Source organism: Streptomyces sp. NPDC093546 (assembly GCF_044765045.1).
GTDB lineage: Bacteria > Actinomycetota > Actinomycetes > Streptomycetales > Streptomycetaceae > Streptomyces.
In genome coordinates this window covers 276010-319449 of the sequence record NZ_JBIWJG010000005.1, presented here as the reverse complement: position 1 = coordinate 319449, position 43440 = coordinate 276010, and the positions used below count along the sequence as shown (strand labels likewise).

General features: G+C 70.9%; 36 protein-coding genes, 2 tRNA genes and 1 pseudogene (1 of these 39 only partly in view). 12 read left to right on the top strand and 27 right to left on the bottom strand.

What is annotated here, in order from left to right:
• The 12 genes and pseudogenes from ACIRNI_RS14045 to ACIRNI_RS13990 form a co-directional block, all read right to left on the bottom strand.
• Positions 1-754 (bottom strand): annotated as a pseudogene (locus ACIRNI_RS14045) (hypothetical protein); the annotation flags it as partial.
• A gap of 83 nt (positions 755-837) precedes the next feature.
• Positions 838-2763: a TIGR03960 family B12-binding radical SAM protein gene (locus ACIRNI_RS14040; RefSeq protein ID WP_403551330.1), complete on the bottom strand. Its 1926-nt coding sequence runs from the start codon at positions 2761-2763 to the stop codon at positions 838-840.
• Between the two features lie 59 nt (positions 2764-2822).
• Positions 2823-4331: a CHAD domain-containing protein gene (locus ACIRNI_RS14035; protein ID WP_403551328.1), complete on the bottom strand. Its 1509-nt coding sequence runs from the start codon at positions 4329-4331 to the stop codon at positions 2823-2825.
• Between the two features lie 30 nt (positions 4332-4361).
• Complete coding sequence (rodA, locus tag ACIRNI_RS14030) at positions 4362-5564, bottom strand: rod shape-determining protein RodA (protein WP_403551326.1); 1203 nt, start codon at positions 5562-5564, stop codon at positions 4362-4364.
• A gap of 10 nt (positions 5565-5574) precedes the next feature.
• Complete coding sequence (mrdA, locus tag ACIRNI_RS14025) at positions 5575-7770, bottom strand: penicillin-binding protein 2 (protein ID WP_403551324.1); 2196 nt, start codon at positions 7768-7770, stop codon at positions 5575-5577.
• A gap of 18 nt (positions 7771-7788) precedes the next feature.
• The gene (mreD, locus tag ACIRNI_RS14020; RefSeq protein ID WP_355361000.1) at positions 7789-8454 is read right to left on the bottom strand and encodes a rod shape-determining protein MreD; all 666 of its coding nucleotides are present in this window, start codon (positions 8452-8454) and stop codon (positions 7789-7791) included.
• A 4-nt stretch (positions 8455-8458) separates the two neighbouring features.
• Positions 8459-9451, bottom strand: coding sequence for a rod shape-determining protein MreC (gene mreC / locus ACIRNI_RS14015; RefSeq protein ID WP_403551322.1), 993 nt, complete (start codon positions 9449-9451; stop codon positions 8459-8461).
• Between the two features lie 135 nt (positions 9452-9586).
• The gene (locus ACIRNI_RS14010) at positions 9587-10606 is read right to left on the bottom strand and encodes a rod shape-determining protein (protein ID WP_355360994.1); all 1020 of its coding nucleotides are present in this window, start codon (positions 10604-10606) and stop codon (positions 9587-9589) included.
• Positions 10607-10888: 282 nt separating this feature from the next.
• Entirely contained in the window at positions 10889-11302 is a 414-nt protein-coding gene (gene ndk, locus ACIRNI_RS14005) for a nucleoside-diphosphate kinase (protein WP_403551320.1), read from the bottom strand.
• Between the two features lie 101 nt (positions 11303-11403).
• The gene (locus ACIRNI_RS14000; RefSeq protein ID WP_403551318.1) at positions 11404-11781 is read right to left on the bottom strand and encodes a DUF4233 domain-containing protein; all 378 of its coding nucleotides are present in this window, start codon (positions 11779-11781) and stop codon (positions 11404-11406) included.
• A 7-nt stretch (positions 11782-11788) separates the two neighbouring features.
• Complete coding sequence (locus ACIRNI_RS13995; protein WP_403551316.1) at positions 11789-13303, bottom strand: bifunctional folylpolyglutamate synthase/dihydrofolate synthase; 1515 nt, start codon at positions 13301-13303, stop codon at positions 11789-11791.
• A gap of 71 nt (positions 13304-13374) precedes the next feature.
• A complete protein-coding gene (locus ACIRNI_RS13990) occupies positions 13375-15996 on the bottom strand; it encodes a valine--tRNA ligase (protein ID WP_403551314.1) in 2622 nt (873 codons plus the stop codon).
• 138 nt (positions 15997-16134) lie between these two features.
• Here ACIRNI_RS13990 and ACIRNI_RS13985 point away from each other — a divergent pair, with 138 nt between their 5' ends.
• Positions 16135-17085, top strand: a complete 951-nt coding sequence (locus ACIRNI_RS13985) for a hypothetical protein (protein ID WP_403551312.1) — start codon at positions 16135-16137, stop codon at positions 17083-17085.
• Positions 17086-17186: 101 nt separating this feature from the next.
• Here ACIRNI_RS13985 and clpX read toward each other — a convergent pair whose 3' ends face one another.
• The 5 genes from clpX to ACIRNI_RS13960 all read right to left on the bottom strand — a co-directional run bounded on the left by clpX (position 17187) and on the right by ACIRNI_RS13960 (position 21871).
• The gene (gene clpX, locus ACIRNI_RS13980; RefSeq protein ID WP_355360976.1) at positions 17187-18470 is read right to left on the bottom strand and encodes an ATP-dependent Clp protease ATP-binding subunit ClpX; all 1284 of its coding nucleotides are present in this window, start codon (positions 18468-18470) and stop codon (positions 17187-17189) included.
• 136 nt (positions 18471-18606) lie between these two features.
• The gene (locus ACIRNI_RS13975; RefSeq protein ID WP_031070475.1) at positions 18607-19281 is read right to left on the bottom strand and encodes an ATP-dependent Clp protease proteolytic subunit; all 675 of its coding nucleotides are present in this window, start codon (positions 19279-19281) and stop codon (positions 18607-18609) included.
• Between the two features lie 66 nt (positions 19282-19347).
• The gene (locus ACIRNI_RS13970) at positions 19348-19965 is read right to left on the bottom strand and encodes an ATP-dependent Clp protease proteolytic subunit (RefSeq protein WP_403551310.1); all 618 of its coding nucleotides are present in this window, start codon (positions 19963-19965) and stop codon (positions 19348-19350) included.
• Positions 19966-20216: 251 nt separating this feature from the next.
• Positions 20217-21608, bottom strand: coding sequence for a trigger factor (gene tig / locus ACIRNI_RS13965; RefSeq protein ID WP_403551308.1), 1392 nt, complete (start codon positions 21606-21608; stop codon positions 20217-20219).
• Between the two features lie 186 nt (positions 21609-21794).
• Positions 21795-21871 (bottom strand) — tRNA-Pro (locus tag ACIRNI_RS13960).
• A 129-nt stretch (positions 21872-22000) separates the two neighbouring features.
• Here ACIRNI_RS13960 and ACIRNI_RS13955 point away from each other — a divergent pair.
• Positions 22001-22074: transfer RNA gene (locus tag ACIRNI_RS13955), tRNA-Gly, on the top strand.
• A gap of 103 nt (positions 22075-22177) precedes the next feature.
• Here ACIRNI_RS13955 and ACIRNI_RS13950 read toward each other — a convergent pair.
• Positions 22178-22372, bottom strand: coding sequence for a hypothetical protein (locus ACIRNI_RS13950; protein WP_355360967.1), 195 nt, complete (start codon positions 22370-22372; stop codon positions 22178-22180).
• Positions 22373-22762: 390 nt separating this feature from the next.
• On the opposite strand from ACIRNI_RS13950, the gene ACIRNI_RS13945 reads away from it, so the two are divergent.
• Positions 22763-23944, top strand: a complete 1182-nt coding sequence (locus ACIRNI_RS13945; RefSeq protein WP_403551306.1) for an acyltransferase family protein — start codon at positions 22763-22765, stop codon at positions 23942-23944.
• Here ACIRNI_RS13945 and ACIRNI_RS13940 read toward each other — a convergent pair.
• Together ACIRNI_RS13940 and ACIRNI_RS13935 are read right to left on the bottom strand one after the other, a co-directional pair.
• Positions 23931-24371 (bottom strand): HD domain-containing protein, encoded by a 441-nt coding sequence (locus ACIRNI_RS13940; RefSeq protein ID WP_403551622.1) that lies wholly within the window; start codon positions 24369-24371, stop codon positions 23931-23933. The genes ACIRNI_RS13945 and ACIRNI_RS13940 overlap by 14 nt on opposite strands.
• 13 nt (positions 24372-24384) lie before the next feature.
• On the bottom strand, positions 24385-25530 hold the full coding sequence (locus ACIRNI_RS13935; RefSeq protein WP_403551304.1) for a PP2C family protein-serine/threonine phosphatase: 1146 nt from the start codon (positions 25528-25530) through the stop codon (positions 24385-24387).
• Positions 25531-25636: 106 nt separating this feature from the next.
• Between ACIRNI_RS13935 and ACIRNI_RS13930 the strand changes: the two genes are divergently transcribed.
• Positions 25637-26866: a GNAT family N-acetyltransferase gene (locus tag ACIRNI_RS13930; RefSeq protein ID WP_403551303.1), complete on the top strand. Its 1230-nt coding sequence runs from the start codon at positions 25637-25639 to the stop codon at positions 26864-26866.
• Here the strand turns inward: ACIRNI_RS13930 and ACIRNI_RS13925 are convergent.
• Together ACIRNI_RS13925 and ACIRNI_RS13920 are read right to left on the bottom strand one after the other, a co-directional pair.
• The gene (locus ACIRNI_RS13925) at positions 26854-27669 is read right to left on the bottom strand and encodes an Fpg/Nei family DNA glycosylase (RefSeq protein WP_403551301.1); all 816 of its coding nucleotides are present in this window, start codon (positions 27667-27669) and stop codon (positions 26854-26856) included. The two genes, ACIRNI_RS13930 and ACIRNI_RS13925, sit on opposite strands and share 13 nt — an antisense overlap.
• A 67-nt stretch (positions 27670-27736) precedes the next feature.
• Positions 27737-28225: a ribose-5-phosphate isomerase gene (locus ACIRNI_RS13920; RefSeq protein WP_355360952.1), complete on the bottom strand. Its 489-nt coding sequence runs from the start codon at positions 28223-28225 to the stop codon at positions 27737-27739.
• Between the two features lie 161 nt (positions 28226-28386).
• On the opposite strand from ACIRNI_RS13920, the gene ACIRNI_RS13915 reads away from it, so the two are divergent.
• On the top strand, positions 28387-29832 hold the full coding sequence (locus ACIRNI_RS13915; RefSeq protein WP_403551299.1) for an amino acid permease: 1446 nt from the start codon (positions 28387-28389) through the stop codon (positions 29830-29832).
• 87 nt (positions 29833-29919) lie between these two features.
• On the opposite strand, the gene ACIRNI_RS13910 is transcribed toward ACIRNI_RS13915, so the two are convergent.
• Positions 29920-30507 carry a biotin transporter BioY gene (locus ACIRNI_RS13910; protein WP_403551297.1) on the bottom strand — a complete coding sequence of 196 codons (588 nt, stop codon included), beginning with the start codon at positions 30505-30507 and terminating at the stop codon, positions 29920-29922.
• Between the two features lie 259 nt (positions 30508-30766).
• On the opposite strand from ACIRNI_RS13910, the gene ACIRNI_RS13905 reads away from it, so the two are divergent.
• From ACIRNI_RS13905 to ACIRNI_RS13890, 4 genes are all read left to right on the top strand, one after another.
• On the top strand, positions 30767-32167 hold the full coding sequence (locus ACIRNI_RS13905) for an amino acid permease (protein ID WP_403551295.1): 1401 nt from the start codon (positions 30767-30769) through the stop codon (positions 32165-32167).
• A 136-nt stretch (positions 32168-32303) separates the two neighbouring features.
• Entirely contained in the window at positions 32304-33761 is a 1458-nt protein-coding gene (locus ACIRNI_RS13900; protein WP_403551293.1) for an amino acid permease, read from the top strand.
• Between the two features lie 128 nt (positions 33762-33889).
• On the top strand, positions 33890-34945 hold the full coding sequence (locus ACIRNI_RS13895) for a glycerophosphodiester phosphodiesterase family protein (RefSeq protein ID WP_403551291.1): 1056 nt from the start codon (positions 33890-33892) through the stop codon (positions 34943-34945).
• A gap of 89 nt (positions 34946-35034) precedes the next feature.
• Entirely contained in the window at positions 35035-35679 is a 645-nt protein-coding gene (locus ACIRNI_RS13890) for a superoxide dismutase (protein WP_403551619.1), read from the top strand.
• Positions 35680-35851: 172 nt separating this feature from the next.
• On the opposite strand, the gene ACIRNI_RS13885 is transcribed toward ACIRNI_RS13890, so the two are convergent.
• A complete protein-coding gene (locus tag ACIRNI_RS13885; RefSeq protein ID WP_403551289.1) occupies positions 35852-36493 on the bottom strand; it encodes a DsbA family protein in 642 nt (213 codons plus the stop codon).
• Between the two features lie 135 nt (positions 36494-36628).
• Here ACIRNI_RS13885 and pepN point away from each other — a divergent pair, with 135 nt between their 5' ends.
• Positions 36629-39184 (top strand): aminopeptidase N, encoded by a 2556-nt coding sequence (gene pepN / locus ACIRNI_RS13880; RefSeq protein ID WP_403551286.1) that lies wholly within the window; start codon positions 36629-36631, stop codon positions 39182-39184.
• Between the two features lie 195 nt (positions 39185-39379).
• Positions 39380-40372 (top strand): hypothetical protein, encoded by a 993-nt coding sequence (locus ACIRNI_RS13875; RefSeq protein WP_403551284.1) that lies wholly within the window; start codon positions 39380-39382, stop codon positions 40370-40372.
• A 15-nt stretch (positions 40373-40387) separates the two neighbouring features.
• Here ACIRNI_RS13875 and ACIRNI_RS13870 read toward each other — a convergent pair whose 3' ends face one another.
• The 3 genes from ACIRNI_RS13870 to ACIRNI_RS13860 all read right to left on the bottom strand — a co-directional run bounded on the left by ACIRNI_RS13870 (position 40388) and on the right by ACIRNI_RS13860 (position 43034).
• Positions 40388-41545 carry a serine hydrolase domain-containing protein gene (locus tag ACIRNI_RS13870; protein WP_403551282.1) on the bottom strand — a complete coding sequence of 386 codons (1158 nt, stop codon included), beginning with the start codon at positions 41543-41545 and terminating at the stop codon, positions 40388-40390.
• 90 nt (positions 41546-41635) lie between these two features.
• Positions 41636-42550, bottom strand: a complete 915-nt coding sequence (locus ACIRNI_RS13865; RefSeq protein ID WP_403551280.1) for a pyridoxamine 5'-phosphate oxidase family protein — start codon at positions 42548-42550, stop codon at positions 41636-41638.
• A 22-nt stretch (positions 42551-42572) separates the two neighbouring features.
• A complete protein-coding gene (locus ACIRNI_RS13860) occupies positions 42573-43034 on the bottom strand; it encodes a VOC family protein (RefSeq protein WP_403551278.1) in 462 nt (153 codons plus the stop codon).
• A gap of 143 nt (positions 43035-43177) precedes the next feature.
• Here ACIRNI_RS13860 and ACIRNI_RS13855 point away from each other — a divergent pair, with 143 nt between their 5' ends.
• A protein-coding gene (locus ACIRNI_RS13855; protein WP_403551276.1) for a CGNR zinc finger domain-containing protein crosses the window boundary here: on the top strand, positions 43178-43440 show its start. Its footprint extends 286 nt past the window's final position; only the first 263 of its 549 coding nucleotides appear in the window; it begins with the start codon at positions 43178-43180; the stop codon falls past the right edge of the window.

Sequence of the window (43440 nt, the reverse complement as noted above, 5' to 3'; positions counted from 1 at the left end):
GGACATGGACGTACAGCGGCGTCAGCACCCACCGGTACAGCGCGGTCCACGGCCAGACGAACACCGCCCACAGCACCAGACCCGCGCCGCGCCCGACCGGGCGGAGCACCCAGCGGTACAGGAAGACGGCGGGCACCACGACCAGCGCCCTGACCACCGCCTTGGCGAGCCACAGCGCGCCGTGGCCCAGCGGTGTGAGGACATGGACGTACAGCGGCGTCAGCACCCACCGGTACAGCGCGGTCCACGGCCAGACGAACACCGCCCACAGCACCAGACCCGCGCCGCGCCCGAGCGGTCGCAGCACCGTGCGGAAGAGCCAGGCCAGCGGGGTGACGATCAGGGTGGTGACCACCCACACCACCGCGGCGGCGAGGCTGCCCAGCACCATGCCGACGATGGTGACCGCTCCCCTGCCGAGCCACGCGACACCCCGCCCCACCGGCGCGAGCACCCAGCGGTACACGAAGACGGCGGGCACGACGATGGCGTAGTGGACAAGCCCTCGCGCGAGCCAGGCGACGGCCCGGCCGACGGGCGCGAGCAGGGTGTCCCACACCCAGCCGAGAGCCCGGCCCAGCGGGCGCAGGAGGACGCGTTCGAGGAACCGGCCGCAGAGGACGAAGAGGTCCCAGATCATCCGTACGGGTACGACGACGAGGAGCACCACGATCCGCACCGGGATCCTGATCACCGTCGTCAGGCAGCCCTCGCCGCCCTCGTACGCCTCGGGGCCGCGCTTCTCCATGTCCATGCCTGAGATGACGCAAAAGGCCCGGCCGGGGGTTTTCCCCCGGGCCGGGCCGTTGCACGGACGTTACGCGATCACTCCCGCGGTCACTTCACCACGGTGAGCGGCAGCAGCTTCTTGCCCGTCGGGCCGATCTGGATGTGGGTGTCCATCTGCGGGCAGACACCGCAGTCGAAGCACGGCGTCCAGCGGCAGTCCTCGACCTCGGTCTCGTCGAGCGAGTCCTGCCAGTCCTCCCACAGCCAGTCCTTGTCGAGACCGGAGTCCAGGTGGTCCCAGGGCAGGACCTCCTCGTACGTGCGCTCGCGGGTGGTGTACCAGTCGACGTCGACGCCGAACTGCGGCAGCGCCTTCTCGGCGCACTCCATCCAGCGGTCGTAGCTGAAGTGCTCGCGCCAGCCGTCGAAGCGGCCGCCGTCCTCGTACACGGCGCGGATCACGGCGCCGACGCGGCGGTCGCCGCGCGAGAGGAGGCCCTCGACGATGCCGGGCTTGCCGTCGTGGTAGCGGAAACCGATGGAGCGGCCGTACTTCTTGTCGCCGCGGATCTTGTCGCGGAGCTTCTCCAGGCGGGCGTCGGTCTCCTCGGCGCTCAGCTGCGGGGCCCACTGGAACGGCGTGTGCGGCTTGGGCACGAAGCCGCCGATGGAGACGGTGCAGCGGATGTCGTTCTGGCCGGACACCTTGCGGCCCTCGGCGATGACGTTGGCCGCCATGTCGGCGATCTGGAGCACGTCGTCGTCGGTCTCGGTGGGCAGGCCGCACATGAAGTACAGCTTCACCTGGCGCCAGCCGTTGCCGTACGCCGTGGAGACCGTACGGATCAGGTCCTCCTCCGAGACCATCTTGTTGATGACCTTGCGCATGCGCTCGGAGCCGCCCTCGGGGGCGAAGGTGAGACCGGACCGACGGCCGTTCCTGGTCAGCTCGTTGGCGAGGTCGACGTTGAAGGCGTCCACGCGGGTCGAGGGCAGGGAGAGGCCGATCTTGTCGTCCTCGTACCGGTCGGCGAGGCCCTTGGCGATGTCGCCGATCTCGGAGTGGTCGGCGGAGGAGAGCGACAGCAGGCCGACCTCCTCGAAGCCGGTCGCCTTGAGGCCCTTCTCGACCATGTCGCCGATGCCGGTGATGCTTCGCTCCCGCACGGGGCGCGTGATCATGCCGGCCTGGCAGAAGCGGCAGCCGCGGGTGCAGCCGCGGAAGATCTCGACGGACATGCGCTCGTGGACCGTCTCCGCGAGCGGGACGAGGGGCTGCTTCGGGTACGGCCACTCGTCGAGGTCCATGACGGTGTGCTTGGACACACGCCACGGCACACCGGACTTGTTCGGTACGACGCGGCCGATGCGGCCGTCGGGGAGGTACTCGACGTCGTAGAACGCCGGGACGTACACACCACCGGTCTTGGCGAGGCGGAAGAGCAGCTCCTCGCGGCCGCCCGGGCGGCCCTCGGCCTTCCAGGCGCGGATGATGTCGGTGATCTCCAGGACGGCCTGCTCGCCGTCACCGATCACGGCGCAGTCGATGAAGTCCGCGATCGGCTCGGGGTTGAAGGCGGCGTGGCCGCCGGCGAGCACGATCGGGTCGTCGATCGTCCGGTCCTTCGACTCCAGCGGGATGCCCGCGAGGTCGAGCGCCGTGAGCATGTTGGTGTAGCCGAGCTCGGTGGAGAAGCTGAGGCCGAAGACGTCGAAGGCGCGCACCGGCCGGTGGCTGTCCACCGTGAACTGCGGCACGTTGTGCTCGCGCATCAGGGCTTCCAGGTCCGGCCACACGCTGTACGTGCGCTCGGCGAGGACGCCCTCGCGCTCGTTGAGTACCTCGTACAGGATCATGACGCCCTGGTTGGGCAGCCCGACCTCGTACGCGTCGGGGTACATGAGCGCCCAGCGGACGTCGGTGGAGTCCCATTCCTTGACGGTGGAGTTCAGCTCACCGCCGACGTACTGGATCGGCTTCTGCACATGCGGAAGCAGAGCTTCGAGCTGAGGGAAGACGGACTCGGCAGGCATCTCGCGAACCTTCGTGAGCTGGCAGGGCGACTCTCAAGCGTACCCCGGTGCCCGGACGGTCAGAGCCGCCGCAGTTTTCCCGCCGACGCCTCGGCCCACACCTCCCCCAGCTCCCGCTCCCGCTCCGCCGCGCTCGCCTGCTCCTGGCCGTACAGCAGGCCCCAGGTGAAGGCGGTCTCCCCCGCCGCGTGCGCCTTGATCGCCAGGTCCCGCAGGGTGGCGCGGGCGACGACGCTGTCCTGGTGGTCGCCGAGGACCCGCTGGACGGACTTCACGCGCCGGGCCAGGCGTTTCGCCGGTTTACCGAGGGCCGGGGCGGCGGCCTCCGCGGCGTACCGCGTGCGCTTGGCGGCCTTGCGGGCGGCGTGCAGGGCGAGGTCGCGCTCCTCGCCGGGCGGCAGCGCGAGGGCGCGGTCGACGCGGGCCGCGAGGCGCTCGTACTCCTTGAGGACCGCCCGGGGCAGCACCTTCGCCACGGGCTTTCCGGCGGCCGGGCGCAGCGGCGGGTCGGCGAGCAGCGCGTCGAGGACGTCCAGGAGGGCGAGGTAGCGGTCGGTGTCGAGGACGGCGAGGGTGCGGCCGCGCGCGCCGGCGCGGCCCGCGGTGGCCCAGACGCGGAGACGGCCGCGCACCGGGCCGAGGAGCAGCGTGCCGGGGAGGGCGTCGATGCGGGCGGTGAGCCGTTCGGTGAGCACCTCCTGGTCGCGGTCGGCGCCCAGCTCGCCGCCGAGCCACTTGAGCTCCTCTGCGACCGGGTCGGTGGCCGCCCGGTCGAGGACCTTGCGGTACGAGCGCAGGGCGCTGCGCAGGCGGCGGGTGGCGACGCGCATGTTGTGGACGGAGTCCGGCAGGTCGCGGCGTACGGCGGCGTCGGCGGCCAGGAGGGCCTCGGCCTGGGCGCGCAGGTAGCGCAGGACGTGGTCACCGGCGGTACGAGCCGCTTTCTCCGGCTTCGGCGGTGTCCACCGGCCGGTGTCGGCGAGCGCCCGGGCGAGCTTGGAGGCGGAGGCGGCGGGCCGCAGCCCCGCCTTGCGGAGGCGTTTCTCCACGGCGTCCAGGACCGCGGGGTCGCCGCCGTCCGCGAGCTCCACCTCGACCTCGGTCCACTCGGCCCGCCCCGGAGTGCCGTCGAGCAGCTGCGCGCGCACCGTGTCCGTGGAGAGCTCCGCGAGGAGCGTGCCCTGCTCGTCCAGCAGGTGGCGTACGTCCCGCGACGACAGCAGCCGTACGACGGGGACGAGCTCCGCGCCCCTGGTCCGGGCGCGGACCAGCGCGGCGAGCGGCTCCGGCACGCCGTCGCCGAGCGGGGCGCGCACCTCGTCGCGCACGCCCGGGGCGACGGGCAGTTTGAGGTGCCAGCCGGCGTCGTTGCCGCCGGTGCGGCGGCGCAGGGTGATCCCGGCGGCGGCGAGGCGCAGGTCGGCGGTGTCGTAGTAGACCGCGTCCAGTTCGACGACTCCCCGGTCGGCCGTGTCCGCGATCCCGGCCGCCCCGGTCAGGCGGGGCAGCCGGGTGTCGGGGCCGGTTTCGTACTTCCGCTCGATCTCACGCTTCGTCTCCGCCGTCATTCGCATCGGACTACCCCGTGAGGGGCCCCTTTACGCCGACATCGGCCGCTGCACCCTGATCGACTGGAGCAGTCCGATCGCCACCCACACCGCGAACATCGACGACCCGCCGTACGAGACGAACGGCAGCGGCAGTCCGGCGACGGGCATGATGCCGAGGGTCATGCCGATGTTCTCGAAGGACTGGAAGGCGAACCAGGCGATGATCCCGGCGGCGACGATCGTGCCGTACAGCTCGGTCGTCTCGCGGGCGATGCGGCAGGCGCGCCACAGGACCACACCGAGGAGCGCGAGTATCGTGCCGGCGCCGATGAAGCCGAGCTCCTCGCCGGCGACGGTGAAGATGAAGTCGGTCTGCTGCTCGGGCACGAACTGGCCGGTGGTCTGGTGGCCGTTGAAGAGGCCCGCGCCGTACAGCCCGCCCGAGCCGATGGCGATGCGCGCCTGGTTGGTGTTGTAGCCGACGCCGGCGGGGTCCAGCTCGGGGTTGGCGAAGGCGGCGAAGCGGTTGATCTGGTACTCGTCGAGGACGCCGAGCGCGGCGACGAGGGCGGCGCCGATGGTCCCCGCGCCGATGAGGCCGATGACCCAGCGGTTGGAGGCGCCGGAGGCGAGCAGCACGCCGAGCACGATGACGACCATGACCATCACCGAGCCGAGGTCCGGCATCAGCATGACGATGGCCATGGGCAGCACGGCGATGCCGAGGGACTTGGCGACCGTGCGGTGGTCGGGATAGAGCTGGTCGCCCGCGTCGACTTTCGCGGCGAGGAGCATCGCCATGCCGAGGATGATCGTGATCTTCACGAACTCGGAGGGCTGGAGCGAGAATCCGCCGCCGATGACGATCCACGCGTGCGCGCCGTTGATGGTCGCGCCGAGCGGAGTGAGGACCAGCAGCACCAGCACGACCGAGATGCCGTACAGCACGGGCACGGCGCCGCGCAGGGTGCGGTGGCCGAGCCAGAGGGTGCCGACCATCAGGGCGAAGCCGATACCGGTGTTGAGGAGGTGGCGGAAGAGGAAGGCGTACGGGTCACCGTCGGTGAGCTCGGTGCGGTTGCGGGTCGCGGACCACACCAGCAGCGATCCGATGAAGGAGAGCGCGAGCGACGAGAAGAGCAGCGGCCAGTCGAGCCTGCGCACCCAGGAGTCGCGTGCGGTCAGCTTCGCCCAGGCGCCGCGCTGTTCGGGCGCGTACCGGGGGACGGAGAAGTTGTTGGTTCCGGCCATGGTGCTGGTGTCAGTCCCTCCACACGCCGGGCGGTCCGGCGAGTTGCTGCTCGTCTTCGCCGTCGCCCTGCTCGGCCGGGTCGACCTTCTGCTCCTCGGGATCGTACGGCTTGATCGGAGGCGCCTCGATCGTGCCGTCGGGCTGGATCTTGGGCAGCGTCGTCTGCGGCTGGGGCAGCAGGGCGCGCTTGAGGTCCTGGTTGCCCTCGTCGTCGAGGCCGTAGAGGGCGTCGTAGATGTTGCGCACGGCGGGGCCGGAGGCGCCGGAGCCCGTACCGCCCTGGGAGATGGTCATGACGACGGTGAACTCGTCGGTGTACGTGGCGAACCACGACGTCGTCTGCTTGCCGTAGACCTGGGCGGTGCCGGTCTTGGCGCGCATCGGGATCTTGTCCTGCGGCCAGCCGCCGAACCGCCAGGCGGCGGTGCCGCCGGGCTCGACGACGGAGCGCAGGCCCTTGTCGAGGTCGCTGATGGTCTGGGCGTCGACCGGCAGCCTGCCGTGGGACCTCGGCTTGATCTCCTCGATCCGCTTGCCGTCGGGGCTGATCACGGCCTTGCCGATGGTGGGGTTGTAGAGCGTGCCGCCGTTGCTGATGGCGGCGTAGGCGGTGGCCAGCTGGATGGGGGTGATGAGGACGTCACCCTGGCCGATGGCGAAGTTGATGCTGTCGAAGGCCTTCAGCTGGTTGCCTTCGAGGCAGCTCTCGTAGGCGATCTGCTCGACGTAGGAGCCGCCCTTCTTGCCCTGCTTGCACCAGGAGTCCTTGTTGGCCGCCCAGAAGTTCTGCTTCCAGCGGCGGTCGGGGATGCGGCCGGTGACCTCGTTGGGCAGGTCGATGCCGGTCTCGTCGCCGAATCCGTAGTCGCGGGCGGTCCGGTAGAACCAGTCGTTGGCGTCCCTCTTCGGCTTGAGGCCGCCGTCGCGCTGCCACTCCTGGTGGCCGAGGCGGTAGAAGACGGTGTTGCAGGAGAATTTGAGGGCGTCTCCGAGGGAGATGGGCCCGTGCCCCTTGGATTCGAAGTTGGCGAAGCTGCGGCCGCCGAGGCTGTAGGAGCTGCTGCAGTTGTAGCGCCCGTCGAAGGGGTAGCCGGCCCGGACGGCCGCGCTCGCCGACACCACCTTGAAGACGGAGCCGGCCGGTGCCTGGCCCTGGATGGCGCGGTTGAGGAGCGGGTAGTTGGAGCCCTTGCCGGTGAGCTTGGCGTACTCCTTGGCGGAGATGCCGCCCACCCAGGCGTTGGGGTCGTAGTCGGGCTGGGAGGCCATCGCGACGACGCGGCCGGTCTTGGACTCCATGACGACGACGGCGCCCGCGTCGGCCGCGTACGGGCGGCCGGTGATCCTGTCGGTCTCCTTGCGGACGGTCTTCATCGCCTGCTGGAGCTCGTACTCGGCGACCGCCTGCACGCGCGCGTCGATGGAGGTGACGACGTTGGAGCCGGGGCGGCCGGGGTCGGACTCCGACTCGCCGAGGACGCGGCCGAGCTTGTCGACCTCGTAGCGGGTGACGCCGGCCTTGCCGCGCAGCTCCTTGTCGTACGTGCGCTCCAGGCCTGAGCGGCCGACCATGTCGGAGCGGAGGAACGGCGAGTCGGTGTCCTTGGCCTTCTCGATCTCCTGGTCCGTGACGGGCGAGAGGTAGCCGAGGACCTGCGCGGCGCGGGCGCCGCCGGGCGCGGTGTAGCGGCGTACGGCGGCGGGCTCGGCGGTGATGCCGGGGAACTCCTCGGCGCGCTCCCGGATCTGGAGGGCCTGCTTGGGCGTTGCCTCGTCGGTGACGGGGATCGGCTGGTACGGCGAGCCGTTCCAGCAGGGCTGCGGGGTGTCGGCGTCGCAGAGGCGGACCTTGTCCATGACCTCCTTGGGCTCCATCCCCAGGACGCCCGCGAGCCGGGTCAGGACGCCCTTGCCGTCGTCCTTCATCTTCATCAGCTCGGTACGGGAGGCCGACACGACCAGACGCGTCTCGTTGTCGGCGAGCGGTACACCGCGCGCGTCGAGGATGGAGCCGCGGACCGCCGGCTCGACGACCTGCTGGACGTGGTTGCTGCGGGCCTCCTCGGTGTACTCGTCGCCGTTGCGCACCTGGAGGTACCAGAGGCGGCCGGCGAGGGTGAAGAAGAGGGAGAAGACCAGGACCTGGATGGCGATGAGCCGGATCTGGACCCGGGGGGTCCGGCCCGTCTCGGGGATGTTGCCCATACGCGTGTACCCCCTTGGTCAGAGTCGTTTGACGCCCTTGATGCGCCCGGCACGGGCCGCCCTGCTGCGGGCGGCCTTGATGCGCAGGCCGCTGCGCTGGCGGCCGATCCGCAGGCCGGTGCCGGAGGCCATCCAGCCGGTGGAGACGTCCGTGCCGGCGGTGGTGGTGTCGGCGAGCGGGTCGTTCTCGGCGCGTCTGGCGAGCGCCATGATCAGCGGCACGGTGAACGGCGCGAGCAGCAGGTCGTAGACGACGGCGCTGATCAGCAGCGAGACCAGGCCGACGTGGCGGGCGGCGGTGTCCCCGACGAGCGCGCCGACGCCCGCGTACAGCAGGGTGGAGACGGCGGCGGCGGCGACCACCATGGCCATGGGGCCGGTGGCGGAGCGCAGCTGCCCGTTCTCGGGCTTGGTGAGGCCCGCGAGGTAGCCGATGACGCACAGGACCAGCGCGTAGCGGCCGGCGGCGTGGTCGGCGGGCGGGGCCAGGTCGGCGAGGAGTCCCGCGCCGAAGCCGATGAGGGCGCCGCTGACGTGCCCGTACACGAAGGCGAGGGCGAGGACGACGAGCAGGAGCAGGTCGGGAACGGCGCCGGGGAGCTGGAGGCGGGCGAGGATCGAGACCTGGAGGACGAGGGCGACGACGACGAGGGTGCTGGAGAGCAGGATCCGGTTGAAGCGCATGGTCTTACTCCTCCTCCGGCCGGCCGGTGGCGGCGCCGCTGGGCTGGCCGCTGGGGGCGTCGCTCGGTGCACCGCTGGGGGCGCCGGTGCCGGTCGGGCTCGGGGTGACCGTGACGGTCACGGTCGGCTCGGGTGTGGGCCGGGGCGGCAGGACCGTGTCGCGCGGGTCGGTGCGCGGCGACTGGACGACGACGCCGACGATGTCGAGCTTGCTGAAGACGGCGTACGGGCGGACGAAGACGGTGCGCGTCAGGTCGCCGCCGGACGGGTCGACGCGGACGACCTCGCCGACCGGCACCCCGGGCACGAACGGCTTGTTCGCCTGCGAGCCGAAGGTGACGAGCCGGTCGCCGGGCTTGACCTTGGCCTTGCCGTTGAGGAGCTGCACGGACAGCGGCCGGTCGCCCTGGCCGGTGGCGAAGCCGAGCTCGTCGGTCTTCTCCATGCGGGTGCCGACGGTGAAGTCGGGGTCGCTGGCGAGGAGCACGGTCGCGGTGCTCGGCCCGACGGTGGTGACGCGGCCGACGAGCCCGTCGCCGTTGATGACGGTCATGTCGCGGCGGATGCCGTCGTTCGAGCCGGCGTCGATGGTGACGGTCCACGAGAAGCCCTGGGCGGCTCCTATGGCGATGACCTCGGCCGCCTTGATGCCGTACTGGCCGGCGCCGGCCTTCTTCAGCAGCCCGTCGAGCTCGCGCACGCGGGCGCGGTTGCGGTCGTCGCTGCCGAGTCTCGCCTTCAGCGCGGCGTTCTCCCGCTCCAGCTGCGCGATGCGGCTGTGGCGCTCCCCGGAGTCCCGTACGGCCGCGATGGCGTTGCCGATGGGGTCGACCGCGGAGGCGACGCTGTTCTCGACGGGGCCGAAGACCGTCGCGGCGGCCCGCCGGGCGCCGTCGACGGGTGACTCCTCGCCGCCGCGGATGTCCACCGTGATCAGCGCGAACGCGATGGCTACCAGCAGGACCAGGAGTAGCCGGCTTTCTCGTGTGTCCCTCACGTGGGGCGGCCGTGCCCTTCCTCGTAGGAATGTGTGTGCTGTGCCTGTGCTGTGCCGTTGTACTACCGGGTCAACGAGGAGCCGTACGGGTACGACAGCACCCGTACGGCTGACCGTCGCTCACGCGCCGGGGCGCTACCGGCGCGGCTGGGCGTCCAGGACCTGCTGGAGCGCCTCGAACTCCTCGACGCACTTGCCGGAGCCGAGCGCCACCGAGTCCAGCGGGTCCTCGGCGATGTGGATCGGCATGCCGGTCTCGCGGCGCAGCCGCTCGTCCAGGCCGCGCAGCAGGGCGCCGCCGCCGGTGAGGACGATGCCGCGGTCCATGACGTCGCCGGACAGCTCGGGCGGGCACTTGTCGAGCGTCGTCTTGACGGCGTCGACGATGGCGTTGACCGGCTCCTCGATGGCCTTGCGGACCTCGGCGGCCGAGATGACCACGGTCTTGGGCAGTCCCGAGACGAGATCCCGGCCGCGGATCTCGGTGTGCTCGTCGGTCTCCAGGTCGAACGCCGAACCGATCGTGATCTTGATCTGCTCGGCGGTGCGCTCACCGAGGAGGAGGCTGTACTCCTTCTTGACGTGCTGGATGATCGCGTTGTCCAGCTCGTCGCCGGCCACCCGGATGGACTGTGCCGTGACGATTCCGCCGAGGGAGATGACGGCGACCTCGGTGGTGCCGCCGCCGATGTCGACGACCATGTTGCCGGTGGCCTCGTGGACCGGGAGGCCGGAGCCGATGGCCGCGGCCATCGGTTCCTCGATGATGTGCACCTGGCGCGCGCCGGCCTGCGTGGACGCCTCGATGACGGCGCGGCGCTCGACCCCGGTGATCCCCGACGGCACGCAGACCACGACCCGGGGGCGGGCGAGGTAGCGGCGCTTGTGGATCTTCAGGATGAAGTACCTGAGCATCCGCTCGGTGATCTCGAAGTCGGCGATCACGCCGTCTTTCAGCGGGCGGACGGCGACGATGTTGCCGGGGGTCCGGCCGATCATCTTCTTCGCTTCGGCGCCGACCGCCAGGATGCCACCGGTGTTGGTGTTGATGGCGACGACGGACGGCTCGTTGAGGACGATGCCGCGACCCCTGACGTACACCAGCGTGTTGGCGGTCCCGAGGTCGACAGCCATGTCACGGCCGATGAACGACATTGAGTTCCCCTTGTTTCCCATGAGGATGCGTCGGGCCTTCCCAATTAGAGCGTTGACGGCTTCTCAGGTCGGCGAGGTGAGTGGTGTGGCGCGGAGATTCACATCGTAGTGCCGCCTGCGCGGACACGGCGCGGTGGCCCGCCTCTGTATAGGTGACGACGTGTCGGAGCGATGCGTTCCCGGTCTTGCCGTTCATATGCCGAAGGGCGACCGAATTCCTTCGGTCGCCCCAGGTCGTGAGCGCAGTATGGCTCTGTATGGCTCTGTATGGCTGACAGCAGGTCAGGCAATACCGGGGAAGAAAATCTTCAGTTCCCGAATGGCGGACTCCTCCGAGTCCGAGGCGTGGATCAGGTTCTCCCGGACGATGGTGCCGAAATCACCCCGGATGGAGCCGGGCGCCGCGGCGATCGGGTCCGTCGGCCCGGCCAGCTGGCGTACGCCCTCGATGACGCGCTCGCCCTCGACGACCAGGGCGACGACCGGACCGGAGGACATGAAGGCCACCAGCGGCTCGTAGAAGGGCTTGCCCTTGTGCTCGCCGTAGTGCTGCTCCAGCGTCTCCTGGTCCAGGTCGCGCAGCTCCAGCGCGGTGATGGTCCAGCCGGCCTTGCGCTCGATACGGCCGATGATCTCGCCGATCAGGCCGCGCCGGACCGCGTCGGGCTTGAGCAGGACGAGCGTGCGCTGGGTCATGGTGTGAGGGCTCCTTGCAGGCATACGTGTGCGGTGAGGTGAGGCTACAGGGACAGGGGCGGGCGGCGGCACCCGGACCCGGGCCCCGGATCCCGGCGGCGTCAGGCGGTCGGGGACTCGGCCGGCGGCGTGGCCGCCTCGCTCCGGTCCGTCTGGGCCGCCCACCTCGCCTTGGCGTCGTCGATCTTGCGGCCGTAGTGGATCGAGGCCCACCACAGGCCCGCGAAGACGGCGCCCAGGAAGAACATGATCGGGACCACGAAGCCGCTCGCGATCAGCGCGATCTGGAGCGCCCAGCCGAGCTGGAGGCCGCCCGGGCGGGTGATCATGCCGCACAGCAGGACGGACAGCAGCATCGCGACGCCGCACACCGTCCACACGGTGCCCATCGCCAGGCCGTCGTCCTTCATCGCCACCAGACCGGCGAAACCGATCACGAAGAACTCGCCGATCAGCGTGGACGCGCAGAGCGTACGCATCGAAACCTCAGCCCTTCCCCAGCAGCAGCCGGGCCTCGCCGACCGTGATGACCGAGCCCGTCACGAGCACGCCCGCGCCCGCGAACTCGCTCTCCTCCTCGGCGAGCGTGATCGCCGCCTCCAGCGCGTCGTCCAGCCGCGGCTCGACCACCACACGCTCGTCGCCGAAGACCTCGACGGCGATGGCGGCCAGCTCGTCCGCGTCCATCGCGCGCGGCGTGGAGTTCTGCGTGACGACGACCTCGGTGAAGATCGGCTCGAACGCCTCCAGCAGGCCGCGTACGTCCTTGTCGCCGCTCGTGCCGACCACACCGATCAGCCGGGAGAAGTTGAACGACTCGGTGATGCCCTCGGCCGTCGCCAGCGCCCCGGCCGGGTTGTGCGCCGCGTCCACCACCACGGTCGGGCTGCGGCGCACAACCTCCAGGCGGCCCGGGGACGCGACCGAGGCGAAGGCCTGCCGGACCCTGTCGCCGTCCAGCGTGCGCGCCGCCTGGGCGCCGACGCCGAAGAAGGCCTCGACCGCGGCGAGCGCCACCGCCGCGTTGTGCGCCTGGTGGGCGCCGTACAGCGGCAGGAAGATCTCCCCGTACTCGCCGCCGAGCCCGCGCAGCGTCAGCAGCTGCCCGCCGACCGCGACCTCGCGGGCGACGACGCCGAACTCCATGCCCTCGCGGGCCACCGTCGCGTCGACCTCGACGGCCTTCTTCAGCATCACCTGGGCGGCGTCCACCGGCTGCTGCGCCAGGATGACGGTCGCGCCCTCCTTGATGATCCCGGACTTCTCGCCGGCGATCTCGGCGGGCGTCGAGCCGAGCCGGTCGGTGTGGTCCAGGGAGATGGGGGTGACGACGGCGACGTCGCCGTCGATCACGTTCGTCGCGTCCCAGCTGCCGCCCATGCCGACCTCGACGACCGCCACGTCGACCGGCGCGTCCGCGAAGGCCGCGTACGCCATACCGGTGAGGACCTCGAAGAAGGAGAGGCGGTAGTCCTGCTGGGCGTCGACCATCTCGACGTACGGCTTGATGTCCTGGTACGTCTCGATGAAGCGCTCGGCGCTGATCGGCGCGCCGTCCAGGCTGATGCGCTCGGTGATCGACTGCACGTGCGGCGAGGTGTAGCGCCCGGTGCGCAGGTCGAAGGCGCCGAGCAGCGCCTCGATCATCCGCGCGGTGGACGTCTTGCCGTTGGTGCCGGTGATGTGGATGGAGGGGTACGTGCGCTGCGGCTCGCCCAGGACGTCCATGAGCGCGGCGATACGGGTGACCGACGGCTCCAGCTTGGTCTCGCCCCAGCGGGTGGCGAGCTCCTGCTCCACCTCCCGCAGCGCCTTGTCGATCTCGGGGTCGGCGGGCCGCGCGGGCACCTGGTCGGCCTGGGGCGGTCCGGCCTGGGCGCGCAGCGTACGGCTGCCTGCCTCGATCACCGCCAGATCGGGGTCGCGCTCGGTCTCGGCCTCCACGATCTCGTCGAAGTCGTCGAAGTCGTCGCTGGACTGGCTGGGGGGCTGCTCACTCACGCGGTCCAGTCTACGGAGCGGCCCCGGAACCGCGTGGTTCCGGGGCCGCTCCGGGGCCGTCATGCCGTGGTTTACGCCTTCGGCAGGTTCGCCAGCTGGCTCTCGATGCGGGCGATGTCCTCGTCCGCCTTGGCGAGCCGGGTGCGGATCTTCTCCACGACCTGGTCGGGAGCCTTGGCGAGGAAGGCCTCGTTGCCGAGCTTCGCGGTGGCCTGGGCCTTCTCCTTCTCGGCCGCGGCCAGGTCCTTCGTCAGGCGCTTGCGCTCCGCCTCGACGTCGATCGCGCCGGAGAGGTCGAGCGCGACGGTGGCCCCGGCGACCGGGAGGGTCGCGGTGGCCTGGAAGGAGTCGCCCTCGGGCTGGAGGCGCAGCAGCTGGCGGATGGCCGGCTCGTGCGGCGCGAGCGCGGTGCCGTCCAGCTCCAGGCGGGCCGGGACCTTCTGGCCGGGCTGGAGGCCCTGGTCGGAGCGGAAGCGGCGGACCTCGGTGACGACCCGCTGGACGAGCTCGATCTCCCGCTCGGCGGCCGTGTCGCGGAAGCCGCTGTCCTTCGGCCAGTCGGCGATGACGATGGACTCGTTGCCCGTGAGCGTCGTCCACAGCGTCTCGGTGACGAAGGGGACGACCGGGTGGAGCAGCCGCAGCGTCACGTCGAGGACCTCGCCGAGGACGCGCGCGGAGACCTTGGCGGGCTCGCCGCCGCCCATGAAGGTCGTCTTGGAGAGCTCGACGTACCAGTCGAAGACCTCGTCCCACGCGAAGTGGTAGAGGGCGTCGGACAGCTTGGAGAACTGGTAGTCCTCGTAGTACGCGTCGACCTCGGCGACCGTCGTGTTGAGGCGGGAGAGGATCCACCGGTCGGTGGCCGACATCTCGGACGCGTCGGGCAGCGGGCCCTCCACCGTGGCGCCGTTCATCAGCGCGAAGCGGGTGGCGTTCCAGATCTTGTTGGCGAAGTTGCGGGACGCCTGGACCCAGTCCTCGCCGATCGGGACGTCGATGCCGGGGTTGGCGCCGCGGGCGAGCGTGAAGCGCAGCGCGTCGGAGCCGTACTTGTCCATCCAGTCCAGCGGGTTGACCGCGTTGCCGAAGGACTTCGACATCTTCTTGCCGTTCTGGTCACGGACCATGCCGTGCAGGGCGATGGTGTGGAACGGCGGCGTGCCGTCCATCGCGTACAGGCCGAACATCATCATCCGGGCGACCCAGAAGAAGAGGATGTCGTAGCCGGTGACGAGGACGGAGTTCGGATAGAACTTCGCGAGGCTGTCGGTCTGCTCGGGCCAGCCGAGCGTGGAGAACGGCCACAGGCCGGACGAGAACCAGGTGTCGAGGACGTCGGTGTCCTGGTGCCAGCCGTCGCCGGTCGGGGGCTGCTCGTCGGGGCCGACGCAGACGACCTCGCCGTTCGGGCCGTACCAGACGGGGATGCGGTGGCCCCACCACAGCTGGCGCGAGATGCACCAGTCGTGGAGGTTGTCGACCCAGTCGAAGTACCGCTTCTCCATGTCCTGCGGGTGGATCTTGACGCGGCCGTCGCGGACCGCGTCACCGGCGGCCTTGGCGAGCGGGCCGACCTTGACCCACCACTGCATGGACAGGCGCGGCTCGATGGTGGTCTTGCAGCGCGAGCAGTGGCCGACGGAGTGGACGTACGGGCGCTTCTCGGCGACGATCCGGCCTTCGGCGCGCAGGGCGGCGACGATGGCGGAGCGGGCCTCCATGCGGTCCAGGCCCTCGAAGGGGCCGTGGGCGGTGATGACCGCGCGCTCGTCCATGACGGCGAGGTTCGGCAGGCCGTGGCGCTGGCCGATCTCGAAGTCGTTCGGGTCGTGCGCCGGGGTCACCTTGACGGCGCCGGTGCCGAACTCGGGGTCGACGTGCTCGTCGGCGACGACGGGGATGCGGCGGCCGGTCAGCGGCAGCTCGATCTCGCGGCCGACGAGGTGCTTGTAGCGCTCGTCGTCGGGGTGGACGGCGACGGCGGTGTCACCGAGCATCGTCTCGGCGCGGGTGGTGGCGACGACGATGGAGTCGTCACCCTCGCCGTACCGGATCGAGACGAGCTCGCCGTCGTCGTCCTGGTACTCCACCTCGATGTCGGAGATGGCGGTGAGGCAGCGCGGGCACCAGTTGATGATGCGCTCGGCGCGGTAGATGAGCTCGTCGTCGTAGAGCTTCTTGAAGATGGTCTGGACGGCCTGGGAGAGGCCCTCGTCCATGGTGAAACGCTCGCGCGACCAGGCGACGCCGTCGCCGAGGCGGCGCATCTGGCCGGAGATCTGGCCGCCGGACTCCGCCTTCCACTGCCAGACGCGCTCGACGAAGGCCTCGCGGCCGAGGTCGTGGCGGGACTTGCCCTCCTTGGCGAGCTCGCGCTCGACGACGTTCTGCGTGGCGATGCCGGCGTGGTCCATGCCGGGCTGCCACAGCGTCTCGTAGCCCTGCATCCGCTTGCGGCGGGTGAGGGCGTCGATCAGCGTGTGCTCGAAGGCGTGGCCCAGGTGGAGGCTGCCGGTGACGTTCGGCGGGGGGATGACGATGGTGTACGGAGGCTTGTCGCTGTGCTCGTCGGCCTCGAAGTAACCGCGCTCCACCCAGCGCTCGTACAGCGGCCCCTCTACCTCGGCCGGCGCGTAGGTGGTCGGCAGTTCGGGGACGGATGCTGGCTGCTGCTGAGTGTTCTCGGTCACGGGCCACAGTTTAGAGGTGTCACAGGCCCGTACTGAAACGGGAATCTTCCGTAACGGTGTGGGCCCCCGCCGTGCCATGGAGAACCCCTTTCGGCCAGGATGTGAGAAACGCATAAGCATTCGGAGGGGAACCCTTTAATGAGCTACAACCAGCCGGGCCCGTACGGCGGACAGCCCCAGCAGCCGGGACCGTACGGTCAGCCGGGCCCTTACGGCCAGCCCCCGCAGCAGCCGCAGGCGCCCCAGCCCGGCTACGGCTACCCCCAGCAGGCCCCGCCGCCCCAGGGCTACGGCTACCCGCAGCAGCCGCCCGCCCCGTACGGCCAGCCCCCGCAGCAGGCCCCCTACGGCGCGGGCCCCGGCGCCTACCCGCCGCCCCCGCCGCCGGTCTCGGGCGGCGGCGGCAAGAAGACGGGCATCATCCTCGGCTCCGTGGCCGCGGTGGTGGCGCTGGGCGTGGGCGCGTACTTCGTGTTCGGCACGGGCGGCGGCAACGGCGCCGTCGGCGACGACACCAAGGGCTACAAGCTGACCCCGGCGGCGTCGGTCGGCGAGTACAAGAAGGAGAAGGACAACTCGGAGACGATGGACGCCAAGGAGAAGCAGGAGGCGGAGACGCTCCTTGGCATCAAGAACCCGCAGCAGGCGGGCGCCAACTACAAGGCGGGTTCGGAGTCCGAGCCTCTCAAGGGCAAGTCCATGAGCCTGAACGGCCTGTGGGGTGAGATCGCCGACCCGGAGAAGGCGCTCGACGGCTACTTCGCGATGATCGAGAAGAAGTCGAAGGAGGAGCCGGACGAGGACATCACCGTCGAGCTGGTGGGCAGCCCCACCGCCATGGAGCCGGCCGGTTTCGAGGGCGCGCTGATGAAGTGCCAGTTGCTCAAGTCCATCCCCAAGGGCGACGCGAGCGGCATGGGCCCGAAGAGCTTCGAGGTGCCGCTCTGCGTCTGGGCCGACTACAGCACGCTCGGTGCGGTGAACGTCGTGGACATGGCCCAGATGATGACCAGCGGCAAGGGGCTGCCGCAGGAGCAGGTCGCGGAGATGGCCGCGAAGGCGTACAACGCGTCGCGCACCAAGGTCTGACGGGCAGGGCCTGACGGCAAGGTCTGACGCGGCGAAAGGGGCCCGCCCGGTTCGGTGAACCGGGCGGGCCCCTTCGCTGTGGCGCGTCGCGCCGGGCTGCGTTACGCCGACTTCTCGTGGCGGCCCTGGTCCTTGACGACCCTCGGGACGAGCGTCGGGTTGACGTTGTTGTGGACCACGTCCGCCGTGATGACGACGCGGGCCACGTCCTTGCGGGACGGGACCTCGTACATCACGGACATCAGGACCTCTTCCATGATGGCGCGCAGGCCGCGGGCGCCCGTGCCGCGGAGGATGGCCTGGTCGGCGATGGCCTCCAGGGCGGGGCGGTCGAAGTCCAGCTCCACGCCGTCGAGTTCGAAGAGGCGCTGGTACTGCTTCACCAGGGCGTTGCGCGGCTCGACGAGGATCTTCAGCAGGGCCTCGCGGTCGAGGTTGTGGACCGAGGTGATGACCGGGAGGCGGCCGATGAACTCGGGGATCATGCCGAACTTGACCAGGTCCTCCGGCATGACCTCCTGGAACTGGTCGCTGGCCTCGATCTCGCGCTTGGAGCGGATCGTCGCGCCGAAGCCGATGCCCTTGGCGCCCGCCCGCGACTCGATGATCTTCTCCAGGCCGGCGAAGGCACCGCCCACGATGAACAGGACGTTCGTCGTGTCGATCTGGATGAACTCCTGGTGCGGGTGCTTGCGGCCGCCCTGCGGCGGCACGGAGGCCGTGGTGCCTTCCAGGATCTTCAGGAGGGCCTGCTGCACGCCCTCGCCGGACACATCGCGCGTGATGGACGGGTTTTCGCTCTTACGGGCGACCTTGTCGATCTCGTCGATGTAGATGATGCCCGTCTCGGCCTTCTTGACGTCGTAGTCGGCGGCCTGGATGAGCTTCAGCAGGATGTTCTCGACGTCCTCGCCGACGTACCCGGCCTCCGTGAGCGCCGTCGCGTCGGCGATGGCGAACGGGACGTTGAGCATCCGGGCGAGGGTCTGGGCCAGGAGGGTCTTGCCGGAGCCCGTGGGGCCCAGCAACAGGATGTTGGACTTGGCGAGTTCGATCGCGTCGTCCCGGCCCTGCGCGCCGCCGTTCTCGCCGGCCTGGACGCGCTTGTAGTGGTTGTACACCGCGACGGAGAGGGCCTTCTTCGCGGGCTCCTGCCCGACGACGTACCCCTCCAGGAACTCGTAGATCTCGCGCGGCTTGGGGAGTTCCTCCCACCGCACCTCGGAGGTCTCTGCGAGCTCCTCCTCGATGATCTCGTTGCAGAGGTCGATGCACTCGTCGCAGATGTACACACCGGGGCCTGCGATGAGCTTCTTCACCTGCTTCTGGCTCTTTCCGCAGAACGAGCACTTGAGCAGGTCGCCGCCATCACCGATGCGTGCCACGAGGTGCTTCCCCTTCGCCTGGGAGCGGCTTGGTTCAGCCTGCTCCTGGTGCCTCATATCCGACGGTACCTTGCCGGGCCCCCCGTACGGGCCCCCCTTGGCACGGTTCACACCGCGCCAAGGGGAGGTTGGTCCGTCAGGCAGCCGCCGCGGCGGTGCTCTTACGGGTCGAGACGATCTGGTCCACGAGGCCGTACGCCAGGGCGTCCTCGGCGGTGAGGATCTTGTCGCGCTCGATGTCGTCGCGGATCTTCTCGATCGGCTGGGTGGAGTGCTTCGCCAGCATCTCCTCCAGCTGGGTGCGCATGCGCAGGATCTCGTTGGCCGCGATCTCCAGGTCGGAGAGCTGCTCGCGGCCGGTGCCGCCGGACGGCTGGTGGATCAGCACGCGGGCGTTCGGCAGGGCCATGCGCTTGCCGGGCGTACCGGCGGCGAGCAGGACGGCCGCGGCGGAGGCCGCCTGGCCCATGCAGACCGTCTGGATGTCCGGCTTCACGAACTGCATCGTGTCGTAGATGGCCGTCAGCGCGGTGAAGGAGCCACCGGGGCTGTTGATGTAGATGGAGATGTCCCGGTCCGGGTCCATCGACTCCAGGCACAGCAGCTGCGCCATGACGTCGTTGGCGGAGGCGTCGTCGATCTGCACGCCGAGGAAGATCACGCGCTCCTCGAAGAGCTTCGCGTACGGGTCGTACTCGCGCACGCCCTGGGAGGTGCGCTCGACGAAGCGGGGGACGACGTACCGGTTGTCCACCTGCGGGCCGGTGTAGAGGCCGCTCGCGGAGAAGTTGCTCATGTGGGTGTTCACCATCCTGGTGGCGTTCGGCGGGCTGGGAGGCGGGGGGCTGGGGCGGTACGGCGCGGCTGCTCGGGCAGCTCAGGCGCCGGTGCCGCCACCACCCGGAACGCCCGCGGCGGCGGACATGATGTCGTCGATCAGGCCGTACTCCTTGGCCTCCGTCGCGGTGAACCAGCGGTCGCGGTCGCCGTCGCGGATGATCGTCTCCACGGTCTGGCCGGAGTGGTGCGCGGTGATCTCGGCCATGCGCCTCTTCGTACGGAGGAGGTACTCGGCCTGGATCTTGATGTCCGAGGCGGTGCCGCCGATGCCGGCGGAGCCCTGGTGCATCAGGATGTCGGTGTTGGGAAGCGCGAAGCGCTTGCCGGCGGAGCCGCCGGTGAGGAGGAACTGGCCCATGGAGGCCGCCATGCCCATACCGATGGTGACGACGTCGTTGGGGATGTACTGCATGGTGTCGTAGATCGCCATGCCGGCCGTCACCGAGCCACCCGGGCTGTTGATGTACAGGTAGATGTCCTTGTCCGGGTCGGCGGCAAGGAGCAGCATCTGCGAGGTGATCTTGTTGGCGATGTCGTCGTCCACCGCCTGGCCGAGGAAGATGATCCGCTCGCCGAGCAGCCGGTTGTAGACATGGTCGCCGAGGCCGCCACCGATGGACGGCTCACCCGCGGCGTAAGGCTTCAGATTCGTCACGTATCCACCTGCTCGTCTCTGACGGCTCCGGCGGCCGTCTCAGCGTCTTCGTACTGGGGCGGGTATCCCCCTGCCCTCGTATTCATGGACCCTAACGCGCAGGTGGGACAACACCATCCCGCTTCCCGAACTGTTCGCTGGGAGCGCAAGGTCCGGGGGCTGCCCGGGGGGCCGTACGGCGACGGGCCCGACCGCACGCGGGGTGCGGGCCGGGCCCGTCGGACGTTCTGCTGGACCGGTCAGGGTGAGGCTCAGGCCTCGGACTTGCCCTCGGCGGCCTCGTCCTCGGACGCCTCGGCGGCGGCCTCGGCGGCCTCCTCGGTCTCGTCCTCGTCGTCACCGAGGTCGACCGTCTCACCGTTGGTGTCGACGACCTTGGCGGCCTCGACGACGGCCGCGAGGGCCTTGCCGCGGGCGACCTCGCCGACCAGCATCGGGACCTGGCCACCCTCGACGACGGCCTTGGCGAACTGGTCGGGGCTCATGCCGGAGGAGGCGGCACGGCGCATCAGGTGCTCGGTCAGCTCGTCCTGGTTGACGTTGAGCTTCTCGCGGGAGACGAGCTCGTCGAGGATGAACTGGGTCTTGATGCCCTTGACCGCCTGCTCGCGCGTCTCCGCGTCGAACTCCTCGGCGGTCTTGCCCTGGAGCTCCAGGTACTTGTCGATGGTCAGACCCATCTGACCGAGCTGGTGGTGCTCGAGGTTGTGCTTGCGGGTGTTGACCTCGTCCTCGAGGAGCTTCTCGGGGATCGGGACCTCGACCAGCTTCAGCAGCTCGTCGAGGACGCGCTCCTGGGCCTGGGTGGCCTGGTCGTACTGCTTCATGTTCTCGAGGCGCTTGCGGCTGTCGGCCTTCAGCTCGTCGAGGGTGTCGAACTCGGACGCCATCTGGGCGAAGTCGTCGTCGAGCTCGGGGAGCTCACGGGCGGCGACCTGGGTGACCTTGACGGTGACCTCGGCCTCCTTGCCCTCGGCGGAGCCGCCCTTCAGCGTGGAGGTGAAGGTGGCCTCGCCGCCGGCCTCCAGGCCGGTGACGGCCTCGTCGATGCCCTCGAGGAGCTCGCCGGAGCCGATGGTGTACTGCACGCCGCTGGCGACGCCGTCCGGGAGGACCTCGCCGTCGACCTTGGCCTCGAGGTCGATCGTCACGACGTCGCCCTCGGCGGCGGCGCGCTCGACCGGGGAGGTGGAGGCGAAGCGCTCGCGCAGCTGCTCCACGGACTTCTCGACGTCCTCGTCGCTGACCTCGACGGCGTCGACGGTGACCTCGATGCCGGAGTAGTCCGGGATCTCGATCGCCGGGCGGATGTCGACCTCGGCGGTGAAGGCCAGCAGCTCGCCGTCCTTCAGCTCCGTGATGTCGACGTCCGGCTGGCCCAGCGGGTTGACGTCGGCCTCGTTGATGGCCTCCGTGTAGAGCTTCGGGAGGGCGTCGTTGACGGCCTCCTCCAGCACCGCACCCCGGCCGAACCGCTGGTCGATCACCCGGGCCGGGATCTTGCCCTTGCGGAAGCCCTTGACCGTGACCTGCTGGTTGATCTTCTTGTACGCCGCGTCGAGGCTGGCCTTGAGCTCCTCGAAGGGCACCTCGACAGTGAGCCGAACCCGAGTCGGGTTCAGGGTCTCCACGGCGCTCTTCACGGTTCGGTCTCCTTGGTGACTGATTCTTGGTTTCTGCCGGGGCGCTCGGTCGGGCGGCCCGGCTGATCGGCCCGGTCACAGAGACACACGGGCACGCAGCTTGCATAGTAACCGCAAGCGGGATGGGGCCCACAATGTGATCTTGGTTCCGCGGTACGCCACGGCGGCGGGAGCGCGGGAGAGGAATGGTCGGGGTGGCGGGATTTGAACCCACGGCCTTCCGCTCCCAAAGCGGACGCGCTACCAAGCTGCGCCACACCCCGTCGGTGCGACACGTAGGGTACATGGCCGCGGGCGGTGCGTCGGCATGATTCGGGTGCGTGCGGCGACCGGCCCGGACCCGCTACGATGCTCTTCGTGCCGCGGCCCACGCGACCTGCGGTGCACGGCTTGCGGGCGTAGCTCAATGGTAGAGCCCTAGTCTTCCAAACTAGCTACGCGGGTTCGATTCCCGTCGCCCGCTCCACGGCCTCCGGCCCGGCTCGGTGAACCTTCCCGAGCCGGGCCGGAGGCGTTTTCGCGTGCGCCCGCGTGCCCGCGTGCCGCGCGCTCACCCGCACGGCCGCCGGTCAGAAGCGGATCTGGTTGATGGAGGACGCTATCGAGTCCAGGAACTTCTGGATCGACGGCGCCATCCCGGTGGAGGCGAGGAAGAAGCCGAAGAGCGCTGCGACGATCGCGGGCCCGGCTTTGATCGAGCCGCTGCGGATCATCACCACGAGGATGATCGCCAACAGCAGCACCACGGACAGTGAAATGGCCACACTGATCACAACCCTCGGTCGGTCGGTCTCCGCTTGCCGGCCGGGGGCGGGCAGCCCGGCGCACCCCCGTTCGGCTCATCGTGCCAGCAACCTTGCCCGGATCCCGACCCCCTGACGCATCGTCGGCGGACCGAACCGCCGGGCCGTCGCGCGCTCTGAAAAAAGTACTGCTCATTCGAGGTGATGGTTTCGCCTCGCACACAGGGTGGTCACAGGAAATTCGCAGCGTGTCCGAGTGGTAATTCTTCGTCAAAAATAGCGTAACGATATGCACCATTTAAGAGGGATTAATTGGGGCATATCGCACGGTTGACGGTCGTGTCGGCTGCGAATGGACGCGCCTTCCCGAGCGTTTTACGGATACGCCGGAGCGCTACTAAGGTGCCTGAGATGTTCCACGCTCCGCAGGGAAATCAAAGGGCCCCGCTCCCCTCGGCCCGAGAGGCACCGCAAGCACGGGAGGAACCCCAGGCACCGGAGGCCCGGACCGAGGCACGGGCCGCGGCACGGACCGTCGACAGACCCGCTCGGACGGGTGAGACGGGCGAGAAGGGTGCCGGGCGCGACCCCTGGTTCGACAACGCCAAGTACCTGGCGATCGTGCTCGTGGCCGTGGCACACGCGTGGGAGCCCGTCATGGAGGGCAGCCGCGCGACCCGGGCCCTCTACATGCTCGTGTACACCTTCCACATGCCGGCCTTCATCCTCATCTCCGGCTACTTCTCCCGCAGCTTCACCGCCAAGCCGCACCAGATGAAGCGGCTGGTCACCGGGATCGCCGTGCCGTACCTCGTCTTCGAGGTCGCGTACACGCTCTTCAGGCGCTGGGCCGGCGACCCCGCGCAGGTCTTCAGCCTGACCGACCCCTTCTACCTGACCTGGTTCCTGATCGCGCTGTTCGTCTGGCGGCTGTCCGCGCCCCTGTGGCGCACCCTGCGCCATCCCCTGCCGGTCGCGCTGGTGATCGCCGCCCTCGCCTCGCTGACGCCCGACATCAGCGACGACCTGGACCTCCAGCGCATCCTGCAGTTCCTGCCGTTCTTCGTCCTGGGCCTGATCCTGAAGCCCGAGCACTTCCGGCTGGTGCGGCGCCGGGCGGTGCGGCTGGCGGCGCTCCCGCTGGCCGCGGGCGCTCTGGTGTTCGCGTACTGGGTGGCGCCGCGGGTGCGGATGGGCTGGTTCTACCGCGCCACCAGCGCCCCGGAGCTGGGGTACGCCTGGTGGACCGGGCCCCTGATGACGCTGGGCCTGTTCGCCTGCGCGCTGCTGCTGACGGTGGCGTTCCTGGCGTGGGTGCCGGGCCGGCGGACCTGGTTCAGCGTGCTGGGCGCCGGCACCATCTGCGGCTATCTGCTGCACGGCTTCCTGGTGAAGTCCCTCGACTACTTCGAGGTCGTCCCGGCGCACCCCTGGCTCAAGGAGCCGGCGGGCCTGGTCGGGGTCACCCTGGCGGCCGCGGCGGCCGTCACCCTGATGTGCACGCCGCCGGTGCGGCGCGTCCTGCGGTGCGTGACGGAGCCGAAGATGGAGTGGGCGTTCAGGAAGGAGCCCGGGGAGCTCAGGAAGGGCTGATCCCCAGCAGCGCGCGCATCGTCGCGTACTTCGCGGTCAGCCGGGCCCGGGTCGCCTCGTCCAGTACGGCGAGGCGGTCCGGGTCCGCGTTGTGTGCGAGGTCGGCCTCCTTGACCAGGCGGGCGCCCGGCACGGCGAGGACACGGGCGGCGTACGCGGCGAGGTCCTCGCCGGGCCGCTTGGTGAGGGCCAGGACCATGTCCTTGACCTCCCGGGGCAGCGCGGCGGCCGCGAGCCACTCCTCGGACAGCTTGTCGTCCTCCACCGCGTCGTGCAGCCACGCGGCCGCCGTCTGGGCCTCGTCGCCGCCTCGGGCGCGTACCCCGTCCGCCACCGCCCGGAGGTGCTCGGCGTAGGGGCGGCCCGCCTTGTCGGTCTGGCCGGCGTGGGCCTCGCGGGCGAGCGCCTCGATCTCCTCCAGCGTCAGCACGTGAACCTCCCTACGCTTCGCGCGTGATCAGCAGCAGCGCCCGGTCGTCGTTGACGTCCTTGGCGCACGCCTCGATGAGGTGCCAGGCGGCGCCCTCGAAGCCCGAGGCGACATAGCGGTCCGCCTCGCCCGTCAGGCGGTCGATGCCCTCGGCGATGTCCCGGTCCGCCGCCTCGACCAGGCCGTCGGTGAAGAGCATGAGCACGTCGCCGGGGCGCAGCGAGCCCTTGGCCGGATGGAACTCGGCACCGTCGTACACGCCCAGCAGCGGGCCCTCGCCCGTCTTCTCCTCCCAGCGGCCGCTGCCCGCGTGCAGCTGCAGCGCCGGCAGGTGCCCGGCCGACAGCAGTTCGTAGTCGCCGGAGTCCAGGTCCAGTACGAGGTGGATGGAGGTCGCGAAGCCCTCCTGCCAGTCCTGGCGCAGCAGGTAGCCGTTGGCGGCCGGGAGGAAGCCGTGCGGCGGCAGCGAGCCGAGCAGGCCGCCGAAGGCGCCCGACAGCAGCAGGGCGCGCGAGCCCGCGTCCATGCCCTTGCCGGACACGTCGGTGAGGACGACCTCCAGGGTGCGGCCACCGTGGGTGCGGGCCGCGACGACGAAGTCGCCGGAGAAGGACTGGCCGCCGGCCGGGCGCAGCGCCATCTCGTGGTGCCAGCCCTTGGGCAGCTCGGGCAGGGCGCTCTGCACCCGGATGCGTTCGCGCAGGTCGAACAGCATCGTGCCGCCGCGCCGCCAGGGCACGCCGACGCGGGCGCGGAACTGCGCCAGCAGCAGCCCGAACAGGCCGCACGCGGCGACCACCAGCACCGTGCCGGGGGTGACGCGGGCGGCGCCCTCGGTGTACGGGCCGAGGGCCAGCGATTCGATGATCAGGGCCGCGGCGGAGGCCGCGTACAGGCCGAGCAGGCTCGCGGGGCGCAGCAGCAGGCCGCCGGCGACGATCGGCAGGACGAGCGCCGCCGGTGCGGCCCACACGGGGTTGGCGATGGTGAAGAGCGTGATCGCGGGGACGGTGAGCAGCAGGCCCGCGAAGGCGATCCAGTCGGAGCCGTCGCCGCGGAAGTAGTCGACGGCGGATTTGCGCAGGGCGATGCGGGCCCGGCGCGTCGACTTCCGCATCCGGGCCAGGTACGCGTCCACTCGTGCGCTACGGGCCATTGGCCTGGACCCTATCCATCCGGTCGGCCCGCGTGCAGGGGGACCCCTATGACAATGCGTTCGAAATTGGGTCGCCCCGGGCAGGCCGTCCTGCTAGGCATGGCATATGACGATGGAATTACGGGTGCTCCGCCCGGACGAATGGGACCGCTGGTACGGACAGCTGGAGCTGGCCTTCGGGGGCGTGCCGGAGGCCCCGGAGGAGCGTGAGCTGTGGCAGGCGCTCACCGAGTACGAGCGCTCTCTCGGGGTGTGGGAGGGCGACACGTGCGTCGGTACGGCGGGGGCGTTCACCTTCCGGCTCACGGTGCCGGGCGGGGCGGCGGTGCCGACGGCGGGCGTGACCATGGTGAGCGTGGCCCCGACGCACCGCAGGCAGGGCGTGCTGACGTCGATGATGCGGCGCCAGCTCGACGACGTACGCGCCTGGGGGGAGCCGCTCGCGGTCCTGACGGCGTCGGAGCCGGCGATCTACGGCCGGTTCGGGTACGGCTGCGCCACCCGGCAGCTGCGCGCGGAGATCGACACCGAACGGGTGCGGCTGTCCCTCCCGCCCGGTACGGATGACGTAGCGCTACGGCTCGCCGCGCCCGCGGACGTCAGCGCCGAGTGCGAGGCGGTCTACGCCCGGCTGGTCCCGGAGCGGCCCGGGATGCTCGCCCGCCGGCCCGGCTGGGAGCGGCTGCCGCTGCTGGACCCGCCCGGCGAGCGGGAGGGCGCCTCGCCGCTGCGGTGCGTGCTGGCGGAGCGGGACGGCGAGGCCGTCGGCTACGCGCTCTACGCCACCAAGCCCGAGTGGCGCGCCTCCGTGCCCGACGGCACGGTGCAGCTGCGGGACATCGGGGCGCTGGACCCGGCCGCGTACGGCGCGCTGTGGCGGTACCTGTTCTCCCTCGACCTGATGTCGACGCTCACGGTGGTGGACCGCCCGGTGGACGACACCTGGCAGTACCTCGTCTCCGACGTCCGGCGCTGCGGGACGCGGGTGCGCGACGGTCTGTACGTACGCCTGGTGGAGCTCGGCGCGGCCCTGGAGGCGCGCACCTACCAGGCGCCCGTGGACGTGGTGCTGGAGGTGGAGGACGCCTTCTGTCCCTGGAACGCGGGCCGCTGGCGGCTGTCCGGCGACGCCAAGGGGGCCGTCTGCTCCCGTACGCGCGACACTCCGGACCTCGCCCTGTCGGTGCGGGAGCTGGGCGCGGCGTACCTGGGCGGCGAGTCCCTGGCGTCGCTTGCCGCCGCCGGGCGCGTACGGGAACTGCGGCGCGGCGCGCTGGCGGAGGCGTCCGCGGCCTTCGGCTCGGCCGTCGCGCCCTGGCTGCCTCACGGCTTCTGACAGCCGGGGCACCAGAAGAGGTTGCGGGCGGCGAGATCGGCGGTGCGGATCTCGCCGCCGCAGACGTGGCAGGGCAGGTGGGCCCGGCGGTAGACGTACACCTCGCCGCCGTGGTCGTCGACGCGCGGCGGCCGGCCCATCGCCTCGGGCGTGTGCTCGGGCCGTACGGTGTCGATGCGGTTGTTCCGCACGCCCTCGCGCATCAGCGCCACGAGGTCGTCCCAGATCGCGTTCCACTCGCCCTCGGTGAGGTCCTTGCCGGGGCGGTACGGGTCGATGCCGTGCCGGAAGAGCACCTCGGCGCGGTAGACGTTGCCGACGCCCGCGATGACCTTCTGGTCCATGAGCAGCGCGGCGATGGTGGTGCGGCTCCTGGAGATGCGGCGCCACGCCTTGGCGGGGTCGTCGCCGTCCCGGAGCGGGTCGGGGCCGAGGCGCTCGTGTATCGCCCGCTTGTCGGGCTCGGTGATCAGGGCGCAGGCGGTGGGGCCGCGGAGGTCGGCGTAGTGCTCGCCGTTGACCAGGCGCAGGCGGACGGTGTCGGTGGGCGGGGGCGCGGGGGTGGTGCCGAAGCCGAGCTTGCCGAAGAGGCCGAGGTGGATGTGGACCCAGTCGGTGCCGTCCTCGTCGAAGCCGAGGAACAGGTGCTTGCCGTGGGCGTCGGCGGTGGTGAGGACGCGGCGGTCGAGGAGGGCCGCGCTGTCGGAGAACTTGCCCTGGGGGCTGGACACGCGGACCGCGCGGCCGCCGAAGCGGGCGAGGTGGTCCTGCGCGAGGCGGTGGATGGTGTGCCCCTCGGGCATGCGGTTCTCCTCTCGGGCGCAGGGGAAGAGGCCCCGTCCTTGCGGAGGGGCCTCTCGCGTGCCGCGGTCAGTCCTGCTGGGGGTGGTGCGCCGGGATCGGGGGGAGGTCGCCGGTGGTCTCGTAGGCCGAGAGCATCTCGATGCGGCGCGTGTGGCGCTCCTCGCCCGAGTACGGGGTGGTGAGGAAGGTCTCCACGAACTTCGTGGACTCCTCCAGGGAGTGCATGCGGCCGCCGATGGCGACGACGTTGGCGTTGTTGTGCTCGCGGCCCAGCGCGGCCGTCTGCTCGCTCCAGGCGAGGGCGGCCCGGACGCCCTTGACCTTGTTCGCGGCGATCTGCTCGCCGTTGCCGGAGCCGCCGATCACGATGCCGAGGCTCTCGGGGTCCGCGGCGGTCTTCTCCGCGGCGCGGAGGCAGAACGGCGGGTAGTCGTCCTGGGCGTCGTAGATGTGGGGACCGCAGTCGACGGGCTCGTGGCCGTGGGCCTTGAGCCACTCGACGAGGTGGTTCTTGAGTTCGAAGCCGGCATGGTCGGAACCGAGGTACACGCGCATGCGTCCGAGTGTGGCACGGGCCCGGCCCCGGTCCGGTCAGGGGGCCCCTCGGGGTGCCGCAGGGTCACGATCCGGAGTCGGGGTCTTTCGGCCCTCGCGGGTCCCGTGTTTGCATGCTCGGGCTCGTAACCCGAGTACCGCACAGACGTAAGGAATCGTCCATGACGACGCAGCCGACCCTGCCGAAGGAAGGCGAAGCGACCGGAGACCCCGGTGTTTCGCAGCCCTCCGACGGTCTCAAGGCCGGACTCAAGAACCGCCACCTGTCCATGATCGCCATCGGTGGAGTGATCGGCGCCGGCCTCTTCGTGGGGTCCGGTTCCGGTATCGCCGCCGCCGGACCGGCCATCCTGCTGTCGTACGCCCTCGTGGGCGCGATGGTCGTGTTCGTGATGCGGATGCTCGGTGAGATGGCCGCCGCCCGGCCGACGTCCGGCTCCTTCTCCGCCTACGCGGACCAGGCGCTCGGCCGCTGGGCCGGCTTCACGATCGGCTGGCTGTACTGGTTCTTCTGGGTCGTGGTGCTGGCCGTGGAGGCCACCGCGGGCGCCCAGATCCTGGAGCACTGGATTCCGGCCGTCCCGCAGTGGGGCTGGGCGCTGATCGTGATGGTCGTGCTGACCGCGACGAACCTCGCCTCGGTCTCCTCGTACGGCGAGTTCGAGTTCTGGTTCGCCGGGATCAAGGTCGTGGCGATCGCCGCCTTCGTGGTGGTCGGCCTGCTCGCCGTCTTCGGTCTGCTGCCGGGCTCGGACAACCCGGGCGCGGGCTTCGCGCACCTGACGGACACCGGGGGCTTCTTCCCGATGGGCGCCGGGGCGGTGCTCACGGGTGTGCTGATGGTCGTCTTCTCGTTCATGGGAAGCGAGATCGTGACCCTCGCCGCGGGCGAGTCGGAGGACCCGCAGCGGGCCGTCACCAAGGCGACGAACAGCGTGATCTGGCGGATCGCCGTCTTCTACCTGGGCTCCATCTTCGTCGTCCTGACGCTGCTGCCGTGGAACGACAAGTCCATCGTGGACAAGGGCTCCTACGTCGCCGCGCTGAACTCGATCGGCATCCCCAACGCGGGCACGGTCATGGAGGTCATCGTCCTCACCGCCGTGCTGTCGTGCCTCAACTCGGGCCTGTACACGGCTTCCCGGATGGCGTTCTCGCTGGGGCAGCGCGGTGAGGCGCCCCGGGCGTTCGCGCGGACCAACGAGCGGGGCGTGCCGCGGGCCGCGATCCTGTCGTCGGTGCTGTTCGGCTTCGTGGCCGTCTTCTTCAACTACAAGTGGCCCGACACCGTCTTCGCCTTCCTGCTGAACTCCTCCGGCGCGGTGGCCCTCTTCGTGTGGCTGGTCATCTGCATCACCCAGCTGCGGATGCGCGGGATCATCCTGCGCGAGACGCCCGAGAAGCTCGTCGTCCGGATGTGGCTGTTCCCGTACCTGACGTGGGCGACGATCGCGATGATCACGTTCGTGCTGGGCTACATGCTCTACAAGGGCGGGGACGCGCGTGAGCAGGTCGTCCTGTCGCTGGCCGTGGCCGCGGTCGTCCTGGTGATCGCGTTCGTGCGCGACGCGATCCGGCGCCAGCGCCGGGAGCGGGTACAGCGGTAGGGACAGCAGTAGGGGCACACGAAAGGCTCTCCGTACCCGAGCGGTACGGAGAGCCTTTTCGTTTTCGTACGGTCGGCGGCCGCCGCCTCAGCCCTTGCGGCCGATCAGCTTCCACGCCGTCGGCAGCGCGCCCATCGCCAGCGCCGCCTTCAGCGCGTCGCCGATGAGGAACGGCACCAGGCCCTTCGCCACGGCCGCGGACAGCGTCATGCCGGTCGCGAGCGCCAGGTACGGCACGCCGACGGCGTAGATGATCAGGGACCCGAGCGCCATCGTGCCCGCCATGCGCGCCATGGAGCGGTCGGCCCCGCGCCGGGCCAGGGCGCCGACGACGGTCGAGGCGAGCAGCATGCCGAGCACGTAGCCGAAGGACGGCATGGCGTACCCGGAGGTGGCCTGGGCGAACCACGGCACGCCCGCCACGCCGGCGACGACGTACAGCGCCAGGGAGAGGAAGCCGCGGCGGGCGCCGAGCGCGGTGCCGACGAGCAGCGCGGCGAAGGTCTGGCCGGAGATCGGGACCGGGGAGCCGTAGACGGGCACGGATATCTGGGCGGCGATACCGGTGAGCGCGGCGCCGCCGACGACGAGCGCGATGTCACGGGTACGGCTGGAGGGCAGCAGGTCGGCCAGGACCGTACCGGTGCGGATGGTGGGGGCGGCGGCAGTGCTCATCGGGGGCTCCGCGGGGTGAGGGCAGGTGAGGACAGGCTGACGCTAGCCCAGGAGTGAACGAGCGATCACCGTCAGCCGATGACAAAGCGCCGACCGAGCGCTTGGTGGGGTTCACACAAAGGGGGCCGCTCACACCTCGCTCGGCGTGACGCTTGTCACGAGGAGCTCCTGACGGACCGTCCTTTTTGCGCCAGACACGCCCCAGCGGGAAGACTGTGGGCTCCCGCCAAACAGCACCCCTTGCGAGAGTACGAGCGCCATGCACGACGCCCCTCCGGCCGCCCCGTCGGCCCCGCTTGCCCCGGAGCCCGAGCCCCTCGCGCACGGGTTGAAGCAGCGGCACCTGACGATGCTCGGCCTGGGCGGGGTGATCGGCGCCGGCCTGTTCGTCGGCTCGGGGGCCGGGATCGCGGTCGCCGGGCCCGGGATCGTGCTGTCGTACGTGATCGCGGGCGCGCTGGCGATGCTGATCATGCGGATGCTCGGCGAGATGTCGGCGGCGATGCCCGCCTCGGGGGCCTTCTCGGTGCACGCGGAGCGGGCGCTGGGCCGCTGGGCGGGGTTCAGCGTCGGCTGGCTGTACTGGTTCCTGCTGGTGGTGGTGCTGGCGGTGGAGGCGTCGGGCGCGGCGCGGATCGCGCACGGCTGGGTGCCGGGCGTACCGCAGTGGACGTGGGTGCTGGTCTTCATGGTGGTGTTCACGGCCGCCAACCTGACGGCGGTGAAGAACTTCGGCGAGTTCGAGTTCTGGTTCGCCGCGCTGAAGGTCGGCGCGATCGTGCTCTTCCTGGCGCTGGGGGTGGCGGCGATCGCCGGCTGGCTGCCCGACACCGACCCCGTGGGGATGGCGAACCTGACCGGGCAGGGCGGGTTCCTGCCGGCCGGCTGGGACGGGGTGGTGTCCGGGGTGCTGGCGGTGGTCTTCGCCTTCGGCGGCCTGGAGGTCGTGACGATCGCCGCCGCCGAGTCCGAGGACCCGGCGCGCAATGTGGCGCGCGCGGTGCGCAGCGCCGTGTGGCGGATCCTCTTCTTCTACGTCGGCTCGATGCTGGTCGTGGTGACGCTGCTGCCGTGGACGTCGATGGAGCCGGGCCGGAGCCCGTACGTCGCGGTGCTGGACGCGATCGGGGTGCCGTCGGCCGGGCAGATCATGAACGTCGTGGTCTTCGTGGCCCTGCTGTCGGCGCTCAACGCCAACCTGTACGGGTCCTCGCGGATGGTGTTCTCGCTGGCGGAGCGCGGCGAGGCGCCGAAGGGGCTGCTGGCGGTGTCACGCGGGGGTGTGCCGCGGCGGGCGGTGCTGGCGTCGGTGGCGTTCGGCTTCGTCTCCGTCCTGCTCAATCTCAAGTGGCCGGATTCGGTCTTCCTCTACATGCTCAACGCGGTCGGCGCGGTGCTGCTGTTCGTGTGGAGCCTGATCGCGGTGTCGCAGCTGCGGCTGCGGCGGCGCATCGAGCGCGAGGCGCCGGAGACGCTGTCCCTCCGCATGTGGGGGTTCCCGTGGCTGACGTACGCGGCGCTGGCCGCGATGGCGGCGGTCGTGGCGCTGATGCTGGCCGACGAGGGGACGCGGCCTCAGGTGCTGTGGTCGGGCGGGGCGACGGCGGCTGTCTTGATGGTGGCGGGTGTGCGGGAGTGGCGGACGCGCCGCCGATTGTGAATAATCGGTGTTCATTCCTTCACATTGTGTGAGCACGGTGTCCGTATAGCGGTCCGCTGTTCCCTGTAAGCGGTGCGCCCCCACAGACTGTGGGCCACACGCAGCCCCCCGTCTCAGCTACGAACAGGGCACACCCATGTCTCGGACCCCCGCGCCCTCATCCGCCGACTCGGCCCCCGCCGAGTCGACGCCTGTCGGCACCCCGACGCCGGTCGTCGACGTACCGCTCGCCAGCGGACTCAAGCAGCGGCATCTGTCGATGATCGCCCTCGGCGGCGTCATCGGCGCCGGCCTCTTCGTCGGCTCCGGCACCGCCATCGCCGCCGCCGGCCCGTCGATCATTCTCGCGTACGCGATATCCGGCGCGCTCGTCATGCTCGTGATGCGCATGCTGGGCGAGATGGCGGCGGCCAACCCGGCGTCCGGCTCCTTCTCCGTGCACGCCGAGCGCGCCATCGGACCGTGGGCGGGCTTCACCGCGGGCTGGTCCTTCTGGTTCCTGCTCTGCGTGGCCGTCGGCCTGGAGGCCATGGGCGCCTCGCAGATCATGACCGGCTGGTTCCCGGACACCCCGGAGTGGATCTGGGTCGCGCTCTTCATGGTGGTGTTCTGCGGGACGAACCTCGCGGCCGTGAAGAACTTCGGCGAGTTCGAGTTCTGGTTCGCCGCGCTCAAGGTCGGCGCCATCGTGCTCTTCCTGGTCATCGGCGTGCTCGCCATCCTGGGCCTCCTGCCCGGCACGGACGCCCCCGGCGCGAGCAACCTCACCGGCCACGGCGGCTTCATGCCGAACGGCTCCGAGGGGCTGATCGTCGGCCTGCTCGCCTCCGTCTTCGCGTACGGCGGCCTGGAGACGGTCACGATCGCCGCGGCCGAGTCCGAGAACCCCGTGCAGGGCGTCGCGAAGGCCGTCCGTACGGCCATGTGGCGGATCGCCATCTTCTACGTCGGCTCGATGGCCGTCGTCGTCACGCTGCTGCCCTGGACGCACAAGTCGGTCGCCGAGAAGGGCCCGTACGTCGCCACGCTGGAGCACCTGGGCATCCCGGCCGCCGAGCAGACCATGAACGTCGTCGTGCTGATCGCCCTGCTCTCGGCGATGAACGCCAACATCTACGGCGCCTCCCGCATGGCGAACTCCCTGGTCGCCCGCGGCTGGGGTCCGAAGCTGCTCGGGAAGCTCTCCGGCGGTGTGCCGCGCGTCGCCGTCCTGGCGTCGTCGGTCATCGGCTTCGTCTGCGTGCTGCTCAGCTACTGGAGCCCGGACAAGCTCTTCGGCTGGCTCCTCAACACCATCGGCGCGATCATCCTGGTGGTCTGGTTCTTCATCGCGGTCTCGCAGCTGCTGCTGCGCCGCCGGCTGGAGCGGGAGGCACCCGAGAAGCTGGTCGTGAAGATGTGGGCGTACCCGTACCTGACGTACGTGGCGCTGGTCGGCATGGCGGCGGTCTTCGTCCTGATGGCCCGCGACGAGGGCACGCGGGAGCAGCTGTACTTCACGGGCGGGCTGACGCTGACGCTCGCGGTGATCGGCTACATCCTCCAGACGACCCGCAAGGAGTCGGCGGAGGCGAAGGCCCCCGAGAAGGTCTGACCCAGCCTGTATATGCGAAGGGCCCCGGCGCACCGCGCGCCGGGGCCCTCGGCGTTCCGGTGAAACCCGGCCGTACGGCGGGTGAAGCGGACCGGCCCGCGGGCGGGGGCCGCCTACCGTCCGGCGGTATGAGACGTCGTTCCGTACTCCTCGCCGCGGGCGCCGGCGCCACGGCCGCCCTGTCCGCTCACCCGGCCCGCGCCCATGAGGCGTCCGCGGGCCCCCTGGTCGTCGGCCACCGCGGCGCGGCCGGCTGGCGCCCCGAGCACACCGCCTCCTCGTACGCCTTCGCCGTCCAGTGCGGCGCCGACTGGATCGAACCGGACCTCGTCGCCACCCGCGACCACCACCTCGTCGTGCGCCACGAGAACGAGATCTCGGCCACCACGGACGTCGCCGACCGCCCGGAGTTCGCCGCACGCCGCACCACCAAGACCGTCGACGGGCGGTCCGTGACGGGCTGGTTCACCGAGGACTTCACGCTCGCCGAGCTGAAGACCCTGCGGGCGGTCGAGCGCCTCCCCCTCGTCCGGAACCGGAACACCGTCTTCGACGGGCGTGAGCAGCTGCTGACCTTCCAGGAGGTCGTCGACCTCGCCCGCCGCCTCTCGCGGCGGTACGGCCGGACCGTGGCCGTCTTCCCGGAGACCAAGCACCCGACGTACTTCCGCTCCCTCGGCCTGCCCCTGGAGCCGGTCCTCGCCGAGGCCGTGCGCCGAGGCCGGCTCGGCCCGCGCGAGTGCGTCGTCCAGTCCTTCGAGCCGTCCAGCCTGCTGCGCCTCGCCGGCGAGGAGGGGCTGCGCGTGCCGCTGTGGCAGGCGCTCGGCACCAGCGGCGGCCCGTACGGCCACTCCGCCACGTACGCGGAGATGGCGACACCCGCGGGGCTGCGCGCCATCGCCGCGTACGCGCGGTGGATCGGCCCCGACAAGTCGTCCCTCCTGCCGCCGTCCCCGCTGCTCGCGGACGCGCACGCGGCGGGGCTGCGCGTCGGCGCGTACACCTTCCGCGCCGAGAACCGCTACCTCCCCGCCGACCTGCGGCGCGGCACCGACCCGAACGGCTTCGGGGACGCCTTCGCCGAGTACGCCCGCCATTACGCGCTCGGGGTGGACGCGGTGGTGACCGACTTCCCGGACCTGGCGGTGATCGCCCGGGACGCGCGGCCTAGGACGAAGGGCTGATCAACTTCCGGGCCTTCCTGCTGTTAGCCTGCACTTGCACAGTCTTTGCAATAAGCAGCAGAATGCAGCAGCAGTCGGAGGGCACGGACATGGCGATCTACACACTCCCCGAACTTCCGTACGACTACGCGGAGCTCGAGCCGGTCATCAACCCGCAGATCATCGAGCTGCACCACGACAAGCACCACGCCGCCTACGTCAAAGGCGCGAACGACACCCTCGAGCAGTTGGAGGAGGCGCGCGACAAGGAGCAGTGGGGCGCGATCAACGGCCTGGAGAAGAACCTCGCGTTCCACCTCTCCGGCCACATCCTGCACTCCATCTACTGGCACAACATGACCGGCAAGAAGAACGGCGGCGGTGGCGAGCCGCTGGCGGCCGACGGCGTGGGTGAGCTCGCGGACGCGATCGCCGCGTCCTTCGGCTCCTTCGCCAAGTTCAAGACGCAGCTGTCCAAGGCCGCCGCGACGACGCAGGGCTCGGGCTGGGGCGTCCTCGCGTACGAGCCGGTCAGCGGCCGGCTCATCGTCGAGCAGGTCTACGACCACCAGGGCAACGTCGGCCAGGGCTCGGTGCCGATCCTGGTCTTCGACGCCTGGGAGCACGCCTTCTACCTCCAGTACAAGAACCAGAAGGTGGACTTCATCGAGGCGATGTGGCAGGTCGTCAACTGGCAGGACGTGGCCAAGCGGTACGCCCAGGCCAAGGAGCGCACCCCGCTGATCGCGCCGTGAAGACGTGCCTGTGAAGACGTGTTTGTGAAGTCGTGCCCCTGAACCGGGGCACCGCGCATCGTCCTGCTCGTGATCGTCTTCTCAGCCTTCACCGGGCAGGCGGATGAAGGACGGCCCCCCGCGATGACATGAATCGCGGGGGGCCGTCTGTTGTGTCGCCGTACTGCGGCGGCTACAGGTTGCTGAAGTCGGGGCCGGCGGTCCGGGTCCGCTTGATCTCGTAGAAGCCGGGCGTCGACGCCACCATCAGCGTGCCGTCCCACAGGCGGGCCGCCGCCTCGCCCTGGGGGGCCGGGGTGACGACCGGGCCGAAGAAGGCGATCTGCTCGCCGTCCGCGCCGGGGACCGCGATGACCGGCGTCCCGACGTCCTGGCCGACCTTGTCGATGCCCTCCTTGTGGGAGGCGCGCAGCTCCGTGTCGTACGTGTCCTTGTCGGCGTAGCCCGCGAGGGAGGCCGGCAGCCCGGCGTCCTCCAGAGCGGCCTCCAGGACCGCGCGGTCGGTGGCGTCCTGGCCCTTGTTGTGGAAGCGGGTGCCCATCGCGGTGTAGAGGGGGCCGAGCACGTCGTCGCCGTGCTGCTGCTGGGCGGCTATGGCCACGCGCACCGGGCCCCAGGCCGTCTTGAGCAGCGTCTGGTACTCCTCGGGAAGCTCGTCCATCTTGGGCTCGTTGAGGACGGCGAGGCTCATCACGTGCCAGCGCACGTCCACCGGACGGACCTTCTCCACCTCCAGCATCCAGCGGGACGTCATCCACGCCCAGGGGCACATGGGGTCGAACCAGAAGTCGGCGGTGATCCTGCTCTCGGACATGCGTCTCCTCAACAAACGGGTCGGGTGCGCCTGAGGGGGGCAACACCACCAGGCACCACCGGCATTCCCCATACCGGCCGTCAGTTGCGCATGGGAGGATCACTGCTGTCAGAACGAGCTACGAAGGAGTTGCCCGTGCCCGGTGAGAATCTGTCCCGCGACGAGGCCCGTGAGCGGGCCGAGCTGCTGACCGTCGACGGGTACGAGGTGGCTCTCGACCTGCGGTCCGCGGTCGGGGAGGCCGCCGGCGGCGAGGCGCAGCGGCGGACGTTCCGGTCGGTGACGACGATCCGGTTCCGCTGCGCCGCGCCGGGCGCCGCCACCTTCGCGGACCTGGTCGCCCCGTCCGTGAACGCCGTCACGCTCAACGGCCGCGCGCTGGACCCGGCCGCCGTCTTCGACGGCACGCGGGTCGCGCTGGAAGGCCTGGCCGAGGAGAACGTGCTGGTGGTGGACGCGCAGTGCGCGTACAGCCGGACGGGCGAGGGGATGCACCGCTTCGTCGACCCCGAGGACGGCGAGGTCTACCTCTACACGCAGTACGAGCCGGCGGACGCGCGGCGCGTGTTCGCCAACTTCGAGCAGCCCGACCTCAAGGCGCCCTACCGCTTCGAGGTGACGGCTCCCGAGGGCTGGACGGTGTGGAGCAACGGCGCGGAGGAGTCGCGGGAGGGCGGGGTCTGGCGCTTCGCGGAGACCGCGCCCATCTCGACGTACATCACCTGCGTGGTGGCCGGCCCGTACCACTACGTCACGGACACCTACCGGCGCGGCGACCTGGAGATCCCGCTCGGCGCGATGTGCCGCAAGGGGCTGGCGAAGCACTTCGACGCGGACGACGTCTTCCTCGTCACCAAGCAGGGCTTCGACTTCTTCCACGACAACTTCGACTACCCGTACCCCTTCGGGAAGTACGACCAGGCCTTCGTCCCCGAGTACAACCTCGGCGCGATGGAGAACCCCGGCATGGTGACCTTCCGCGAGGAGTACATCTACCGCGGCAAGGTGACGCGCGCGGCGTACGAGCGGCGGGCCAACGTCATCCTGCACGAGATGGCGCACATGTGGTTCGGCGACCTGGTCACCATGAAGTGGTGGGACGACCTGTGGCTGAAGGAGTCCTTCGCGGACTTCATGGGGTCCTTCTCGCTGGCCGAGGCCACCCGCTTCACCAACAGCTGGGTCACCTTCGCCAACAACCGCAAGGCGTGGGCGTACCGGGCGGACCAGCTGCCCTCCACGCACCCGATCACGGCCGACATCCGTGACCTGGAGGACGCCAAGCTGAACTTCGACGGCATCACGTACGCCAAGGGCGCGGCGGTCCTGAAGCAGCTGGTGGCGTACGCGGGGCGGGAGGCCTTCCTGGAGGGCGCCCGGCGCTACTTCAAGCGGCACGCGTACGGGAACACCGCTCTAGACGACCTGCTGTCGGTGCTGGAGGAGACCTCGGGCCGCGACATGAAGGCGTGGGCGCGGTCCTGGCTGCAGACGTCGGGCGTCAACGTGCTCACGCCGGTCGTGACGTACGACGCCGAGGGCAGGGTCGCGGAGCTCGCGGTGGAGCAGGAGGGCGCTGAACTGCGCCCGCACCGCGCGGCCGTGGGCCTGTACCGGGCGGAGGGCGGCGAGCTGGTGCGGTACGCCCGCGCGGAGGTGGACATCACCGGCGCGCGCACGGTGGTGGCGGAGCTCGTGGGCGCCGAGCGCCCGGCGCTGGTGCTGGTCAACGACGAGGACCTGACGTACGCCAAGGTGCGCTTCGACGAGGGCTCGCTGGACACCCTGCGCGAGCACCTCGGCGACATCACGGACCCCCTGGCGCGGGCGCTGTGCTGGTCGGCGCTGTGGAACCTGACGCGGGACGCGCTGCTGCCCGCGCGGGACTTCGTGGCGCTGGTGCTGCGCTTCGCGGGGCGCGAGTCGGACATCGGTGTGCTGCAGATGCTGCACGCCTGGGCGCAGTCGACGCTGACGCACTACGCCGCCCCGGCGTGGCGCGAGGAGGGCGGCCGGCTGGTCTCGGAGGGTGCGCTGCGCGAGCTGCGGGCGGCGGAGCCGGGCAGTGAGCACCAGCTGACGTGGGCGCGGTTCTTCGCGGCGACGGCGAGCGGGGACGCGGACTTCGCGCTGCTGGAGGAGCTGCTGGACGGTTCGGCCAAGATCGACGGGCTGGACGTGGACCAGGAGCTGCGCTGGGCGTTCCTGGGACCGCTGGCCGCGCACGGCCGCGCCGACGAGAGCGTGATCAACGCCGAGCTGGCGCGCGACGACACGGCGTCGGGCAAGCGCCACCAGGTGCGGTGCCTGGCGGCCCGCCCGTCTCAGGCGGTCAAGGCGCAGGCGTGGGCGCAGGTCGTCGAGTCGGACGCGCTGTCGAACGCGCTGGTGGAGGCGACGATCGCGGGCTTCGTCCAGCCGTCGCAGCGGGCGCTGATCGCGCCGTACGCGCCGCAGTACTTCGACGCGATCGAGCGTGTGTGGCGGGAGCGGTCCATCCAGATCGGCATGGACGTGGTGCGGGGCCTGTTCCCGTCGCTCCAGGACGACCCGTCGACGCTGGAGGCGACGGACGCCTGGCTCGCCTCCCACGAGGAGGCCGCCCCGGCTCTGCGCCGCCTGGTCCTGGAGGCCCGCGACGACCTGGCGCGCGCGCTGCGCGCGCAGGAGTGCGACGCGGCGGCGGGCTGACGCCCCGGAGGTGCCGCCCGAGGCTCCGGTGGGGCCCGGCTGCCCGGCCGGCACCTCCGACCTGGGGGCTTGCCGGCAGTCGGGAGCCCCTGATCGGCAATCGAACGCCCGTACTTTAGGACGGGGTTGTCCCGGATTGTCGACGGACTTGTAACAACGGTTAGCCGGAGGGGAGTTGGCGGGAAGTTCCGGGGCATGACGAACACCCCGCTCTCCCCCCGTCCTCTCTCCGGCTCCTCCGACGTACGGCAGCGCGTGCTGTCCGCCGCGCAGCTGCGGGCCCGGGGCGTGTCCACCGCCGAGGCCGGCGCGCACTGCCGCGCCGGCGGCCCCTGGCAGCAGGTGCTGCCGGGCGTGTACCTGCTGCGCCCCGGGCAGCCGACCAGCGAGGAGCGGCTGCACGCCGCGCTGCTGTACGCCGAGCGCCGGCCCGGCGGCGGGGGCGACGCGATGATCACCGGGCTGGCGGCGCTGGCGCTGTACCGGTTCGCCGCCGCGCCGCCGCTGCCCGCGCTGGACCACATCGACGTGCTGGTGCCGCGCACGCGGCGGCTGCGGTCCACCGGGTGCGTGCGCATCGTGCGCGCGTCGGCGGACCCGCCGGTGGCGCGGGAGGTGACGGGCCTGCCGGTCGCCCCGGTGGCCCGTGCCCTCGCGGACGCCGTCGCGCACATCGCCGACGCCCACACGGTGCGCCGGCTGCTGACCGAGGCCGTGCGGGGCGGGCACTGCGAACCGTCCGCCGTCGCACGGGAGATGAAGCGCGCCCGGCTGCTGACCCGGCCGCACGTGGTGGACGCCGTCGACGCGCTGCTCGCCGACGGGCGGGCGCCGGCCGAGGAGCGGCTGTACGAGATGGTGCGTGTCCACCGGTTGCCCGACCCGCTGTGGAACGTGGACCTCCGGCTGCCCGGCGGCCCACACCTCGGCGGCGTGGACGCCTACTGGCCGGACCACGCCGTGGCCGTGGAGCTCGACACCCGCTCGCCCCGCCAGGACGACGACAGCACGTGGACCGCGTACACGCGCAAGCGCGAGCACCTGGAGCGGCTCGGCGTCACCGTCGTCCACCTCACGCCCCGCAAGCTGCGCGACGCGCTGGAGCAGCAGGCGGTCGTGGTGCGTACGGCCCTGATGGCGGCCGGGGACCGGGCCCCGGCCGCGTACATCGTGGTGCAGCCCAGGTGAGGGCCCGCCGGCACGTCAGCCGCAGAACTCGGCTTCGACGATCTTCTGCGTGTCGCCGGCCCAGTCGCCGTTGACGTTCAGCGCCAGCGAGTGCCGCCCGTCCCGGGTGGCGACCATGTTCGAACCGGAGCCGTGGATGCCGCCGCCGTGGCCCCACACCTCCTTGCCACAGCTCAGCTTCTCCACCATCACCCCGAGGCCGTAGCGGGCGGACGGCATCTCCTCACCGACCGGAACGGTGGTGGTCAGCTCCTTCATCTGCGCCGGCGGCAGCAGCTTCCCCTTCAGCAGCGCCCGTACGAAGCGCTGGAGGTCGGCGGAGTCGGAGACCATCTCGCCGGCCGCCCACGCCAGCGAGGGGTTCAGCTCGGTGACGTCGTGGATCGGCGCCTCCCCCTGCCCCGGTGTGAGAGTGGAATAGGCACGGCCGCTGGGCTTCGGCATCCGCGCGTCCGTGCCGGGCAGGGACGTGGCGCGCAGCTTGAGCGGCTTGACGATGCGGCGCTCGATCTCCTTTCCGTACGGCCGTCCGGTCACCTTCTCGATGACCATGCCGGCGACGATGTAGTTGGTGTTGGAGTACGCCCAGTCCGTGCCGGGCGCGAAGTCGGGCCGGTGGCCCATCGCGATGCCCACCAGTTGCCGCGGCGTCCAGGTGTCGTAGCGGTGCTCGAGGAAACCGGTGCCGAAGACCCGCTGCTGGAACTCCGCGTCGGCGGTGTAGTTCGAGATGCCACTGGTGTGGTTGAGCAGCTGGCGGAGGGTGATCTTCCGGCCGTCGTGGCCGTTGCCGCGCACGACGCCGGGCAGCCACTGCTCCACGGTGTCGTCGAGGTCCAGTCTGCCCTCCGCCTCCAGCTGCAGGACGACGGTGGCGACGAAGGTCTTGGTGATGGAGCCGACGCGGTAGCGGTCGTTCGGGTGGCGTTCGCGGCCGGTGTCGCGGTCGGCGACCCCGGCGGTGCCGTTCCAGACGCCGTCGCGGCCCTGCGCCTGGGCGAGCACGCCGGGCACGCCCTCCCGTACGAGGGCCTCGACGGCCGCCTGGGTCCTCTCGTGCCCCCCGGTGCTGCGGTCGGTGCGGTCGGTGGCGGCCGCCGGGACGGTGAAGGCGGTGGAGGCGAGAGCCGCCGCCACGATCGCCGCCGTCAGGGCCGTCTTCCGTATCGCCATGTGCGTTCCCCTCGCTGTTCGAGTGCGGTCGGTGGAGGGGACCGCGCCGGGGCGGGGGGAGTTGCCCGGGGCCGCCGGGTTGAGCGGCTTTCAGCCTTCCTTGATCACCGGCGGGTTGTGGGGCGAGTACTCCGGCACCGCCGACCACCGCAGCGGGCTCGCGCCCTGGTGCTCCAGGACCCCGTCGACGGTGAAGCGGATGGTGCGGTCGGTACGGCCGGTGGCGGTGAAACCGGTGCGCGCGGTGCCGGTGAGCTGGAGCGTGGTGCCGGTGGCCCAGTCGAGGAACAGCAGTCCGGCGCGGGCGTCGGCCTCCAGGTTGCCGAGGGTGAGGAACATGGCGTTGCCCGGGTAGTCCTGCCAGGCGAGCTCGGTGGGCGAGGTGACCTGGACGAAGCCGGGGTTGCCGCCCCGGTGGCTCGCGTCGGCGCCGTGCCCGGGCGCGACGGTGGCGATGAAGAAGGTGTCGGCGGCGCGGACGAACCCCTGCTGCGCGGGGGTGAGCCGGTCACCCCGCTGTACGGCGCCAGGGCGGGCCGCCGCGCCGTCCTCGGGCGCGTACAGCTCCCGCTTCTGGAGGTACTTGGGGCAGTTCGAGAAGACCTGCCGCGCGGCGATGGCCAGGCCGGACGCGCCGGGCCGGGCCGTCCCGTTGAGCCGCATCCGGCGCCGGCTGCGCGGGTCCAGGGCGATCGTGCCGACGGGGGTGTCCGCGGCGCGGGCCAGCGTGGCGGCGAGCGGGTCGCCGGCCGACACGCCCCCGGCCACCGCCACCGAGCGCGGCCCCGTGGCCCGGACGAAACCGGGCGCGCCGGTGAGCAGGGAGCTCCAGACGCGGCCGCCCTCGTCCTGCGCGCCGAGCACCAGCATGGGCTGGAGTTCCAGGAAGGCCGCGGCGACCGGGCGGATGCCGGGGCCGATGGAGCGGCCGACGTGGTCGGCGAGGTCGCGGACGCCGACGCGGGTCTGCACGGCGAGCGATCCCTCGTGGTAGGGGCGTGACATGGGCGACTGCCTCCTCAGCCTCCTAGAAGAAACCGCAGGTCGGGGCGGCGGCGTTCGGTGCGGGCGCCTCCTCGGCGCCGGTGGGGGCGTAGATCTCCAGGCGGGTGCCGTCGGGGTCGTGGAAGAAGATCCCGCCGGAGGCCGCGCCCTCGCGGTGCGCGACGACCCCGTCGTACGCGAACGTCACGTCGAGTGACCGGAGTTCGGTCTCGACGGCCCGGACCTCGTCCATGGTGTCGACCTCGAAGGCGAGGTGGTGCAGGCCGGCGCGGGCGGGGGCGTAGGAGTCGTCGGCCTGCTGCCAGAGGGCGAGGGCGAGCCGGCCGTCCCGGCCGAGGAGGGCGAAGCGCCGGCCGTCCTCCTTGCCCTCGACGAGGACGTCGAAGCCGAGGACGTCTCCGTAGAAGGCGAGGGAGCGGGGGAGGTCGGTGACGTTGATGCCGACGTGGCCGGTACGGAGCGTGCTGATGGTGGTCGCCGTCATGGCGGTGCCCCTTTCCTGGGCGAGCATCTAACCAGTGAGCAGCACATTAACGGTTAGGCCGCTCGTCCCGCAACCACTCACGTACGATTAAGGGGTTAGCCGCACCGGCCAGGCGGCGAGAAGCAGCGAAAGGGAGCTCGCAGATGCCCGCACCGGACCCGCGTCCGCTCGTCGGCGAACCCCTCTCCCTGGACCTGCTCAACACCCGCTGGGTCCACGACGGCGCGGCCCTGGACCTGCTGACCGGCCCCGAGGGACTGGCCGTCTGGCTGGCGGCCAACGGGCTCGACACCGACGCCCGCTTCCGCGCCGACGCGCCCACCCTGGAGCGCACCCTCGCCGCCCGCGACGCGCTCGCCGCCGCCGTCGACCGGCCCGGCGACACCGCCGCGGCCGCCGCCGTCAA

Bases quoted from the DNA above. Each gene is read 5' to 3' on its own strand.
- ACIRNI_RS14040 (WP_403551330.1), bottom strand. From the start codon at position 2,763: ATGCCTGCCGAGTCCGTCTTCCCTCAGCTCGAAGCTCTGCTTCCGCAT.
- ACIRNI_RS14035 (WP_403551328.1), bottom strand. From the start codon at position 4,331: ATGACGGCGGAGACGAAGCGTGAGATCGAGCGGAAGTACGAAACCGGC.
- rodA (WP_403551326.1), bottom strand. From the start codon at position 5,564: ATGGCCGGAACCAACAACTTCTCCGTCCCCCGGTACGCGCCCGAACAG.
- mrdA (WP_403551324.1), bottom strand. From the start codon at position 7,770: ATGGGCAACATCCCCGAGACGGGCCGGACCCCCCGGGTCCAGATCCGG.
- mreD (WP_355361000.1), bottom strand. From the start codon at position 8,454: ATGCGCTTCAACCGGATCCTGCTCTCCAGCACCCTCGTCGTCGTCGCC.
- ACIRNI_RS14010 (WP_355360994.1), bottom strand. From the start codon at position 10,606: ATGTCGTTCATCGGCCGTGACATGGCTGTCGACCTCGGGACCGCCAAC.
- ndk (WP_403551320.1), bottom strand. From the start codon at position 11,302: ATGACCCAGCGCACGCTCGTCCTGCTCAAGCCCGACGCGGTCCGGCGC.
- ACIRNI_RS14000 (WP_403551318.1), bottom strand. From the start codon at position 11,781: ATGCGTACGCTCTGCGCGTCCACGCTGATCGGCGAGTTCTTCGTGATC.
- ACIRNI_RS13985 (WP_403551312.1), top strand. From the start codon at position 16,135: ATGAGCTACAACCAGCCGGGCCCGTACGGCGGACAGCCCCAGCAGCCG.
- ACIRNI_RS13975 (WP_031070475.1), bottom strand. From the start codon at position 19,281: ATGGTGAACACCCACATGAGCAACTTCTCCGCGAGCGGCCTCTACACC.
- ACIRNI_RS13945 (WP_403551306.1), top strand. From the start codon at position 22,763: ATGTTCCACGCTCCGCAGGGAAATCAAAGGGCCCCGCTCCCCTCGGCC.
- ACIRNI_RS13935 (WP_403551304.1), bottom strand. From the start codon at position 25,530: ATGGCCCGTAGCGCACGAGTGGACGCGTACCTGGCCCGGATGCGGAAG.
- ACIRNI_RS13930 (WP_403551303.1), top strand. From the start codon at position 25,637: ATGACGATGGAATTACGGGTGCTCCGCCCGGACGAATGGGACCGCTGG.
- ACIRNI_RS13925 (WP_403551301.1), bottom strand. From the start codon at position 27,669: ATGCCCGAGGGGCACACCATCCACCGCCTCGCGCAGGACCACCTCGCC.
- ACIRNI_RS13920 (WP_355360952.1), bottom strand. From the start codon at position 28,225: ATGCGCGTGTACCTCGGTTCCGACCATGCCGGCTTCGAACTCAAGAAC.
- ACIRNI_RS13915 (WP_403551299.1), top strand. From the start codon at position 28,387: ATGACGACGCAGCCGACCCTGCCGAAGGAAGGCGAAGCGACCGGAGAC.
- ACIRNI_RS13910 (WP_403551297.1), bottom strand. From the start codon at position 30,507: ATGAGCACTGCCGCCGCCCCCACCATCCGCACCGGTACGGTCCTGGCC.
- ACIRNI_RS13905 (WP_403551295.1), top strand. From the start codon at position 30,767: ATGCACGACGCCCCTCCGGCCGCCCCGTCGGCCCCGCTTGCCCCGGAG.
- ACIRNI_RS13900 (WP_403551293.1), top strand. From the start codon at position 32,304: ATGTCTCGGACCCCCGCGCCCTCATCCGCCGACTCGGCCCCCGCCGAG.
- ACIRNI_RS13895 (WP_403551291.1), top strand. From the start codon at position 33,890: ATGAGACGTCGTTCCGTACTCCTCGCCGCGGGCGCCGGCGCCACGGCC.
- ACIRNI_RS13890 (WP_403551619.1), top strand. From the start codon at position 35,035: ATGGCGATCTACACACTCCCCGAACTTCCGTACGACTACGCGGAGCTC.
- ACIRNI_RS13885 (WP_403551289.1), bottom strand. From the start codon at position 36,493: ATGTCCGAGAGCAGGATCACCGCCGACTTCTGGTTCGACCCCATGTGC.
- ACIRNI_RS13875 (WP_403551284.1), top strand. From the start codon at position 39,380: ATGACGAACACCCCGCTCTCCCCCCGTCCTCTCTCCGGCTCCTCCGAC.
- ACIRNI_RS13870 (WP_403551282.1), bottom strand. From the start codon at position 41,545: ATGGCGATACGGAAGACGGCCCTGACGGCGGCGATCGTGGCGGCGGCT.
- ACIRNI_RS13865 (WP_403551280.1), bottom strand. From the start codon at position 42,550: ATGTCACGCCCCTACCACGAGGGATCGCTCGCCGTGCAGACCCGCGTC.
- ACIRNI_RS13860 (WP_403551278.1), bottom strand. From the start codon at position 43,034: ATGACGGCGACCACCATCAGCACGCTCCGTACCGGCCACGTCGGCATC.